The sequence below is a fragment of the Cupriavidus sp. FW305-26 genome (assembly GCF_058787975.1).
The window spans coordinates 1-48855 of sequence record NZ_JBYTAH010000061.1; the positions used below are offsets into that span (position 1 = coordinate 1).

The 48855-nt window shown below is 65.0% G+C and carries 45 protein-coding genes and 1 pseudogene; 9 read left to right on the plus strand and 37 right to left on the minus strand.

All coding sequences use genetic code 11. The annotated features are described in order from the left end of the window. From AC3WQZ_RS26875 to rfbB, 12 genes are all read right to left on the minus strand, one after another. On the minus strand, window positions 1–1088 hold a 1088-nt coding region (locus AC3WQZ_RS26875), incomplete at its 3' end, for a hypothetical protein (protein WP_492301590.1). Next, a complete protein-coding gene (locus tag AC3WQZ_RS26880) occupies window positions 1085–2368 on the minus strand; it encodes an ABC transporter ATP-binding protein (RefSeq protein WP_081645098.1) in 1284 nt (427 codons plus the stop codon). The genes AC3WQZ_RS26880 and AC3WQZ_RS26875, both read right to left, overlap by 4 nt. A 3-nt stretch (window positions 2369–2371) precedes the next feature. Continuing rightward, window positions 2372–3238 carry an ABC transporter permease gene (locus tag AC3WQZ_RS26885; RefSeq protein WP_010813812.1) on the minus strand — a complete coding sequence of 289 codons (867 nt, stop codon included), beginning with the start codon at window positions 3236–3238 and terminating at the stop codon, window positions 2372–2374. Beyond that, the gene (locus AC3WQZ_RS26890) at window positions 3238–4419 is read right to left on the minus strand and encodes a DegT/DnrJ/EryC1/StrS family aminotransferase (protein ID WP_037023558.1); all 1182 of its coding nucleotides are present in this window, start codon (window positions 4417–4419) and stop codon (window positions 3238–3240) included. Before AC3WQZ_RS26890 ends, AC3WQZ_RS26885 begins: the two co-directional genes overlap by 1 nt. 3 nt (window positions 4420–4422) lie before the next feature. Beyond that, complete coding sequence (locus tag AC3WQZ_RS26895; RefSeq protein WP_081645097.1) at window positions 4423–5352, minus strand: GDP-L-fucose synthase family protein; 930 nt, start codon at window positions 5350–5352, stop codon at window positions 4423–4425. A 2-nt stretch (window positions 5353–5354) separates the two neighbouring features. Beyond that, window positions 5355–6485: a GDP-mannose 4,6-dehydratase gene (gmd, locus tag AC3WQZ_RS26900; protein WP_492301592.1), complete on the minus strand. Its 1131-nt coding sequence runs from the start codon at window positions 6483–6485 to the stop codon at window positions 5355–5357. 19 nt (window positions 6486–6504) lie between these two features. Further along, window positions 6505–7920, minus strand: a complete 1416-nt coding sequence (locus AC3WQZ_RS26905; RefSeq protein WP_010813816.1) for a mannose-1-phosphate guanylyltransferase/mannose-6-phosphate isomerase — start codon at window positions 7918–7920, stop codon at window positions 6505–6507. 165 nt (window positions 7921–8085) lie between these two features. Continuing rightward, window positions 8086–9210 (minus strand): glycosyltransferase family 4 protein, encoded by a 1125-nt coding sequence (locus AC3WQZ_RS26910; RefSeq protein WP_010813817.1) that lies wholly within the window; start codon window positions 9208–9210, stop codon window positions 8086–8088. Window positions 9211–9284: 74 nt separating this feature from the next. Next, window positions 9285–9836, minus strand: a complete 552-nt coding sequence (rfbC, locus tag AC3WQZ_RS26915) for a dTDP-4-dehydrorhamnose 3,5-epimerase (protein ID WP_010813818.1) — start codon at window positions 9834–9836, stop codon at window positions 9285–9287. Further along, a complete protein-coding gene (rfbA, locus tag AC3WQZ_RS26920) occupies window positions 9833–10711 on the minus strand; it encodes a glucose-1-phosphate thymidylyltransferase RfbA (RefSeq protein ID WP_010813819.1) in 879 nt (292 codons plus the stop codon). The genes rfbC and rfbA overlap by 4 nt, the downstream gene beginning before the upstream one ends. Window positions 10712–10719: 8 nt before the next feature. Further along, on the minus strand, window positions 10720–11637 hold the full coding sequence (rfbD, locus tag AC3WQZ_RS26925) for a dTDP-4-dehydrorhamnose reductase (protein WP_010813820.1): 918 nt from the start codon (window positions 11635–11637) through the stop codon (window positions 10720–10722). After that, window positions 11627–12691: a dTDP-glucose 4,6-dehydratase gene (gene rfbB / locus AC3WQZ_RS26930; protein WP_010813821.1), complete on the minus strand. Its 1065-nt coding sequence runs from the start codon at window positions 12689–12691 to the stop codon at window positions 11627–11629. Before rfbB ends, rfbD begins: the two co-directional genes overlap by 11 nt. 230 nt (window positions 12692–12921) lie before the next feature. Between rfbB and AC3WQZ_RS26935 the strand changes: the two genes are divergently transcribed. Then, window positions 12922–13770, plus strand: coding sequence for a symmetrical bis(5'-nucleosyl)-tetraphosphatase (locus AC3WQZ_RS26935; RefSeq protein ID WP_037023555.1), 849 nt, complete (start codon window positions 12922–12924; stop codon window positions 13768–13770). Between the two features lie 35 nt (window positions 13771–13805). Here AC3WQZ_RS26935 and AC3WQZ_RS26940 read toward each other — a convergent pair whose 3' ends face one another. The 10 genes from AC3WQZ_RS26940 to hemC form a co-directional block, all read right to left on the minus strand. Next, window positions 13806–14639, minus strand: a complete 834-nt coding sequence (locus tag AC3WQZ_RS26940) for a lysophospholipid acyltransferase family protein (RefSeq protein ID WP_010813823.1) — start codon at window positions 14637–14639, stop codon at window positions 13806–13808. Continuing rightward, the gene (locus tag AC3WQZ_RS26945; RefSeq protein ID WP_010813824.1) at window positions 14636–15919 is read right to left on the minus strand and encodes a dihydroorotase; all 1284 of its coding nucleotides are present in this window, start codon (window positions 15917–15919) and stop codon (window positions 14636–14638) included. The genes AC3WQZ_RS26940 and AC3WQZ_RS26945 overlap by 4 nt, the downstream gene beginning before the upstream one ends. Window positions 15920–15981: 62 nt before the next feature. Then, the gene (locus AC3WQZ_RS26950) at window positions 15982–16956 is read right to left on the minus strand and encodes an aspartate carbamoyltransferase catalytic subunit (protein ID WP_010813825.1); all 975 of its coding nucleotides are present in this window, start codon (window positions 16954–16956) and stop codon (window positions 15982–15984) included. A gap of 91 nt (window positions 16957–17047) precedes the next feature. After that, window positions 17048–17584, minus strand: a complete 537-nt coding sequence (gene pyrR, locus AC3WQZ_RS26955; protein WP_010813826.1) for a bifunctional pyr operon transcriptional regulator/uracil phosphoribosyltransferase PyrR — start codon at window positions 17582–17584, stop codon at window positions 17048–17050. Next, entirely contained in the window at window positions 17581–18006 is a 426-nt protein-coding gene (ruvX, locus tag AC3WQZ_RS26960) for a Holliday junction resolvase RuvX (RefSeq protein WP_010813827.1), read from the minus strand. The genes pyrR and ruvX overlap by 4 nt, the downstream gene beginning before the upstream one ends. After that, window positions 17999–18571, minus strand: coding sequence for a YqgE/AlgH family protein (locus tag AC3WQZ_RS26965; protein ID WP_010813828.1), 573 nt, complete (start codon window positions 18569–18571; stop codon window positions 17999–18001). Before AC3WQZ_RS26965 ends, ruvX begins: the two co-directional genes overlap by 8 nt. 102 nt (window positions 18572–18673) lie before the next feature. Next, a complete protein-coding gene (locus tag AC3WQZ_RS26970; RefSeq protein ID WP_010813829.1) occupies window positions 18674–19381 on the minus strand; it encodes a pseudouridine synthase in 708 nt (235 codons plus the stop codon). Between the two features lie 151 nt (window positions 19382–19532). After that, window positions 19533–20723 (minus strand): heme biosynthesis protein HemY, encoded by a 1191-nt coding sequence (locus AC3WQZ_RS26975; protein WP_010813830.1) that lies wholly within the window; start codon window positions 20721–20723, stop codon window positions 19533–19535. 4 nt (window positions 20724–20727) lie between these two features. Next, window positions 20728–22842, minus strand: a complete 2115-nt coding sequence (hemDX, locus tag AC3WQZ_RS26980; RefSeq protein ID WP_492301595.1) for a fused uroporphyrinogen-III synthase HemD/membrane protein HemX — start codon at window positions 22840–22842, stop codon at window positions 20728–20730. Window positions 22843–22851: 9 nt separating this feature from the next. Next, entirely contained in the window at window positions 22852–23865 is a 1014-nt protein-coding gene (gene hemC / locus AC3WQZ_RS26985; protein ID WP_058696729.1) for a hydroxymethylbilane synthase, read from the minus strand. 74 nt (window positions 23866–23939) lie between these two features. Here hemC and ppc point away from each other — a divergent pair, with 74 nt between their 5' ends. Then, entirely contained in the window at window positions 23940–26978 is a 3039-nt protein-coding gene (gene ppc / locus AC3WQZ_RS26990; protein ID WP_492292722.1) for a phosphoenolpyruvate carboxylase, read from the plus strand. 102 nt (window positions 26979–27080) lie between these two features. On the opposite strand, the gene AC3WQZ_RS26995 is transcribed toward ppc, so the two are convergent. Then, complete coding sequence (locus AC3WQZ_RS26995; protein WP_010813834.1) at window positions 27081–27707, minus strand: ferritin-like domain-containing protein; 627 nt, start codon at window positions 27705–27707, stop codon at window positions 27081–27083. A gap of 160 nt (window positions 27708–27867) precedes the next feature. Here AC3WQZ_RS26995 and AC3WQZ_RS27000 point away from each other — a divergent pair, with 160 nt between their 5' ends. From AC3WQZ_RS27000 to AC3WQZ_RS27030, 7 genes are all read left to right on the plus strand, one after another. Then, window positions 27868–28464, plus strand: coding sequence for a sigma-70 family RNA polymerase sigma factor (locus AC3WQZ_RS27000; protein WP_010813835.1), 597 nt, complete (start codon window positions 27868–27870; stop codon window positions 28462–28464). Further along, entirely contained in the window at window positions 28461–29213 is a 753-nt protein-coding gene (locus AC3WQZ_RS27005) for an anti-sigma factor (protein ID WP_010813836.1), read from the plus strand. Before AC3WQZ_RS27000 ends, AC3WQZ_RS27005 begins: the two co-directional genes overlap by 4 nt. 143 nt (window positions 29214–29356) lie before the next feature. Continuing rightward, on the plus strand, window positions 29357–30775 hold the full coding sequence (argH, locus tag AC3WQZ_RS27010) for an argininosuccinate lyase (protein WP_010813837.1): 1419 nt from the start codon (window positions 29357–29359) through the stop codon (window positions 30773–30775). Window positions 30776–31064: 289 nt separating this feature from the next. Further along, window positions 31065–31667 (plus strand): TRAP transporter small permease subunit, encoded by a 603-nt coding sequence (locus tag AC3WQZ_RS27015; RefSeq protein ID WP_011615914.1) that lies wholly within the window; start codon window positions 31065–31067, stop codon window positions 31665–31667. A gap of 12 nt (window positions 31668–31679) precedes the next feature. Then, window positions 31680–33395, plus strand: a complete 1716-nt coding sequence (locus AC3WQZ_RS27020) for a TRAP transporter large permease (protein WP_010813839.1) — start codon at window positions 31680–31682, stop codon at window positions 33393–33395. Window positions 33396–33738: 343 nt separating this feature from the next. Next, complete coding sequence (locus AC3WQZ_RS27025) at window positions 33739–33975, plus strand: FitA-like ribbon-helix-helix domain-containing protein (protein WP_010813840.1); 237 nt, start codon at window positions 33739–33741, stop codon at window positions 33973–33975. Continuing rightward, on the plus strand, window positions 33962–34378 hold the full coding sequence (locus AC3WQZ_RS27030) for a type II toxin-antitoxin system VapC family toxin (RefSeq protein WP_037023550.1): 417 nt from the start codon (window positions 33962–33964) through the stop codon (window positions 34376–34378). The genes AC3WQZ_RS27025 and AC3WQZ_RS27030 overlap by 14 nt, the downstream gene beginning before the upstream one ends. 68 nt (window positions 34379–34446) lie before the next feature. Here the strand turns inward: AC3WQZ_RS27030 and AC3WQZ_RS27035 are convergent, their stop codons facing one another. The 14 genes and pseudogenes from AC3WQZ_RS27035 to AC3WQZ_RS27100 form a co-directional block, all read right to left on the minus strand. Further along, on the minus strand, window positions 34447–36720 hold the full coding sequence (locus AC3WQZ_RS27035; RefSeq protein WP_010813842.1) for an arginine/lysine/ornithine decarboxylase: 2274 nt from the start codon (window positions 36718–36720) through the stop codon (window positions 34447–34449). A 150-nt stretch (window positions 36721–36870) separates the two neighbouring features. Further along, window positions 36871–37437: a dCTP deaminase gene (gene dcd, locus AC3WQZ_RS27040; RefSeq protein ID WP_010813843.1), complete on the minus strand. Its 567-nt coding sequence runs from the start codon at window positions 37435–37437 to the stop codon at window positions 36871–36873. 96 nt (window positions 37438–37533) lie between these two features. Continuing rightward, a complete protein-coding gene (locus AC3WQZ_RS27045) occupies window positions 37534–38364 on the minus strand; it encodes a formate dehydrogenase accessory sulfurtransferase FdhD (protein ID WP_010813844.1) in 831 nt (276 codons plus the stop codon). A 63-nt stretch (window positions 38365–38427) separates the two neighbouring features. Further along, on the minus strand, window positions 38428–38817 hold the full coding sequence (locus tag AC3WQZ_RS27050; RefSeq protein WP_010813845.1) for a hypothetical protein: 390 nt from the start codon (window positions 38815–38817) through the stop codon (window positions 38428–38430). A 34-nt stretch (window positions 38818–38851) separates the two neighbouring features. Continuing rightward, window positions 38852–40060 (minus strand): formate dehydrogenase subunit gamma, encoded by a 1209-nt coding sequence (locus AC3WQZ_RS27055; RefSeq protein ID WP_010813846.1) that lies wholly within the window; start codon window positions 40058–40060, stop codon window positions 38852–38854. A gap of 64 nt (window positions 40061–40124) precedes the next feature. Then, a complete protein-coding gene (locus AC3WQZ_RS27060; RefSeq protein WP_010813847.1) occupies window positions 40125–40361 on the minus strand; it encodes a hypothetical protein in 237 nt (78 codons plus the stop codon). Beyond that, window positions 40358–41035 carry a formate dehydrogenase FDH3 subunit beta gene (fdh3B, locus tag AC3WQZ_RS27065; protein WP_010813848.1) on the minus strand — a complete coding sequence of 226 codons (678 nt, stop codon included), beginning with the start codon at window positions 41033–41035 and terminating at the stop codon, window positions 40358–40360. Before fdh3B ends, AC3WQZ_RS27060 begins: the two co-directional genes overlap by 4 nt. Window positions 41036–41050: 15 nt before the next feature. Further along, the gene (locus tag AC3WQZ_RS27070; protein ID WP_010813849.1) at window positions 41051–44083 is read right to left on the minus strand and encodes a molybdopterin-dependent oxidoreductase; all 3033 of its coding nucleotides are present in this window, start codon (window positions 44081–44083) and stop codon (window positions 41051–41053) included. Between the two features lie 71 nt (window positions 44084–44154). Beyond that, window positions 44155–44370, minus strand: coding sequence for a hypothetical protein (locus AC3WQZ_RS27075; RefSeq protein ID WP_010813850.1), 216 nt, complete (start codon window positions 44368–44370; stop codon window positions 44155–44157). Window positions 44371–44568: 198 nt separating this feature from the next. Then, window positions 44569–45201, minus strand: a complete 633-nt coding sequence (locus AC3WQZ_RS27080; protein WP_058696735.1) for a TorD/DmsD family molecular chaperone — start codon at window positions 45199–45201, stop codon at window positions 44569–44571. Window positions 45202–45236: 35 nt separating this feature from the next. Continuing rightward, window positions 45237–47402: a 4Fe-4S binding protein gene (locus AC3WQZ_RS27085; protein ID WP_439668183.1), complete on the minus strand. Its 2166-nt coding sequence runs from the start codon at window positions 47400–47402 to the stop codon at window positions 45237–45239. 101 nt (window positions 47403–47503) lie between these two features. Further along, window positions 47504–48094 (minus strand): DUF3306 domain-containing protein, encoded by a 591-nt coding sequence (locus tag AC3WQZ_RS27090; RefSeq protein ID WP_010813853.1) that lies wholly within the window; start codon window positions 48092–48094, stop codon window positions 47504–47506. Between the two features lie 27 nt (window positions 48095–48121). Continuing rightward, window positions 48122–48655 carry a DUF3305 domain-containing protein gene (locus tag AC3WQZ_RS27095; protein WP_010813854.1) on the minus strand — a complete coding sequence of 178 codons (534 nt, stop codon included), beginning with the start codon at window positions 48653–48655 and terminating at the stop codon, window positions 48122–48124. Window positions 48656–48677: 22 nt separating this feature from the next. Next, window positions 48678–48855 (minus strand): annotated as a pseudogene (locus AC3WQZ_RS27100) (iron-sulfur cluster carrier protein ApbC); the annotation flags it as partial.

Here is a 48855-nt window from a genome sequence, read left to right on the forward strand (position 1 = left end):
GGCGGAGGTGGATCCATCGCATCGGCTGCATACTGCAGGCGGTAGCCCGCGGACCTGAGAACCCGTACCAATAGCTTGTTCACAGACTTTCCGTTCTTGATTTCTGGCAATTGCTGCGGCGATGACGAATCGCCACGTACCGCGGTGTTGGCGATTTCTGCTGCTTCCCTGGCCGCGCGTTCCACCATCTCGTTCATCGGGATCATGGTCTTCTGCACACGCTCGCTCTGGGACGTGGTGGCAATCAGGTGCTGCAGGACGATAGCGAGATTTGGAAAGAACTGCGTATTCCACAGATACTGCGTCCGTGCGCGTGCAATGGCCTCGAGGTGCGAAGGGTAATGCTTCGGGTCATCGAGACAACCGGCAATAGTCCGAGCTGCGCGTTGTGGTTCTTCCATCGCAATCCGCGTCCACGTATCGTCCGCGTGATAACGTCCGACATTCGTACAGCCTGCATAGAACGGATAGCACCATGCGAGCCACGCATCGGGGAGCTTTTCGGTCAGGAAATCTTCGCTTTCGTGGTTCTCCAACACCACCGCATATCGGTAGCGGGACAGCAGATCCCACTTCGAGTCGAAACTACGAATGCCGCGCCCATATACATGCAGGCGGTCTCCCAATGCCCCGGACAACGCCTGAACGAAATCCAGCCGCTTCCGATGGCCTTCGCTGAACGCCTTGTCCGACGAGATAACGCAGATCTCTTCCTGCTTTGCCACCGGCGCCATTGCAAGCAACTCGTCCATGGATCGTTCGACGAACCAGGGATGTGCCTGTTGCATCCGGAAGATGCGGGGATGATCAATGTCATGGCGCCCGCTGACGACAGTGTGGAACTGCGACAGAAAACCGGCGTCATAGTGGCCAAGGGAGTCCGGTTCGCCCGTCACGAATATGGTTCGTTCGTGCGGGCAGTTGACTTGCTCCCGCGCGGCGAGCGATTCGAATACCACCCAGGCATCGCAGTTCGAGATATTACTGTCGATGTGGAATCGGAAGGGCCCCCAAGTCGGCACGTGGCCTGGGAACTGACGCATCCATGGCCAGGCAGGTGCGCACGTTGACAGTTTGACGTCGATCATGCGAGAGACAAGGATTCCAAGCGCCAACCCGGATTGAGATGCACATAACCGAACGGCTGTTCGGCGGCATGCTGCACGTTATACCCCGGCGAACGGCGAACAGTGATTGGAAAGGAGAGCATGCTGTCAAAATAGTCGCAAACGCCAAACTGGCTGGAGTGGATTTCCACGACATAGCTGCCCGCCACCAGGAAATCGGCGGGCAATCGCGCATGCAGGACATAATCGCCGGGCAGGACGGTTTCCATGTCCGGATTCCAGTCTGCCGCGAGCGAGCGCGCAATCATTTCGCCAAGCACCGTCTTGAGATAGAACCCCATCCGAAACGCCTGAAGAGGCCGATGCACACGGAACTCGATCTGCACATCAATTGGCTTGCTGCCATCACACGCAGTGACCGGCACTTCGTCCTGAAGGATCAGGACATTCAGGCAATCGACATCCTCTGTGTGGAACGGCAGGTTCGCGCATTCGGTATTCACAGATCGCCGCATGTAGGACAGCACCGCTTCATCAACGGACACCTTCCCGTTGTTCACGCGGCCTCCCTCAAGGATCAGCGCGGTGTCGCACATCTCTTTGACCGCCCCCATGCTGTGGCTGACGAACAGCACGGTACGCCCTTCTGCCGCTAACTGGCGCATCTTGGCTTGACACTTCTTCTGGAATGCAGCGTCGCCAACGGCCAGTACTTCGTCCAGGACGATGATGTCCGGTTCCAGAAATGCCGATACTGCAAAAGCGAGGCGCACGTACATGCCGCTGGAATAGCGCTTGACGGGTGTGTCGAGGAATCGCTCGATCTCTGCGAAGTTGATAATCTCATCGAACTTGCGACGCACTTCGGCCTGGCTCATGCCCAGAAGCGCGCCATTGAGAAAGACGTTCTCACGCCCGGTCAACTCTGGATGGAAACCCGTACCAACTTCGAGCAGGCTGCTCAACCGCCCGCGAATCCGCACACTGCCGGACGTCGGGCTGACCACACGCGAAAGAATCTTCAACAGCGTGGATTTGCCGGCACCGTTCCTACCGATGATGGCAACGCGTTCGCCCTCTTCCACCTCGAAGTTAATGTCGCGCAATGCCCAGAAGACTTCTTCTGTCTCGACTTCAACGCCGGCCGCAGCGTTACGCTTCCGGCCACCACGCAGCATGGCACCCAGACCGGAACCGATCGCATCGCGCAACGATTTCTGCGTCGACGCCTGGGCCTGCGCGGTGCGATGCTTGAGCAAATAGCTCTTCGAAAGATTTTCTACAACTATTGCTTTGCTCATGATTTACATCAGATCGGCGAAGCCGCTTTCAGTACGCCGGAAGAACCGGATGCCCGGGATGAGAAGCACGATCGTGATGCCGACGGAAATTGCGAGGGCTTCCCAGTGCAAAGGATTCTGTCCGCCTAGCAGACACCAGCGGAAACCGTCGATGATGCCTACCATCGGATTTAGCGAATAAAGCAGCCGCCACTTCTCTGGAACGATCGAGCTTGCAAAGCCGACAGGCGACAGATAGGCACCCAACTGAATGGCAACCGGAACCAGAAAGCGAAAATCCCGGTACGAGACGTTGAGCGACGCCACCCAGAGGCTGCATGCAAGTACGAACGAGCACAGCAAGATGACGAAGAGCGGCAAAAAAATGATCTGCCAGCTCGGAATATGAAGGTAGACCAGCGACAGGCCGAGATACACGACGCCAGCGATGACGAAATCGACGACTCCAACGAACAGTGCACTGAGCGGAACGATCAGCCGTGGGAAATACACCTTCGAGATGATGTGGCCATTGCCCACAACACTGTTGCCTGCATCAGAGAAGGTCGCGGAGAAGAACTGCCATGGCAGCATTCCCGCAAACACCAGCAACGCATACGGTGCGTCGTTCGACGGCAACTTGGCAAGCTTGCCGAAGACAAGTGTGAAGACGAGCATGGTCGTGAGCGGGCGGAGGACGGCCCAGCTCATTCCCATGGCGGTCTGCTTGTATCGCACCAGCACGTCCCGCCACACGAGCAACATCAGCAGCTCACGAAAGCGCCACAGGTCGCGCCAGTAGTGACTTGAATCAGGTTGCGGCGTAATCAGGGTCTCTGGCTTCGGCTCCGCAGACACCTTACGCTCGGCGACGTTCAGGGCTTTCTGCATCACACTATTGCGCCCGGCAGTTCGGCCAGGGCTTGCTCGAGAAGTTTGAATTCGTCGTCCAGCGGATAGTGGTGATTCCCGATGAAGCAACCCGAGACATCGATCTCTTCCGCGTTGGTTAGGCTACCGTGAATGGAATAGTCATACCACTTCAGCACTTCGTTCTTAGCGAAATTGCCGGCAACGATAGGACGCACATCGATCTGGTGCTTCGCAAACGCCGCGATCAGGTCGGCGCGTGTGAACGGCGCATCGGGTTCGACAATGAGGCTGAAGCCGAACCAGCTGCTGTTGCCAATCTCGCGCTGAGTGCGCAAGTGCTGCACGCGCGACATCAGCGCCTGAAACTTCGATGCATTTCGGCGACGCTGTTCCACCATGCCAGGCAGCTTGCGCATCTGAGGAATGCCGATGGCACCGCTCAGTTCCAGCGGACGCACGTTGTACCCAGGCAGCACGAACCGGAACGATTCCTCGAACGGATTATCACTCTTGGTTCCGCAAACGTGATTGTACTTGGGCAGGTTGCGCGTCCAGCCATGGGCGCGCAGTGCCAAGAGGATGTGATACAGCTCTTCGTCGTCGGTCACGACCACGCCACCTTCCATGGTCGAGATATGGTGACTGAAGAACGATGAGTAAGTACCCATCAGTCCGAACGTCCCGGTTTGGCGCCCTTCGAACGTTGCACCCAGCGACTCACAATTGTCTTCAATGACATCAATATTGCGATCGCCGACGATCTGACGGATGCGAGCGAAGTCGTTCGGATTACCCAGCAGGTTGACGACCATGATCGCTCGCGTTTGCGGGGTGATCGCGCCGGCTAGCGCATCGAGGTCATAGTTAAGCGTCTCGCGGTCAATATCGACGAAGCGGACTCGCAATCCATACTGCTGCAGCGGATGGTACGTCGTACTCCACGACACTGCCGGCACGATGACCTCATCGCCAGCCTGCAGCGGATTACTTTTCCGGAATAGCAGCGCGCCGACCATCACGAGGTTGGCGGAGGATCCGGAGTTCACCATTACGCTATAGCGGCTGCCGACGCTTTCGGCAAACACCCGCTCAAACTCAGCAACATGCTTACCCATCGTAAACATGCCCGACTCGATGACGCGTTGCATTGCATCGAGCTCTTCCTGGTCCCACGTAGTACTAGCAAGCGAGTACGGCATCCATTACCCCAAGTGATTCAAATAATAGTCATATGTAGCGCGCAGCCCTTCAACCAGCGACGTCTGGGCAGCCCAGCCCAGCTGGCTGGCACGACTGGTGTCAACCAGCTTCCGGCTCATGCCAACCGGCTTCGACAAGTCATGCTCGAAGCGTCCCATATAGCCAACCACTTCTGCTGCGGCCTGGTAGTACTCATTGACTTCGTAGTCCCGACCCAGTCCGATATTCAGCACTCCTGGAAGGCTGTCGAAGCGGTCGATAAAGGTGAAGATGGCGTCCGCCAGATCGCCCGCGTACAGAAACTCTCGCCGAGCGGTCCCATCGCCCCAGACGTCCACTGCGTCGCGGCCCGAAGACTTCGCCTCGTGCAGTTTGTGAATGATGGCTGGCACCAGATGCGAATGCTGCGGATCAAACTTGTCGTACTTGCCGTACAAATTGCATGGAATCAGCGTCTTGTACTGGCACTCCCGACTTTCCCGGCTGATGTAATCGCACAAGCGCGCCACTGCACATTTCGCCAGTGCATACCCTTCGTTGGTCGGCTCGAGCTGTCCTGTCAGAACTTCCTCTTCGCGCAGTGCATTGGGACTGTTCCGTGGATACATGCAAGAGCTGCCAAGATTAAGCACACGTGCAACCCCGGCATCGCGAGCGGCCATGAGCAGGTTCTTGCCCATGTCCCAGTTCTCCACGAGAAACGCTACCGGCTCACGAATATTTGCCTGGATTCCGCCAACCCGGCCGGCCGCGTGCACAATACACGCCGGTCGAAGGTCACGCAGGACGCCGCGTACCGCATCGAAATTCCGCAGATCCAATTCCCGACTGGACGGCGCCACGATATCGACATTACGGAGCTTGGCCAAATCGAGCAGGTTTCGCCCGACCATGCCAGTTCCACCTGTGACAAGAATGGGACCCTGAGGCACGATTACTTCTCCCCAAGGTCCGGCCGGAAGACCTTCAACCCGCGACCGAGTACGGCCTTCTCACGCGCGGCAAGCGCCGCATCGGCCTGAGCCATTTCCGCTACAAGCTCGGCAAATGACGTCTCCGGCGTCCAGCCAAGCTTTTCGCGCGCCTTGGTCGCATCGCCAAGCAGCGTTTCCACTTCAGCAGGACGGAAATATCGTGGATCCACCCGTACGATCGTGGATCCCGGAGCCACGTGACTGGCGTATTCTTCGTTTTCGACCTTGTCCACGGTAGCCACCTCATCGACACCTTCGCCTTGCCATCGCAGGGTGATACCAAGCTCACGCGCCGAAAGATCAACAAACTCCCGGACACTGTGCTGTTCGCCTGTGGCAATAACGAAATCCTCGGGCCGCTCCTGCTGCAGCATGAGCCATTGCATCGTCACGTAATCGCGTGCATGACCCCAGTCGCGCAGAGCGTTCATGTTGCCGAGGTACAAGCAATCCTGCATGCCGAGCGCAATGCGCGCAAGACCGCGGGTGATCTTGCGAGTAACGAACGTCTCCCCGCGGATCGGACTCTCATGATTGAAGAGAATCCCGTTGCAAGCATAGAGCCCATACGATTCACGGTAGTTAACCGTGATCCAGTATGCATAGAGCTTTGCTACGGCATAAGGACTGCGCGGATAGAAAGGCGTCGTTTCTTTTTGTGGCACTTCTTGCACCAATCCGTACAGTTCGGATGTCGATGCCTGATAGAAGCGCGCGGTCTTTTCAAGACCGAGAATCCGAATCGCCTCCAGCAAGCGCAGAGCGCCGATGCCGTCGGAATTTGCGGTGTACTCGGGCTCTTCAAACGACACCTGAACATGGCTTTGGGCTGCCAGATTGTAGATCTCCGTCGGTTGAACCTTGGCGATGATCCGCAGCAAGCTGCTCGAGTCCGTCAGGTCCCCATGGTGCAGTTCCAAGTTAGGGCCGCCCGAATGCGGATCATGGAAGAGGTGATCGATGCGATCGGTGTTAAAGAGAGAAGTTCTGCGTTTGATTCCATGGACCTGGTAGCCCTTGGCAAGCAGAAATTCGGCCAAATAGGCACCATCCTGTCCAGTGATGCCCGTAATGAGTGCGACTTTGCTCATAGATGCCACGTGTCCTTTCTTAAACCCGGCCGTAAGTGTCTTCAAAGCGGACGATATCGTCTTCCGCGAGATAGTCCCCGCACTGCACCTCGATCATGACCAAAGGCAGCTTTCCGGGGTTTTCCAGCCGGTGACGATTTCCGGCCGGGATATATGTCGATTCATTGGTGTTCACCAGCGTTTCGGTTTCGCCGTTGATCACCTTAGCCATGCCGTTGACCACGATCCAGTGTTCGCTGCGGTGGTAATGCATCTGCAGCGACAACGATGCGCCCGGCTTGACCTCGATGCGTTTGATCTTGAATCGTTCGCCGCCGCCTAGGACGGTATATGTGCCCCAAGGCCTATGCACCATTCGGTGGATCTTGCTGGATTCGTGCCCGCGCTCGCTCAGTTGGCGAACAATCTCCTTGACCTCCTGGGTTCGCTCCTTGTGAGCGACGAGAAGCGCATCGGCCGTATCGATCACGACGAGATCGCTGACACCTACCATACCAACCATGCGATCCTCACCGCGTACGTAGCAATTCTTGCTATCGTGCAGCAGTGCCTCACCCTCAATACAGTTGCCACTGCCATCGGCCCCAGCAAGCGCACCGATAGCATTCCAGGAGCCCACATCACTCCAACCGATATCACAAGGCACAACGGCAAGCTGATTGGACTTCTCCATCAGCGCGTAGTCGATCGAGATACTCGGCACGCCTTCGAACCGACTTGCCTCGAGATCGGTCTGGGAAAAACCATCGGCCGTCACAACTCGTGACTCGTCGAAGCACTCCTTCACAGCGTTGAGAATATCGCCAGCATGCTCTTCGAACTGTGATAGAACAGTGCCTGCCTTAAAACAGAAAATTCCCGAGTTCCAAAGGTAGTTGCCCGCCGCAAGATATTCGGTAGCCTTTTGTGCCGACGGCTTCTCGACAAACCGATTGACTTGCGTGCCGCTCGCCTCAATGTATCCGTACCCCGTTTCGGGCGCATCCGGACGAATCCCCAGCGTAACGAGATAGCCCTTCTCAGCCAAATCCCTTGCCTTGCCCACAGCGTCCGCGAAGGCCGCATGATCGGATATCAGGTGATCCGCAGCCAGAATCAGCAAGGTCGCGTCGTTACCGTAAGTCTTCGATACATGCAGCGCAGCAGCTACAACAGCCGCCGATGTATTACGCCCGAACGGTTCGAGAATGAAAGATGTGGCCATCCGGGAGTGGTTAATCTCACGATACTCATCTTCCGTCTTGAAGAACAACTCCCTGTTTGTGACCGTAAGGATTTCGGCAACATCGGGCAGTGCAGCCGCACGCAGAAACGCCTTCTGCAGCAGACTCTGTGAATCCGGCAGACGGATGAACGGCTTGGGATGGAACTCCCGAGACACTGGCCATAGCCTTGTCCCAGCCCCACCCGAAAGAATAACGGGAATAAACGTCATTGAAATCACCAAGTCCGTATATAAATCAAAAATCTTGCCGAATAACGACGGATAACATCAATTTTAACATTCGCAGTCCCATCGATTCGCGCCAATTCCACCGACACCCATCATCCATGTCTGCACTTCCGTCAACTGCAGCACTTCTCCGCCAGCTCGCCCGACTCAGGCAAATGCCTGAATCACACTACGGTAATGGGCCACCACCTTTTTCTCATCGAACTCGCGCTGCACCTTTGCTCGGCCGGCACGCCCCATCTCTCGTCGCGCCGACGCGCCTAGCTGGAGCATCGCTTCCATTTTTGATGTCAGGTCATCCGCATTGCGTTCCGCACACAGGTAACCATTTACGCCGTGATCAACGATGTCCTTGCAACCGGGAACATCGGTCGCTATCACCGGCCGCTCCATCGCTGCGGCCTCGAGCAGAACACGGGGTACGCCCTCACGATAGGATGGCAGCACAATGCAGTCTGCGGCTGCTATGGCGGGCCGCACATCAGCCGCCTCGCCCAGATATTCAACTACCCCATCCTCCTGCCAATGGTGAATCTGTTCGATGGGTATGGCGCTAGGATTCGCGGAACCGCCCGGCCCAAGCAGAAGGAAACGCACATTCCTATATCGCTCCCCGAGTTGTCGAGCCGCATCAACGTACTCGCCGATACCCTTGTCCCACAACATTCGTGCTATCAGCAGAAAAGTGAAACACTCCGATGGCCCGGGCGTGATATCCGAAAGCTGCCGGAAATAGGTCAGGTCTATGCCCTCCCCTGGCAACACGACGCACTTCGATGAGTCCACAAGTTTCCTGGAAACGAAAGCGCCCCGGTCTTCATGATTGAGAAACCAGACCGCCTGCGGGAATCGCAACGCTATCCGATACAGGAGCTTACTGACCCGTGACACCAGACCGACATTAAGAAACACATAGCCCAGCCCGGTAGTGATCGCAATGGATTTCGCGCTGGCCAGCCACGCAGCGACCGATCCGTAGATATTGGGCTTGATCGTGTAATGAAAAATCACTTTGGGACCGACGCGCCGGTACAGAGCACTCAGTACCAGGACAAGCCGCAAATCTTCCAGAGGATTGTGGCCTTGCGGTGACATGGGTACAGCGTGAAAAATACAGCCGAGTTCCTCCAAGGCAGAAGAATTGCCGTCCGCTGGCGCGACAACGTGCACTTCATAGCCATCCGCAATCAAAGCTTCCATGACACCACGGCGAAACTGGTACATGGCCCATGCCGAGTTCCCGCAAAAAAGGATCTTTTCACGCGCTGCCATGCAATTCACTCCAACCGTGAAGGGCGATGACGGGACGGAGAATCGTTCCGGATATTCATGTTCGGTACTATGACTCAAAGCGGAAGCTCAGCGTGCAACAGCGACTCTGCCAAAGCGTCCTTAGCCGCTAGCACGGGTGTCTCGGACAACGGCCACGAGATACCGAGCTCGGCGTCATTCCATGCCACCGCCCGTTCGTGTTCGGGATACCAGTAGTCGGTCGCTTTATATAGAACCTCTGCCTCTTCCGAGACGACGAGGAAGCCGTGCGCGAAGCCCTCCGGCACCCATAACTGCCGCTTGTTTTCCGAGGAGAGCAAAACGCCGACCCATTTGCCGAAATTCGGCGATGAACGGCGCAAGTCAACCGCCACGTCGAAGATTTCACCCCGCAATGCCCTCACGAGCTTACCCTGCGGGTGCTGGATCTGATAGTGCAGACCGCGCAACACATTCCGCACAGATCGCGAATGGTTGTCCTGCACGAATTCCCGCTTCACGCCGGTAGCCTGCTCGAAGACACGTGAATTGAAGCTTTCGAAGAAGAAGCCGCGATCGTCTCCGAATACTCTCGGTTCTAGAACGAGCACCTCAGGCAAAGCCGTTTGGGTTACGGTCAGGTTCATTTGACGGACTCTGAAATGACTTGCATGAGGTACTTGCCATAACCGCTCTTCGACAATGGACGCGCCAGCGCAGCGACCTGCTCCGCACCAATCCATTTGTTCCTGTATGCGATTTCTTCGGGACAGGCCACCATCAAGCCCTGTCGGTTCTGCAGGGTGGCGATGAAAGTCGCAGCCTCCAGAAGCGAATCGTGCGTGCCAGTATCGAGCCACGCATAGCCTCGACCCATGATCTCGACATTCAACTTGCCCATTTCCAGATACCGCTTGTTGACATCTGTAATCTCAAGCTCGCCGCGAGGAGACGGACGGACTGCGGAAGCGATATCGCACACCTGCTTGTCGTAGAAATAGAGCCCTGTCACGGCGTAGTTCGAGCGCGGTCTCGCAGGCTTTTCCTCAAGGGAGATCGCGCGGAACTGGTCATTGAACTCGACAACCCCGTAACGTTCGGGATCGTGCACATGGTATGCAAATACCGTGGCGCCATCGTCGACAGTGGCCGTGCGAGCGAGTTGTGCAACAAGATCATGGCCGTGGAAGATGTTGTCTCCCAGGATCAGTGTCGAGGGATCGTTACCGATGAACTCGCGTCCGATGATGAACGCCTGAGCCAGCCCATCCGGCGAGGGCTGGACCGCGTACTGCAAATTGATGCCCCAGTTGCTGCCGTCGCCCAGCATGTCTGAAAAACGCGTAGTGTCTTCCGGCGTAGAGATCACCAGGATGTCCCGAATCCCCGCCAGCATCAGCGTCGAAAGCGGGTAGTAGATCATAGGCTTGTCGTAGACGGGCATGAGCTGCTTCGACACCGACCGCGTAATCGGATATAGCCGCGTGCCGGATCCTCCGGCCAGAATGATGCCTTTGCGCATATTGTCGTTCAGGGAAGCAGCTGGTCCAGCAGGTAGTGCATGCCCTGCTGCCACGCCGGCAGATTGATATCAAAGGTCTCGCGCAGCTTGCGCGTGCTCAACCGCGAGTTGGACGGCCGCGGCGCAGGTAGTGGGTAGGCCGTGGCGGGAATGGCCTCGATGGCCTCCGGATCAACCTTGAGCTCGACGCCCTTGCTAGCCGCATAGCGCAGGACTTCCGTGGCATAGCCATGCCACGATGCCTCGCCCGCTGCGGCCAGATGGTAGACGCCACCCGGAAACTCCATCCGGTCGCCATGCAGCCAAGCACGGTCAATGATGTGCGCGGTCACGTCGGCTATCAGAGAAGCCGTGGTCGGCGCGCCGAACTGGTCCGCGATCACGCGCAGGCTGTCGCGTTCGCGGCCCAGCTTGAGCATCGTCTTGGCGAAATTGCCGCCATGCGCACCCGCGACCCAGCAGGTCCGCAAGACGATGGCGGCGCCCCCCGCTTCCGCGATGGCCTGCTCGCCGGCCAGCTTGCTCTTGCCGTAGACCGAAAGCGGCCCTACCGCGTCGCTTTCGACGTAGGGCTTATCGCCGGTGCCGGCGAACACATAGTCCGTCGAATAGTGCACGAGCAGGCTGCCCAGCGCGCGCGCCTCTTCGGCCAGCACGCCGGGAGCGGCGCCGTTGATGGCGAAAGCTAGCTCGGTCTCGGTCTCCGCCTTGTCCACCGCGGTATAGGCGGCCGGGTTGACGATCACGTCAGGGCGGACACTGCGCACCACATCGCGGAGGACATCGATGTTGGTCAGATCACAGGCCTTGCGATCAAGCGCCACCACCCGCCCGAGCGGCACCAAGCTGCGACGGAGTTCGAACCCAACCTGGCCGTTGCTTCCTGTTACGAGCACGGTGGGAATGCGTGACGCCTTATGCAACATATTGCTTCGCCACCCAGTTCCGGTACTCACCCGACATGACGTCCCGCACCCACGCCTGGTTGCTAAGGTACCACTGCACGGTCTTGCGCAGCCCAGTCTCGAAAGTCTCTGCTGGCTTCCAACCGAGTTCACGCTCAAGCTTGCGTGCATCAATGGCATAGCGGCGGTCGTGGCCGGGTCGGTCTTTCACAAAGGCGATCTGGTCGCGGTACGAACCGGTGGCTTTGGGATGCAATTCGTCAAGCAAGCCACACAGTGTGTGCACGACTTCGAGATTGGTCTTTTCGTTCCAACCGCCAACGTTATAGGTTTCGCCTAGACGTCCTCGTGCCAACACTTCGCGGATCGCCGAACAATGGTCCCCAACGTACAGCCAATCACGCACATTGAGACCATCACCGTAGATCGGCAAGTCCTTGCCACCCAAGGCGTTAGCAATCATGAGCGGGATCAGCTTCTCGGGAAAGTGGTAGGGTCCGTAGTTGTTCGAACAGTTCGTCGTCAGGACCGGCAGCCCGTAGGTATGGTGATAGGAGCGAACCAGATGGTCCGAGGCGGCCTTTGAAGCTGAGTAGGGGCTGTTGGGAGCGTACGGGGTGGATTCCGAAAACTGGGGATCGGTCGGCCCAAGCGAACCAAAGACCTCATCGGTGGACACGTGAAGAAATCGGAATGCGGCTTTGTCTGTCTCGCTCAAGACACCCCAATATGCGCGGGCCGCTTCGAGTAGCGTGAAAGTCCCGACGATATTGGTTTGAATGAACTCAGCAGGGCCGTGAATGGAGCGGTCGACGTGGCTTTCCGCGGCGAAATGTACGACGGCACGAGGCTTGTAAGCAGCAAAAAGTGCGTCGAGGGCCGGTTGGTCACAAATATCGGTATGGGAGAAGACGTAGCGGCTATCGCCCTCCACCGCTGCCAGCGTTTTGCGGTTGCCTGCATACGTCAGTTTGTCGACATTGACAATGCCGTCGGCGGACTTGTCGCTCAACCAAGCCAGAACGAAATTGGCGCCAATAAACCCAGCGCCCCCTGTGACCAAAATATGCGACAAAACTGCTCCTTGCCTCGATATGTTTCGATGACCCGACAAAAGCCGAGCGCCCACCTTGTCCTCTTCTAGGACGGCGGGGCGTTAAGTGCCTGCAGAAGTGGCGGTATTCTATCCGACGGAATGCCCTAACCTACATCCCCTCCCCCTCTTTTTGTAGCCTCATGTAACCATGCCACGGTATATCGGTCACAAAACTACAAATAGAAGCGAAATAGTTTTCTCCGGTTCTGATGCCCAACAATAAAGTGCCTCTTTCGACATCTCATGCCGTCGGCGACCTACAAGGTTGTGCGGCCTCGCTGGACACCCTACTGGGCGAATTGCCGGCACAGCCTGCCCTCCGCCTTGTCGGCGACCTGGTCAACCGCGGCCCAGCCTCCCTGCAAACCCTCCGCGCCATCCGTGCCATGGGCAGCCGCACTGAAACCGTCCTCGGCAACCACGACATCCACCTCCTAGCCGTCGCCGCCGGCGTCCGCAAAAAAGGCAAATCCGACACCCTCGACGACATCCTCACCGCCCCCGATTGTGCGGATCTACTCACCTGGCTCCGCCACCGCCCCCTCGCCCTACTGGAAAACAACTTCCTCCTGGTCCACGCCGGCGTCCTCCCCCAATGGACCGCCACCCAAGTCATCGACCTCGCCCGCGAAGTCGAAGACCAACTCCAAGGCCCCAACTGGCAAGACTTCCTCGCCGACATCTTCGGCAACGCCTCCGACCGTTGGCACGACGGCCTGCGCGGCATTGATCGCCATCGGGTGGTGGTCAATGCCCTCACCCGGCTGCGCTACTGCACTGTCGATGGCGTGATGGACTTCAAGACCAAGGAAGGCCTGGGCAAGGCGCCGGACGGGTTCATGCCGTGGTTCGACGTGCCGGGGCGGCGTACCGGGGATGTGACCGTGGTATGCGGCCATTGGTCGACGCTGGGCCTGGTCATGCGGCCGAATCTGATGGCGCTGGATACTGGCTGCGTCTGGGGTGGCAAGCTGACGGCGGCCCGGTTGGCACAGGATCCTGCCGAACGGACCGTCGTTCAGGTTGATTGCCCGCAATATTGTGACCCGCTGGCCTGACTGGCAATCCCGCGTTGGCGGGGACGACAGGACGGCTAGCTGATGGCAGCGGAGCTCGGCTGGGGCACGCCGCCGGGCTCAACGGGGTGGTTCAGCCGCCGGGCCGCGGCAGCAGCGTGTTCCGGCGCGCCCTGGCTGAGGTGGGCGACCACCTCCCTGGCGGAGTTCGCAAGCTCGCGGCGGTCGCCCGAGGCCGGCACCAGCGCAGGCCCGATTACCAGCCTGGCCTTGATCCTGGGTGCGCGCAAGACCGCTTCCAGTGACTGCAGCAATGTGGTCTCGCCGATGTAGGCGGCGGCAAGCGTTGGTTGACCCGTAGCGGCATCGAGGTAGTTCAGTCCGAGGGGCTGCACGGGCAATCCACCAGAAATCGGTGCCTGCATCAGGTTGGCGTGGAATGGCAGCACCTCGGTGCCGTCGGTCGTGGTGCCTTCCGGGAACACGCCGACGAGGTCGCCCTGCAACATCACGTCGGTGATGTCGTGCAGCACGCGGTGGGCATCGCGTTTGCGCGCACGTTCGATGAAGATCGTTCCCGTCTTGTCGCACAGCCACCCAATCAGCGGCCAGCTGCGGATCTCCGACTTGGCGACAAACCGCACCGGCTGCCAGCTGTGGATGACGTAGATGTCCAGCCACGAAATGTGGTTGGAAACCACCATCGCACCCTGGCGGCCGGCGCCATGCGGCGCTGCGCCGGTGGCGTCCACCACCTCGACCTCCACCCCGCAAATCCGCAGCAACCGCCGTGACCAGCGGCGGATATGCCACTCGCGCGTGCGCACGCCCAGCCACGGGAACAGCAAGGCGCAGGTCACCAGCCCGCGCAGCAGGTGCAGCACCAGCGCGGTCTTGCGCAGCCAGATCATGCGTGGGCGTGGTTTCCGTAGACGACTTGCCCGCCGACCAGAGTCATGCGGACCTTGCCTTCCATCTCGTAGCCGAGCCACGGCGAGTTCTTGCCCTGGCTCTTGATGGAGCGGCGGTCGACCTTCCAGACCTGCCTGGGGTCGAACACGCATACGTCTGCGGCGCTGCCGACGGCCAGGGTTCCGGCCTTCAGGCCGATCACGCGGGCGGGCTCGGCGGTGATGCGGCCCAGTGCCAGGGCCAGCGGAACCTTGTGCTCGGCGGCCCAGCGCAGGGTCAGCGGCAGCAGCAGTTCCAGGCCGGTTGCGCCCGGCGATGCCTCGGCGAACGGCAGCAGCTTCTCGTCGTCGTCGACCGGGGTGTGATCGGAGCACAGGGCGTCGATGGTGCCATCGGCCAGCGCGGCGACGATGGCGTCGCGGTCGCGCGGGCTGCGCAGCGGCGGCGAGAAGCGCATCTGCGAGTTGAAGTAGCCGATATCCATGTCGGTCAGCGAGACATGGTGGATGTTGACGTCGCAGGTCACGGCCAGGCCTTCGCGCTTGGCCTGGCGCACCAGTTCCAGCCCGGCGGCTGACGACAGGCGGCACAGGTGCACGCGCGCGCCGGTGCTGCGCATCAGTTCGAAGATGGTGTGCAGGCGCACGGTTTCGGCGATCACTGACACGCCGGACAGGCCCAGGCGCGACGCCACCGCGCCGCTGGCGGCGACGCCGCCGCCCAGGAACGGGTCTTCCGGGCGCAGCCAGACGGTGAAGCCGAAGGTCTTGGCGTATTGCAGCGCGCGCAGCAGCACCTGGGTGTTGTGCACCGGGGCCTCGGCCTGGCTGAAGCCGACGCAGCCGGCCTCTGTCAGCTGGCTCATCTCGGTCAGGGTCTCGCCTTTCAGGCCCAGCGTGAGCGCGCCCAGCGGGTACACGTGGGTCTGGTTCAGGGTGCGGGCGCGGAATTTCAGCATTTCCACCAGGCCGGGCTCATCGAGCACCGGATCGGTATCGGGCGGGCAGACCAGGCTGGTCACGCCGCCGGCGGTGGCGGCGGCCACTTCGGATTCGAGCGTGGCCTTGTATTCGTAGCCGGGCTCGCGCAGGCGCGCGGACAGGTCGACCAGGCCGGGGCACACGATCAGGCCGCTGGCATCGATGGTCTTGTTGGCGGTGAAGTCCGCCGGGGCGCTGCCCACGCCGACGATCTTGCCGGCGGCGATGTAGAGGTCCTGCGCGGCGTCGGTGTTGCTGGCCGGATCGATCAGGCGGCCGCCCTTGATGTGAATCTTCATAGCTTGGCTTGTCGTGTCGCTTGGCTGGTTCAGTGTGTTCTGGCTCGTGTCGCTCGACTGCATCATTCGTCGCTATTTCCCGCCACGATGCCCATCACCGCCATGCGCACGGCGATGCCGAAGGTCACCTGGTTCAGGATCACGGACTGCGGCCCGTCGGCCACGGCGGAGTCGATCTCGACGCCGCGGTTCATGGGGCCCGGGTGCATCACAATGGCGTCGCGATTGGCCAGTGCCAGGCGCTCCGGCGTGAGGCCGTAGGCCTTGAAGTATTCCTGCGCCGACGGCAGCAGCGCGCCGCTCATGCGCTCGTTCTGCAGCCGCAGCATGATGACCACGTCCACGCCCTTCAGGCCCTCTTCCATGTCGTGGAAGACGCGCACGCCCATCTGCTCCAGCCCCGACGGCAGCAGCGTGCGCGGACCGATGGCGCGCACTTCGGGCACGCCCAGCGTGGTCAGCGCGTGGATGTCGGAGCGTGCCACGCGCGAGTGCAGGATGTCGCCGACGATAGCCACCGTCAGGTTGGTGAAGTCCTTCTTGAAGTGCCGGATCGTGTACATGTCCAGCAGGCCTTGCGTCGGGTGCGCGTGGCGGCCGTCGCCGGCATTGATCACGTGCACGTGCGGCGCGACGTGCTCGGCGATCAGGTAAGGTGCGCCCGAGCTGGCATGGCGCACCACGAACATGTCGGCTGACATCGCCGACAGGTTGTTGATGGTGTCCAGCAGCGACTCGCCCTTGCTGGTCGACGAGGCGTTGATGTTCAGGTTCAGCACGTCCGCCGACAGCCGCTTGGCGGCGATCTCGAAGGTGGTGCGGGTGCGGGTGGAGTTCTCGAAGAACAGGTTGAACACGCTCTTGCCGCGCAGCAGCGGCACCTTCTTGACATCGCGGTCTGAGTCGGACAGCGATACGAACTGGCTGGCGGTGTCGAGGATGTGCGTGATCATGTCACGCGACAACCCCTCGATCGACAACAGGTGCTTCAGTTCGCCGTTCTTGGTGAGCTGCGGGTTGCGGAACGTCTTGGTCATGGCTGGTCGGGCGCGGGCAAAAAACGGAGGTGGTCTGGTCTCGGAGCTGGGGGTCAGGCGCGCACGGCGCGCCTGGGGCATTCGGGCCGGTTCAGCCGGTGGCGGAATCGGTAGGTTCGGTCGCAAACGCGAATTGCGCGCCGGCGCCCTCGCCCTGGCGCGACAGCACCAGCGTGGTGCCAGGCGGCAGCGCCATCTCGGCGGCAGTCAGGTCGGCGGCAATCGGCAGCTGGCGCCCGCCGCGGTCGACCAGCACGCCCAGCGCCACGCGCGCGGGGCGGCCGTAGTCGAACAGCTCGTTGACGGCGGCACGGATGGTGCGGCCGGTGGCCAGCACGTCATCGATCAGCAGGATGTTGCGGTCATCCACCGAAAACGGCAGCGTGGTCGGCTGGGCCTGGCTGTGCAGGCCCTTCTTGGCATAGTCGTCGCGATGGAAGGCAACGTTGATCACGCCATGCTCGGGCAGCTTCAGGTCAGCGGCCAGCCGCGCGGCGATCCACGCGCCGCCTGAGTAGATGCCGGCCACCGACCAGCGCGCGCGCTCGGCCTCGGGGATCAACGCCTGGGCCTGGTCCAGCAGCTTGCGGTACAGCGACTCGGCGTCGGGAACGGAAATCTGCGTCATAGCGGGAATTGGTCGAAGTACTGTTGCAGGATGATGCGGGCGGCCTCGGCATCGAGCTCGCCGCGGCGGGCGCCGGCCATCGACGCGGCGCGCGAGGTATAGCGCTCGTCCACCCACTCCACCGGCAGGCCGAAGCGGCCATTGAGCTGGTTGCCGAAACGCCGCGCCAGCTTCATCGAGGGCTGCTCGCCGCCTTCGGGGTTGACCGGCATGCCGACGATCAGCTGCACCGGGTTCCACTCCTGGATGAGCGCCGCCACGGCCTCGAAGCGGCCTTCCACGGTGATATTGGGGAGGATGGTCAGCGCACGCGCCTCGCGCGTGATGAAGTTGCCCAGCGCGACGCCGATCTTTTTTTCGCCGTAGTCGAATGCCAGGACCGTGCCGTCGCGGGGCAGTTCACGCCCCACGGCATCAGGCATGCCCGGCCTCGCCGGACAGCATGGTGAAGTCGATGCCCAGCAGCCGGATGGCGGCGGCGAAGCGATCGTCGGGCGGCACGCTGAAGATGATCTCGGGGTCGGCCTGGACCGTCAGCCAGCCGTTGCGGCTGAGCTCTTCCTCCAGCTGGCCGGCGCCCCAGCCGGAGTAACCCAGCGTCAGCAGGAAGCGGTGCGGGCCGCTGCCGTTGGCCACGGCCTCGAGCACGTCCTTGGAGGTGGTCATCTCCAGCCCGCCGGGCACGGCCAGCGACGACACATAGACGCCCACCGGGTCATGCAGCACAAAGCCGCGCTCGGTCTGCACGGGGCCGCCGAAGTAGACCGGCTGGTGCGCGACTGGCTGGATTTCAAGCTTGAGGTCAATCTTGTCGAACAGCGTGGCCATGTCGATGTCGATGGGCCGGTTGATCACCAGCCCGAGCGCGCCACGCTCATTGTGTTCGCAGATATAGACGACGGAACCCGAAAAGGTCGGATCAGCCATGCCAGGCATGGCAATCAGGAACTGATTGGTCAGATTGATAGGTGCTTCGGGCTTCGCCATGCCTTGCATTTTATCAAATCGCCGGGGGTCTTCCGGAAAAGATTGGCGGACGCTGCAGTGCAGCAATGAGCGCCCGGCCACGGTCTGGGGTTGCAGTTTGGCTCAATCCTTGCGGGTCAGTGCGGCCAGCTCCTGCGCCGTCAGCCAGCGCCACTCGCCTTCGGCCAGGGCCGGATCGAGCCGCAGGCCGCCAATGGCGCTGCGATGCAGCGCGCTGACATGGTTGCCGGCCGCCGCCACCATGCGCTTGACCTGATGGTACTTGCCTTGCACCAGGGTCAGCCGCAGGCTGCGTTCGCCGGTGATCTCGCACGCTTCCGCAGCGATCGGCGCCGGTTCGTCGAGCAGCTGCACGCCACTGCACAGCGCTTCGGCCTGCTCCGGCGTGACCGGCTCGGCAGTCGTCACTTCATAGATCTTGGGCACCTTGCGCTTGGGCGAGGTCTGGGCGTGGATGAACTGGCCATCATCGGTCAGCAGCAGCAGCCCGGTGGTGTCGTGGTCGAGCCGCCCCACGGCCTGCACCTCGCGCTGGCGCAGCGGCACCGGCAGCAGGTTGTAGACGCTGGGATGATGGCGCGGGCGCTGCGAGCATTCGTAGCCGGTGGGCTTGTTCAGCATCAGGTAGGCCTTGGTGCAGGCCAGCCATTCCTCGCCGTCTACAGTGAGCCGCAGGCCGTCGACTTCAAACTGCGCGCGCGGGTCTTCGCACAGTTCGCCGTTGACTTCGACCAGCCCGGCGGCGATCAGGTCGCCGCAGTACCGGCGCGTGCCAAAGCCCTGGGATTGGAGGATGCGGTCGAGAGTCATGGAATGGATGGTGGTAGGGATGGATGGTGACGCGGCTGCTGGGTGGCAGGCCGGATTGCTGCCGCAGTTTGCCTGCGGTCGGTGCACCCCACTCCCGCTTGCGGGAGAGAGGGAGCACACAATCGGTTAGTTTACGCGCAGCCTGAAATCCTCAGGCCGCCAGCATCGCGCTCTCGCGATAATGCCGCTGCGCGTCGTCGAAGCGCTCGGTTTCCTCAAAAAGCCGCGCCAGCGCCAGGTGCGTGCGCACGCGCAGGCGGCGCTGCTGGTCGGGCTCTGCATATTTCAGCGCGCGCTCGAAGCTGGACTGGGCCTTGCCCCATAGCTTCTCGCCCAGGCATAGCACGCCCAGCGTGTAATAGAGGTCGGCATCCGCGGGATGCGCGGCCAGCCATTTCTCTGCCTGCTGGATCTGCGGCAGCGCGTGGCCTGGAACGGCGCAATCGGCATAGCGCAGCACCAGGCGGCTGTCCCAGTTGACCTTGAGCGCGTCTTCGATGATGCGGCGGGCTTCGTTCTGCCGGCCCAGCGCCGCGAAGTAACGCGCCGCGGGTTCGGCGATACGGGTGGCGCGGCGCTCGTCGGCGGACAACGAGCGCCAGAACTCGGTCAGCGCGTCGGCGTCGTGGCGGCGTTCCTCCAGCATGGCTTCGACGGCCATCTGCTTGAGCCGGAGCGCCAGCACCGGATGCAGCGCGTTGCGCTTTTCCAGCGAGCGCGCCAGGCGCAGCACCTCGGTCCAGTTCTTCAGGTGCTGGTGCGCGCGCAACGCGATGCGCTGCACGTGGATCTGGCGCGCGCCCTGCGACTGCAGCTGGGCGATGGTCTCCAGCGCGCCGTCGGCATCGCGGGCATCGACCAGCAACTCGGCCATCGACACCAGCCGCGCCTGCTCGCGCTCGGGGTCGGTGACCTGCGCCATCCAGGCGTCGCGCCGCTCGGTTTCCTGCATCCGGTGCGCGGCGCGGGCGCCGATCAGCGCGGCGGTCTGGGCCTGGTCGTCCCAGGACTGCGCCTCGCGCGCGGCGCGCTCGGCGCGGGCGAAGCGGCCGGCAAACAGGTTTTCGATCGACTCGCGCAGCGCCGCCTGTGCCTTGCTCATGCGGCTGCGCTCGCGGTAGGCGGCGGCGCGGCGCGGCATGTCGGCCAGATGGCGGACGGTGGACATCACCGTCCACACCACGAAGAACAGCAACAGCAGCAAGGCCAGCGCCAGGTTCAGCGACAGCTCGACGCGATACGGCGGATAGAACAGCACCACATTGCTGTGGTTGAACTGCGTGAACAGGGCCAGCCCGACGGCGCCGCCAAACAGGACCGCAACCCAGAACAGAAGGCGCATGGGCTTACTCCTTCTTCAGGGCATGCAGCGCGCCCAGGCTTTCGGACATGGTGGGCAGCTGCACCGTGACCGCGCCGGCCTGCGCCTGCCGCAGCAGCGTCAGCACCCCCTGCACCCGGCGCGACTTGGTATCGAAATAGCGGCTGATCATCGCCTGCGCGGCGGCCAGGTCGTTGCGGAACACGGGTTCGTTGCGCGACAGCAATGCCAGGCGCGCGTTGAGCAGGCGCAGCTTGACGTTCTCGCGCAGGAACCAGCCCTGGTCGCCAGACAGCAGCAGCGCCTCGGCGTCGTCGACCTTGCGGATGCGGACCACCTGCGCCAGTTCTTCGCGCAGGTAATCCCACAGGCGCGTGAACCAGCCCGGGCCCGCGCCGTTGGCGGCGGCCGGCGCGCTGGCACCGTTGGCCGCGGCACCCTTGCGGGCGTCGGCCTCGCTGCGCTCCAGCATGCGTTCGCTGGACAGCAGCGGCAGTGAGTCGACCTGGTTGATGGCCTCGTCCAGTTTAATTGCAGCGCCGGTCAGGTCGGTGTCGGGCACCGCCTTCATGCGCGCGACGTCGCGCGCGATCGCGCGGCGCAGCAGGTTGTATTGCGGCTTGTCGGCGCGCGCCAGGCGCGCGTCGGCGCTTTGCAGCGCGGCCAGCGCCACCTGCACGTTGCCGGTCAGCTGCAGTTGCTGGCCGGCACTGGTCAGCAACTGCTGGATCTCGGCGATTTCCCAGTCGTCGCGGTTGCGCATCAGGTCCTGGTAGACCTGTTCCAGCGCCACCTGCTTGTCTCGGGTCTCTCCGACCTGGTTCTCCAGTGCGCCGACCTTGGCCTGCAGTTCCTTGACCGTGTCCTGCGCGTTGCGGGTCAGCACGCGCGACTCCTGCACCAGCGCATCGTTGCTTTGCTGGCGGCGCGCCAGCTCGCCGGTCAGGTGGTCAACGCGCTGCTGCAGCCACCAGAAGCCGCCAGCCGTCGCCACCACCAGCACGGCGACGAGCGCCCACAACGCAGCGGACCGCCGTGAGGCTGCACTGGGAGCAGCGGGGGTAGCGGGGCCCGGCGCGGACGCTGCTTGCGCCGATGCTGCGGAGGCCGCCGTGGGCGGCGGCGTAGCGGAGGAGGACGTGGTTTCTTGCGTCACGCGTTCGACCTTCGTTGACGTTGCGGGAACTGCTGCGTCCGGCACGGGGGCCAGCGGCGCTTCGGCTGTGGCGCTGGGCGGGCCGGCTTCGATTGACGCGCTGGCCATGCTTGCCGGCGCGGGACCGGCATGGGCATCGGCCCACTGCAGGCACGCCGCCAGCAGGCCGGCATCGCCCGGGGCGGCGCGCAGGATATGGGGGAAGCCCAGCGCCAGCGCCTGTTCGGCGATTCTCGCATGCGGCGCGATGCACTGCACCTGCCGCAGGGCAGCGTCTTCCTCAGGCGACAGATGCTGGCGTGCCAGCGCGTCAAGGTTGCGCACCGCTTCAGAACTGGTTAGGAGCCACGCATGCGGCGCCGCGCCGGGACGCAGGTTGTCGCGCACGGCCTGCCACTGCATGGCGCTGGGTTCGGGCAGCGTGCGCTGGTAGGCCTCGACGGCCTCGACCTGGGCGCCGGCCTCGCGCAGGCGGTCGCCCAGCCAGTCGCGCCCGCCGTTGCCGCGGATGATCAGGACCGGCTTGCCCGCCAGCGCGGCGGGATCGAGCCGGGCCCACAGGGCCTCGGAGTCGAAGCGCAGCGCTTCGGCCTCCGGTGCGGCGTCATCGGGGCCCTGCCCGTTTGCGGCAGCGCCCGCGGGCGCGATCACCCGGCACGCGGGCGGCGCGATGCCGCGCTCGGCCAGGGCCGCGACGCTGGCCGGCCCGACCACCGCCACCGGCACCTGCACCGGCCATTGGGCCACGCCCTGCACGCCGGCCAGTGCGTCGAGCGCGTAGGCAATGGCATTGGGACTGACAAAGACCACCAGCGCAAAGGTGTTCAGCCGCGCCAGCGCCGCGCGCAGCGGCGCGTCGTCAACGGCCGGGCCGATGCCCAGCAAGGGAAAGCTGAGTACGTCCAGGCCCGCGGCCTGCAGCGCCTCGGTCAGTTGCCGGGACTGCCCGGCGGGTCGTGTGACAACGACGGTCGGGCTGGGCATGGGGCAGCCTCAGGCAGGAGCTTGGGAGCCGGCGGGATCGCCAGAATCGGCCAGTGCCGCGAGGATGGCTTCGGCACCCTGCGCCAGCAGGTCGCGCGCGCAGGCCTGGCCAAGCGCTTCGGCAGCAGCCAGGTCAACTGCCGGTCCGGACGCGGCAGCGCGGATGGCGCGCGTGCCATCGGGCAAGGCGACAAAGGCGTCCAGCTTCAGCTGATCGCCTTCCCAGCGCGCATGGGCGGCCAGCGGCACCTGGCACGAGCCGCCCAGCATGCGCGACACGGCGCGCTCGGCGCTCACGGCCAGCGCCGTCGGCTGGTGGTTCAGGGGCGCCAGCCATTGCGCAAGTTCAGGCCGGTTGGCCAGGATCTCGATGCCGAGGGCGCCCTGGCCTGCGGCCGGCAGCGACACCTCGATCGGGATCAGCGCGCGGATGCGCTCGCCCAGGCCCAGGCGCTTGAGGCCGGCGGCGGCCAGGATGATGGCGCCGTATTCGCCGCGATCCAGCTTGCCCAGCCGCGTGTCCAGATTGCCGCGCAGCGGCTTGATCACCAACTGCGGATAGCGGCTGCGCAGCGCGGCCTCACGGCGCAGGCTGGAGGTGCCGACCACGGTGCCGGCCGGCATCTCGTCCAGCGAGGCGTAGGCGGAAGACACCAGCGCGTCGCGCGGATCCTCGCGTTCCATCACCGCGGTCAGGGCGAAGCCTTCGGGCAACTCCATCGGCACATCCTTGAGCGAATGCACCGCCAGGTCCGCCCGGCCTTCGTCCATCGCGAACTCCAGTTCTTTGACAAACAGACCCTTGCCGCCGACTTTGGACAGCGTACGGTCTAGAATCTGGTCTCCGCGCGTGGTCATGCCAAGAATGGACACGTCGCACGCGGGATAGTATTGTTGCAATGCAGCACGCACATGTTCTGCCTGCCACAGGGCCAGACGGCTCTCTCGGGAGGCAATGACGAGCTTTTGCGGAAGATTGCGAGACACGACAGCGGTAGAGGAAGACAGGGTGGCAGACGACATGCGTCAATGGTAGCACGCGACCCAATAGTCCCTCCGCACCAATAGATAAGCTAGAAGCAGAACGAGGAGATTGCATGACGCAGCATGCTGCGCGCCCCAACGGCCGGCGGACCGCCCCGGCTGCGAAAGACCAAAGCCCTGCCCTCGGCGCCGCCCAGGGTGACGCAAACGGCGCATCCGCCGCCGAACCGAAACGCCCCGCCAGCCGCAGCGGGACCAAACGTTCCCCCAAGCCCAAGCTTTCCATCGTGTCGAGCAACGGAACCACCATCGCCCCCACCGCCCGCCGCACCGCCGACAAGGACGTGCCGCTGCGCGAGGACATCCGCTTCCTGGGCCGCCTGCTGGGCGAATGCCTGCGTGAACAGGAAGGCGACGCCGCCTTCGAGGTGGTCGAGACCATCCGCCAGACCGCGGTGCGCTTCCGCCGCGAGAACGACCGCGCCGCCGGCGCGGAGCTGGACCGCCTGCTCAAGCGCCTGTCGCGCGACCAGACCAACCAGGTCGTGCGCGCGTTCAGCTATTTCTCGCACCTGGCCAATATCGCCGAGGACCAGCACCACAACCGCCGCCGCCGCGTGCACGCGCTGGCCGGCTCGCCGCCGCAGGCGGGCAGCCTGGCCCACGCGCTGGAGGCGATCGACGCCGCCGGCGTGACCGGCAAGCAGCTGCGCAAGTTCCTGGACGAGGCCCTGATCGTGCCGGTGCTGACCGCGCACCCGACCGAAGTCCAGCGCAAGAGTATTCTCGACGCCGAGCGCGAGATCGCCCGCCTGCTGGCCGAGCGCGACCTGCCGATGACCGCGCGCGAGCGCGACCACAACACCGCGCAGCTGCGCGCCAAGGTCACCACGCTGTGGCAGACCCGCATGCTGCGCGATTCGCGCCTGACGGTGGCCGACGAGATCGAAAACGCCCTGTCCTACTACCGCACCTGTTTCCTGCGCGGCATCCCGCAGTTGATGAGCGAGCTGGAAGAAGACATCGCCGCGGTGTTCCCGACCACGCGCAAGCGCAAGGGCACTCCGGGCGCGCAGCCGGCGCCGCTGGCGCCGTTCCTGCAGATGGGCTCCTGGATCGGCGGCGACCGCGACGGCAACCCCAACGTCACCGCCGAGACGCTGGAGCATGCCGCCAGCCAGCAGGGGCAGATGATCATCGACTGGTACCTGGATGAAGTCCATGCGCTGGGCGCGGAGCTGTCGATGTCGACGCTGATGGTCGACGCCAGCCCGGAACTGCTGGCGCTGGCCGAGCGCTCGCCCGACCACTCCGAGCATCGCGCCGACGAACCCTACCGCCGCGCGCTGATCGGCATCTACGCGCGCCTGGCCGCAACCAGCAAGACGCTGACCGGCCATGCCGTGCCGCGCCGCCCGGTGGCGCCGGCCGAGCCCTATGACAGCGCCGAGGCCTTTGCCGCCGACGTGCAGGTGGTGGTCGACTCGCTGCGCGCCAACCATGGCCAGGCGCTGGCCAATGGCCGTATCGAAGCGCTGGCGCGCGCCATCGGCGTGTTCGGTTTCCACCTGGCATCGGTCGACATGCGCCAGGTCTCGGACGTGCACGAGGCGGTCATCGCCGAGCTGTTCGCCGCCGCCGGCATCGCCCCCGACTACGCCGCCCTGCCCGAGGCGCGCAAGCTGGAACTGCTGCTGGCCGAACTGCGCCAGCCGCGCCTGCTGACGCTGCCGTGGCACGAGTATTCCGAGCAGACCCGCAAGGAACTGGCGATCTTCGCCGCCGCGCGCGAGCTGCGCGCGCGCTATGGCAAGCGCATTGCGCGCAACTACATCATCTCGCACACCGAGACGCTGTCGGACCTGGTCGAAGTGATGCTGCTGCAGAAGGAATCCGGCATGCTGCAGGGCACGCTGGGCAGCAAGACCGACCCGGCGCGCATGGAGCTGATGGTGATCCCGCTGTTCGAGACCATCGAGGACTTGCGCAACGCCGCCGGCATCATGCAGTCGCTGCTGGACCTGCCGGGCTTCGACTCGGTGATCGCGCACCATGGCGTCGAGCAGGAAGTGATGCTTGGCTACTCGGACTCGAACAAGGACGGCGGCTTCCTGACTTCCACCTGGGAGCTGTACAAGGCCGAGCTGGAGCTGGTGCAGCTGTTCGAGCAGCGCCAGGTCAAGCTGCGCCTGTTCCACGGCCGCGGCGGCACCGTCGGCCGCGGCGGCGGCCCGACCTACCAGGCCATCCTGTCGCAGCCGCCGGGCACGGTGAACGGCCAGATCCGTCTGACCGAGCAGGGCGAGATCATCAACAGCAAGTTCGCCAACGCCGAGATCGGCCGGCGCAACCTGGAAACGGTGGTCGCCGCCACGCTGGAAGCCTCGCTGTTGCCGCAGCAGAACGCACCCAAGGACCTCGACATGTTCGAGGCCGTGATGCAGCAGCTGTCGGACCGAGCCTTCACCGCCTACCGCGACCTGGTCTACGAGACCCCGGGCTTCAAGGACTACTTCTTCGCCACCACGCCGATCACCGAGATCGCCGACCTGAACCTGGGTTCGCGCCCGGCCTCGCGCAAGCTGATGGACAAGAAGAACCGCCGCATCGAAGACCTGCGCGCAATCCCGTGGGGCTTCTCGTGGGGCCAGTGCCGGCTGCTGCTGCCGGGCTGGTACGGCTTCGGCAGCGCGGTCAAGTCGCTGCTGGACACCGCGCCGGACGACAAGGCGCGCAAGCTGGCCGTGACCACGCTGCGCCGCATGGTCAAGACCTGGCCGTTCTTCTCGACGCTGCTGTCCAACATGGACATGGTGCTGGCCAAGACCGACCTGGCCGTGGCCTCGCGCTACGCCCAGCTGTGCGATGACGCGGCCCTGCGCCGCACCGTGTTCAACCGCATCAGCAAGGAATGGCACCTGACCTGCGAGATGCTGACGCTGGTCACCGGCCACCAGGAACGGCTGGCGGACAACCCGCTGCTGGCGCGCTCGATCAAGAACCGCTTTGCCTACCTCGACCCGCTCAACCACTTGCAGGTTGAGTTGCTGAAACGCTACCGCTCGGGCAAGGATGGCGACGACATCCGGGTGCGGCGCGGCATCCACCTGACCATCAACGGGGTCGCGGCGGGCCTGCGCAATACGGGCTGATTGGCGTCAGAGTGCTGCCGGTTTGCGCCCCTCTCCCGCGTGCGGGAGAGGGGCGCGTCCACATCGGGCGGCAGCTCTTTCAAATGGCGCCAGTCTGACCCCTCACCCCACAAACGCCCCCGGCACCGGATCCTCACCCAGCGCGTGCAGCAGCACCGCCCAGTGCATCGCCTCGTCCCCGAGGATGCTGCCGGCGGCGCGGGTCAGTTCGCGGTTGTGGAAGTTCGGCAGCACGCCCAGGTAGGCGGCGGTGGCGCCCTTCTCCAGCCCCGCGGCAAAGCGCAGCACATCGGCCTGGGTCTTCAGCTTGTCAGTCGGGAAGGTGTATTCCGACGCCTTCTTCGCCACCACCGGGGTGCCGCCCAGCTTTGACACCGTCCCGGCCAGCACCTGCGCGTGCGCCTTGTGGTGGTCCTGGAACTTGACCGCGGTGGCAAGCACCGGCTTTTGCAGCAGGCCGCTTTCCGCGCCCACCTGGTAGGCCGCGATCGCCTGGTATTCCAGTCCCAGCGCGGTGTTCAGGATATTGATGTCGTCCCTGGTGCTGCCCGACTGGGTCTGCGCCCAGGCCGGCATGGACTCGCCAAGGCTGATGACGGCGAGCGAGCCCAGCGCGAACAGCCCCGGCGCCTTGAGCAGCCCGCGGCGGCGCGCATCGGGCGCGGTCACAATGCGGTCAAGGGAATCGGTCGGATCTGTCGTGACCGCAGTGGTGCGCATGCGTTCCATGATGTTCTCCAGTGTGGGATCAACGGCGCCGCGGCCCGCAGCCCGGGGCCGCCATCGTGCGCCTGCCACCTGATACGCACGCCGGGGCCAATCGGATGCAAGGTCGTGCCTATAATCCGGCAACACCCTTTCGCGAGACGCCCCGGTGCCCCCCTCTCCGGTGTCACCTTCCGCCGAAACCTACGCCGCGCCGCCCGGCGCCGAGCGGCTTGCGGCCCTGCTCCAGGCCGTGGCCATCGGCGAGCGGCAGGCGCTGCGCGGCCTCTATGACCTCACCGCGACGAAACTGTTTGGCCTTGCGCTGCGTATCACTGGCAGGCGCGATTGGGCGGAGGATGTCGTGCAGGAAAGCTTTGTCAGCATCTGGCACCACGCCGGCGACTACCGGCCGCACCTGGCCGCGCCGATGACCTGGATGACCGCGATCGTGCGCAACCGCGCGCTGGACTGCCTGCGCCGGGCAAGCGCGGCACGCGTCGGGCAGACGGTCGAGCTTGACGAAGACCTGGGCGAATGGCTGGCCGACGACACCGCCGGGCCCGCGGAGCTGGCCGATGCCAGCCAGCAGGCACGCGCGCTCAACCGCTGCCTGCAGCGCCTGGAGCAGCCGCAGCGCCAGGCCATCATGCTGGCCTACCTGCAGGACCTGAGCCACGCCGAGCTGGCCGCCCGCCTGCGCGCGCCGCTGGGGACGGTCAAGTCCTGGATCCGGCGCGGCCTGGAGCGGCTGCGCAGCTGCATGGAGGGCGCGGCATGAAGCTGGCCAGCCATCCCGACCTGCTCGACCGCATCGCCGCGCAGTACGCGCTGGGGGTGCTGCGCGGCGGCGCACGCCGACGCCTGGAACAACTCGCGCGCGAAGAGCCCGCGGTGCGCGCCGCGATCCACCGCTGGCAGGCGCGGCTGGCGGGCGTGGCCGAGTTGCAGGCGGCCGCCGAGCCGGTCGACAAGGTCTGGTGCGGGATCGAGGATCGCCTCGGCTGGAAAATGGCCGATCCGGCCAGCCAGCCAGACCGCCCTGCACCTGACACCCGCCCCGCGGACGGCTGGTGGCAGCGCCTGTGGTCGGCCCCGGTGTTCTGGCGTGGCGCCGCGGCGGCAATGGCCATGGTGGCGGTGCTTGCCGTCGGCATCGGCATCCAGCTGGCCCGGCAGGATCAGGCGGCGCCGGCCGAGGTCCTCGCCGTGCTGAACGACGACCGTGCCCAGCCTGCGATGCTGGTGTCGTGGGACGCCGGCGCACGCAGCCTGATCGTGCGCCGCCTGGATCACCTGGCGCTGAGCGACCAGCAGGTACTGCAGTTGTGGGCGCTGCCTGCGGGCGGCAAGCCGCAGTCGCTCGGCGTGATCGGGCGGGCACCCGAAGCCCGGCTGGCGCTGGCGCAACTGCCCGCGGCGGTGCCCGCGCTGGCGGTCAGCATCGAGCCGCCGGGCGGCTCGCCCAACGCCGATGGGCCAAGCGGCCCGGTGGTGTTCAAGGGGCCTGTGATCCACAGCCGGCTCTGATGATCGGCGCTGCCGGGCCGGCCGGCGCCACCCAGTGCCGCCAGCGGGCCGGCGGGCGATATAATCGCCGTTTCCCAATTTCTCGCGCCCGCCGCCGTCCGCACGCCGGCGCCTGCCCGCGCGAGCCACTGCAGCCGACGTCCATGTCCACCTCCCAACTTGCCAAGAAAGGCGAAGCCTGGTCCGCCCGCTTCTCCGAACCGATGTCCGACCTGGTGAAACGCTACACCGCCTCGGTGTTCTTCGACAAGCGCCTGGCCCTGTTCGACATCCAGGGCTCGCTGGCCCACGCGGCCATGCTGGCAAAGCAGGGCATCATCGCCGAGGCCGACCGCGCCGAGATCGAGCGCGGCATGGCGCAGATCAAGGCCGAGATCGAGGCCGGCGGCTTCGAATGGAAGCTAGACCTGGAAGACGTCCACCTGAATATCGAGGCGCGCCTGACCGCGCTGGTGGGCGATGCCGGCAAGCGCCTGCATACCGGCCGCTCGCGCAATGACCAGGTCGCCACCGACATCCGCCTGTGGCTGCGCAGCGAGATCGACAACATCATGGTGCTGCTGGGCGCGCTGCGCGCCGCGCTGCTGGACCTGGCCGAACAGAACGCCGACACCATCCTGCCCGGCTTCACCCACCTGCAGGTGGCGCAGCCGGTGACCTTCGGCCACCACCTGCTGGCCTACAACGAGATGTTCACGCGCGATGCCGAGCGCATGGCCGACTGCCGCAAGCGCGTCAACCGCCTGCCGCTGGGCGCGGCCGCGCTGGCCGGCACCAGCTACCCGATCGACCGCGAGTTCGTGGCGCAGCAGCTTGGGTTCGACGGCGTGTGCCGCAACTCGCTGGATGCCGTGTCGGACCGCGACTTCGCCATCGAATTCTGCGCCGCCGCCGCGCTGGTGATGACGCACGTGTCGCGCTTCTCAGAAGAGCTGGTGCTGTGGATGAGCCCGCGCGTGGGCTTTATCGACATCGCCGACCGTTTCTGCACCGGCAGCTCGATCATGCCGCAGAAGAAGAACCCCGACGTGCCCGAACTGGCGCGCGGCAAGACCGGCCGCGTCAACGGCCACCTGATCGGCCTGCTGACGCTGATGAAGGGCCAGCCGCTGGCGTACAACAAGGACAACCAGGAAGACAAGGAGCCGCTGTTCGATACGGTCGATACCGTCGTGGACACGCTGCGCATCTTTGCCGACATGGTGCCGGGCATCACCGTCAAGCCCGAAGCGATGCGCGCCGCCGCGCTGCAGGGCTACGCCACCGCCACCGACCTGGCCGACTACCTGGTCAAGAAGGGCCTGCCCTTCCGCGACGCCCACGAGGCCGTGGCCCACGCGGTGCGCGCCTGCGACAGCCGCCAGTGCGACCTGGCCGACCTGAGCGTGGCCGAGCTGCGCGAAGTCTCGGGCCTGGGCGACAAGGCCGCGCTGATCGGCGACGACGTGCACGCGGTGCTGACGCTGGAAGGCTCGGTCGCCGCGCGCGACCATATCGGCGGCACGGCGCCGGCGCAGGTGCGCGCCGCCATCGCCGAGGCACGCAAGACGCTGAACGGCTGACCCCCGCTTCAGGGGTAACCCGCCGGCCATGAACGGGAGCAACAAGCTCCCGTTCTGATTTTCTGTGTGCAAACGCACGTATTAGCTATGGTTTATGGCAAGTAGCGGTCATTCTCCGCCGGTAAACATTCGGCCTTGAAATATCCGAATCCCATCGAAAACCGCACCTAATTGGTGCGGAAATCGGTGCAAATGTGATGCACTGGGGATTCACCCTAAAGATACGGAGCGGCTGACACCGTAGACTAACGCGCCACCCCTGTATCCCCAAAATCCCTAGGACGATCACATGTCTTTCCTTATGAGGATCTCGCGGCTTATCGACGCCGTGACTGATTTCATCGGGCAGTGGGCGAAATGGCTGATCCTGCTGGCCGTACTGGTCTGCGCGGGCAACGCCATCATTCGCTACACCTTCAGCATCAGCTCCAATGCCTGGCTCGAACTGCAGTGGTATATGTTCGCCGGTGTGTTCCTGCTCGGTGCGCCCTACACGCTGCGCCGCGACGAGCATGTCCGCATCGACGTCATTGCCGGCCGCCTGTCCGAGCGCGCCCAGGCGTGGATCGACGTCTTTGGCATCATTTTCTTCCTGATGCCGATCACGCTGATCATTCTGTGGTTGTCGATCCCCTACTTCTGGCTGTCCTATGTCGGCCATGAAATGTCGGGCAATGCCGGCGGCCTGATCCGCTGGCCGGCCAAGTTCCTGATCGTGGCTGGCTTCTTCCTGCTGATCCTGCAAGGCCTGTCCGAACTGATCAAGCGCTTCGCCTACCTGAAGGGCCTGCTGCCGGCCTCCGCATTCCGCAAGCATTCGATCGACCCCGCAGCGGAAATCGCCGCGACGATAGCGGACGCCAATCGCCCCGGCCCGTCGGCAAAACAATAACAGGCGCCTACGATGACGCAATTCCTGATCCAAAACATGGCGCCGATCATGTTCGGCACGCTGGTCATATTCCTGCTGTCGGGTTTTCCGATCGCCTTCGCGCTGGCCGCCAACGGTCTGCTGTTCGCCTTCGTCGGCATCGAGCTGGGCTTGCTCCAGCCCGCGCTGCTGCAGGCACTGCCCAGCCGCTTGTTCGGCATCATCGAGAACGACACGCTGCTGGCGATCCCGTTCTTCACCTTCATGGGCCTGATCCTGGAACGCTCAGGCATGGCCGAGGACCTGCTCGACACCATCGGCCAGCTGTTCGGCCCGATCCGCGGCGGCCTGGCCTATGCCGTGATCTTCGTCGGCGCGCTGCTGGCAGCGACCACCGGCGTGGTGGCGGCCTCGGTGATCTCGATGGGGCTGATCTCGCTGCCGCTGATGCTGAAGTATAAGTACGACAAGCGGCTGGCGTCGGGTGTGATCGCCGCGTCGGGCACGCTGGCGCAGATCATTCCGCCGTCGCTGGTGCTGATCGTGCTGGCCGACCAGCTCGGCCGCTCGGTCGGCGACATGTACAAGGGCGCGTTCGTGCCGGGCCTGGTGCTGACCGGCCTGTACATGGGCTACGTGCTGCTGATCACGCTGATCAAGCCGGCCGCGGCGCCGGCGCTGCCGCTCGAGGCGCGCACCTTCCGCGAACCCAGCGGCAAGAGCGGCGCCACCTCGGTGCTGGTGCTGACCGCGCTGTCGATCGTGGTGGGCGTGGCGGTGGACAAGATGTACAAGCCCGAGGCACCGCTGGATGAGCGGCTGGTGATCTCGGTCGGCGCGGCCATCCTGTTCGCCTTCGTGCTGGCGGTGATCAACAAGGCGCTGAAGCTGAACCTGCTGTCGCGCATGGCCGAGAAGGTCACCTTCGTGCTGATCCCGCCGCTGGCGCTGATCTTCCTGGTGCTCGGCACGATCTTCGTCGGCGTGGCCACGCCGACCGAAGGCGGCGGCATGGGTGCGCTCGGCGCGCTGGTGCTGGCGCTGATGAAGCGCCGCCTTGACCTGGGGCTGACCCGGCAGGCGATGGAAGGGACGCTCAAGCTGTCGGCCTTCGTGATCTTCATCCTGATCGGCGCGCGCGTGTTCTCGCTGACGTTCTACGGCGTGGACGGCCATATCTGGGTGGAGCACCTGCTGACCGCGCTGCCCGGCGGCCAGGCCGGCTTCCTGATCGCGGTGAACGTGCTGTTCTTCCTGCTGGCGTTCTTCCTGGACTTCTTCGAGCTGGCCTTTATCCTGGTGCCGCTGGTCGGCCCGGTGGCGGACAAGCTCGGCATCGACCTGATCTGGTTCGGCGTGCTGCTGGCCGTGAACATGCAGACCTCGTTCATGCACCCGCCGTTCGGCTTCTCGCTGTTCTATCTGCGCTCAGTCGCGCCGCGCGAGGTGAAGACCTCGGATATCTACTGGGGCTCGGTGCCGTTCGTGGTCATCCAGCTGGTGATGGTGGCGCTGATCATCGTCTTCCCCGGCCTGGTCAGCACCGGCACGCAAAAGGCACAGGATCGCAGCATCACGCGCGACCTGAGCCTCGACCTGGGAGGCACCAGCCCCAAGCCGGCGCCGAGCCTGTCGGTACCGGCACCGGGGTCGCAGCCCGCCGCTGGCGGATCGCTGGAGCTGCCGACACAGCCGCCCGCGGAAAGCGAATCGGCCGCGCCGCAGTTTGAGTTCGAAAAGAAGCGCTGAACCAGCTCCCCGGGGACGCGCAAGCCTGGCAAGCCCCGCGGCAACGCGGGGCTTTTTCATTGGCGCGGGTCCACCCCGGCGCCGTCCGGCGGTGGTGGCGCGGTGGCGCTTTGGTGTCGCCGCAAGGCATGGCGCGCGATTGCGAATCGGCTCATCGACCGGCGCTCCGGCGGGGCCCAGACTGGCTCCTGTGTTCAGCAGACTGACCCCCAGGAGAGCCACCATGCCCACCACACCCTTGTACCGGCCGGACACGGCAACGATGCACAGCCTGCCGTCGATACGTGACCGCCGTATTGATAACAATGCTATCCTTGCTCCATCCGATGGTGAGGAGCTCAAGATGGCAACACTACTCGTTCGTGGCATCGATGAATCCCTGGTCCAGCGCCTGCGCGAGCGGGCCGTCGCCAACGGCCGCAGCGCCGAGGCCGAGCACCGCGCCATCCTGGCGCAGGCGCTGGGCGGCACGCGCCGGCGCAGCCTGGCCGAGGTGCTGGCCAGCATCCCGGACGTCGGGCAAGACGCCGACTTCGAGCGGATCCAGAATCCAGGCGAGGCGCCGCGTGTATTTGATTGATACCAACGTCATCAGCGAAACGCGCAAGCGCGAGCGCGCCAACCCCGGCGTGCGCGCGTTCTTCCGGCAGGCGGCGCGGGAAGGTGCCGCGCTCTACCTGTCGGCGCTGACCGTGGGCGAGCTCCAGCGTGGCGTAGCGCTGATCCGCCATCGCGGCGATACGGCGCAGGCCGAGGTGCTGGAGCAATGGCTGGCGACCGTGCTGGAGGATTTTGGCCGGCTGGTGTTGCCGGTCGATGCCGACGTCGCCCAGGTCTGGGGCCAGCTGCGCGCGCCGCGGCCTGAGCACGCGCTGGACAAGTTCATTGCCGCCACCGCGCTGATCCACGACCTGACCATTGTCACGCGCAATGTTGAGGATTTCCGCGGCACGGGCGCGATGCTGCTGAATCCGTTCACCTAGCCCCACCCCAAAAGAAAGGACCCCGCATAGCGGGGCCCTGTTCACGTCAGCGGAACGCGGACTGGCGCTCAGCCGCCCTGCTTCACGCAGTCGACAAAGTACGCCGTCTTGCCGTCGACCTCGTCCTCGACCAGGCCGTGGATGTCGGTCTCGAAGCCAGGGAACAGCTTGTTGAACTCGCGCGCGAACTTCAGGTACTGCACGATGGTGCGGTTGAAGCGCTCGCCCGGAATCAGCAGCGGAATGCCCGGCGGGTACGGCGTCAGCAGGATGGCGGTGACGCGGCCCTCCAGGTCGTCGACCGGCACGCGCTCGATCTCGCGGTGCGCCATCATGGCCCAGGCGTCCGACGGCTTCATCGCCGGCTCCATGTCCGACAGGTACATCTCCGTCGTCACACGGGCCACGTCGTTGGCCTTGTACACGCTGTGGATCGCATCGCACAGGTCACGCAGGCCCATGCGCTCGTATTGCGGGTGCTTGGCGACGAATTCCGGCAGCACGCGCCACAGCGGCTGGTTCTGGTCGTAGTCGTCCTTGAACTGCTGCAGCTCGGTCACCAGCGAGTTCCAGCGGCCCTTGGTGATGCCGATAGTGAACATGATGAAGAACGAATACAGCCCGGTCTTCTCGATGATGATGCCGTGCTCGGCCAGGTACTTGGTGACGATGGCCGCCGGGATGCCGCGTTCGCTGAACTCGCCGTCCACGTCCAGGCCCGGGGTGATGATGGTGGCCTTGATCGGGTCGAGCAGGTTGAAGCCGTCGGCGAGGTCGCCGAAGCCGTGCCAGCGCTCATTGGCCTTGAGCATCCACTCTTCGCGGTCGCCGATGCCGTCTTCGATCAGTGCGTCCGGGCCCCACACCTTGAACCACCAGTCGCCGTTGTTGCCGTCGTCGTAGTCGCCCTCGACCTTGCGCATGGCGCGGCGGAAATCCATCGCCTCCTGGATGCTTTCTTCCACCAGCGCGGTGCCGCCCGGCGCTTCCATCATCGCCGCGGCCACGTCGCACGAGGCGATGATCGAGTACTGCGGGCTGGTCGAGGTGTGCATCAGGTACGCCTCGTTGAAGCGGTAGCGGTCCAGCTTGCGCGTCTCGGAATCCTGCACCAGGATCTGCGAGGCCTGCGACAGGCCGGCCAGCAGCTTGTGCGTCGACTGGGTGGCGAACACCAGCGCGTCCTTGCTGCGCGGGCGGTCCTTGCCGATCGCGTGCATATTGCGATAGAAGTCGTGGAAGGCCGCATGCGGCAGCCAGGCTTCATCGAAGTGCAGCGTATCGATCTCGGCGGCCAGCATTTCCTTGATCTGCTCGGCGTTGTACAGCACGCCGTCGTACGTACCCTGGGTGATGGTCAGGATGCGCGGCTTCTGGTTCTTGGCCTTGCTGGCGAACGGGTGGTTGGCGATCTTCTTCCTGATCGTCTCCGGATCGAACTCGCTCTTCGGGATCGGGCCGATGATGCCGTAGTGGTTGCGCGTGGGCATCAGGAAGACCGGGATCGCGCCCGTCATCATGATCGCGTGCAGGATCGACTTGTGGCAGTTGCGGTCCACCACCACGATGTCGCCCGGCGCCACGTTGGCATGCCACACCATCTTGTTCGAGGTGGAGGTGCCGTTGGTGACGAAATACATGTGGTCGGAGTTGAAGATGCGCGCGGCATTGCGCTCCGACGCGGCCACCGGGCCGGTGTGGTCCAGCAGCTGGCCCAGTTCATCGACCGCGTTGCAGACGTCGGCGCGCAGCATGTTCTCGCCGAAGAACTGGTGGAACACCTGGCCCACCGGGCTCTTCAGGAAAGCCACGCCGCCCGAGTGCCCCGGGCAGTGCCACGAGTACGAGCTGTCCTGCGCGTAGTCGATCAGCGCCTTGAAGAACGGCGGCGCCAGCGTGTCGAGGTAGACCTTGGCTTCGCGGATGATGTGGCGTGCCACGAATTCCGGCGTGTCCTCGAACATGTGGATGAAGCCGTGCAGCTCGCGCAGAATATCGTTGGGGATGTGGCGCGAGGTGCGGGTCTCGCCGTACAGGAAGATCGGCAGGTCCGAGTTGCGGCGGCGCACTTCGGTGACGAAGGCGCGCAGCTTTTCGATGGCGGCGGCCTCGAGCTGGTCATCGCCGTCGCGCGTGAACTCGTCGTCGTCGATCGAGACGATAAAGGTCGATGCCCGGCTGGACTGCTGCGCAAACGACGTCAGGTCGCCGTAGCTGGTCAGGCCCATGACCTCCATGCCCTCTTTCTCGATCGCCTCGGCCAGCGCGCGGATGCCCGAGCCGGAGATGTTCTCGGAGCGAAAGTCTTCGTCAATGATGATGACGGGGAAACGGAATTTCATCGGGCATCCTTGATGGAAAGCAGGACATAAAGGACTTGAGCCACATGGCCGGCAGGAGGTTCCCCGCTGCGGCGACATGTGGCTCTGACGTCAGGTGTGGCGGCCATTCTCGGGGCCAGCCTTCCGGCAAACGCCGGCATTGTAATGCGCTCAGGTCTTCGGCAGTGTGACACCGTGCTGGCCCTGGTACTTGCCGCCGCGGTCGCGGTACGAGGTCTCGCAGACTTCGTCGCTCTCGAAGAACAGCACCTGGGCGCAACCCTCGCCGGCGTAGATCTTGGCGGGCAGCGGCGTGGTGTTGGAGAACTCCAGCGTCACATAGCCTTCCCACTCCGGCTCGAACGGCGTCACATTGACGATGATGCCGCAGCGGGCGTAGGTGCTCTTGCCCAGGCAGATGGTCAGCACGCTGCGCGGGATCCGGAAGTATTCCATCGTGCGCGCCAGCGCGAACGAATTGGGCGGGATGATGCAGACATCGCCCTTGAAATCCACGAACGACTTCTCGTCGAAATTCTTCGGATCGACGATGGTGCTGTTGATATTGGTGAAGATCTTGAATTCGTCGGCGCAGCGGATGTCGTAGCCGTAGCTCGAGGTGCCGTACGAAACGATCTTGCGCCCGTCCTGCTCCCGGACCTGGCCTGGCGCGAACGGCTCGATCATGCCGTGCTGCTCCGCCATGCGGCGGATCCACTTGTCGGATTTGATGCTCATAAGGTTGGGAGGGTAAACACACTGGCTCGGAGTGCGCCGCATTGTACAACCAATCGCGCCCATCCCTTTATGCAAACGCAAACAACCAAGTGCCGCTTACGCCACCGCGTCTTCAGGCAGCCGGTGGCGGAAGCGCTCGCGCCCGGTGTAGAGCAGGAAGTGCTTGCCGGTGCAGCGCGCAAACAGCGTCAGGTTGACGCGCCGGGCCATCTGGTAGCCCATCTGCGTCACGCCCGAGCGCGACAGCAGGAACGGGATGCCCATCTGCGCGCCCTTGATCACCATCTCGGAAGTCAGGCGCCCGGTGGTGTAGAAGATCTTGTCGCTGCCCGTCATGCCTTCCAGCCACATGCGCCCGGCGATGGCGTCCACGGCGTTGTGGCGGCCCACGTCCTCGATGAACATCAGCAGCTCGGTGCCCTGGAACAGCGCGCAGCCGTGCACCGAGCCAGCCTGCTTGTAGACCGACTGCTGCAGCCGGATGGTGTCGATGATGCCGTACAGGGTGTCCTGGTCCAGCGTGGCGCCAACCGGCAGGCGGATGTTGTCGACCTCATCGAGCAGCGAGCCGAACACGGTGCCTTGCCCGCAGCCGGTGGTCACCACGCGGCGCGCGGTGCGTTCCTCGATGCGGTCCACGCCATTGCGCGTGGTCACGGCGGCGGACTCGGTTTCCCAGTCGACCTGCACCGCGGCGATGTCTTCGATCGATTCCACCAGCCGCTGGTTGCGCAGGTAGCCGAGCACCAGGTGCTCGGGCGCGCCGCCCAGGGTCATCAGCGTGACCAGCTCGCGCTTGTCGAGGTAGACCGTCAGCGGACGCTCGCCCGGCAGGTAGGCCGCGCGCACGCGGCCCTGCTCGTCGACGACTTCAACCTCTTCGATCAGGGGAACGGCTGCCTGGGTAAGCTCGGGACGCAGGGTCATGACGAGGGGCTCGGGACTGCTGGTGAGGGCCCCGCGCCGCGCGCGGCGTGCATGGGGCTGTGGTTACGGCGCCTTTGCAGGGGATTGTACCGCGCCGGCCGCGGCTGGTTTGGCGTCGGCCGCGGTGCTGGCCACGGCTGGCGCCGGGGCGGCAGGCGCAGCGGCGGTCGGCGCCACAAACGGGCCCGGATCGGCACACGCGGCGGCTTGCGACGGCGCGCGGGTTTCCTGGCCGTGGGCCTTGCGCTCGGCGAAGTAACGCGCCGCGGTCTTGTCCTGCGCGCGGCACAACTGGTAGGCGGCGACCTTGTCGGCCCAGGCGGCGCGCGCCTTGGTCTCAGCGGCCTTGGCCTGCTGGGCCTCGGTCGGCGGCGGCAGCTTGGCCAGCGCGCCGGTGGCAAGGGTGGCGCCCGCGCACAGGGCAACCAGCGTCAGGGTGCGTGTCATCGTCATCGTGGGTTCCGCATGGTCTGGTTGGCAGCCGGCCTCAGGCTTCGCCCGGGGTATGCCGGGTGTTGCGCCCCGCGGCGGCTTCCGGGCTGGCCGAACGCTGGGCCGGGATCTTGCCGGACTTGATGTCGTCGTACCAGTGCTCGTGGTGCTCCTTGGCCCAGGCCTCGTCCACCCAGCCGTCGCGCATGGCGCGGTAGGCGCCTTCCATGCCGACCGTGCCCATGTAGATATGGCCGCACGCCATCGCGATCATCAGCACGGCCGAGATCCCATGGATCACGTTGGCGATCTGCATGGTCGCGCGGTAGTAGTCCATGCCTGGCACGATCATGTCCAGCACCCAGCCCGATGCCGACAGCACCAGCCCGAACACGAACACGCCGATCCAGAACCACATCTTCTCGCCGGCATTGAAGCGCCCGCTCGGCACATGCTTGCCGGACGCCAGGCCGCCAAGGCTGGTGACCCAGCGCATGTCGTCGCGGTTGGGCAGGTTGTCGCGCACGAACACCACGAAGGCCACGATCACCGACAGCGTGAAGATCGGGCCGATCACGTTGTGCAGGTTCTTCAGCACGTAGGTCAGCCAGCCGAACAGCATGTGGCCCATCAGCGGCAGCAGGAAATGCTTGCCCAGCAGCAGCACGATGCCCGACACCGCCAGCACCACGAACGAGATCGCCATGGTCCAGTGGACAATGCGCTCAAGCGGCGTGAAGCGCTCGATCATGCGGCCGGTGCGCGGCGTGCGCAGCGGGATGGCGCCGCGCCAGAGGAAGAAGCCCAGGATGGCAAGCGGCACCACCAGCAGCAGCCAGCCGCCCCAGACGGTGATGACGCCGTTGCGGAACAGGCGCCATTGCTGCCCGGTGCGCTGGATCAGCACGCCGGCTTCCTTGTCGGGCAGGCTGCTGTAGTGGCGCTGGTCGGAATTGACCTCGCGCCAGACCGGCGCATTGTTGCCGGGCTGCGTGACGGTGCGCTGCTGCTGCGACTGGGCCTCGGCGGCGATATCGCGGCGCGGTATGTTGAAGATATTCTCGGATGCGATGCCGGCCAGCGGCTGGACCGGGTGCGTGGCCGGGTTGTTGGTGTCGGCATTGGCCTGCGCGGCGGCCGGTGCCGGCGGTGCCGAGGCCGGCGCCTGTGCGGCGGCGGTGCCGGCAAAGGCCGCCAGCGCCAGCGCGCCGGCGCTGAGCCAGCGCCGCCAGCCTGCGCGGCATGCATTCTGCGACGGCGTCATGTGCACTCCTTCGGATCGTCGAGGGCCAGCGCCCGGCTGCCGGGGCAGCCCAGCTGCAGCGCCTTCATTGCGTGCGGTTGTACTCGTTCTGCAACTGGTTGCGCTGGCGAATCTGGTTGTCCCAGCTGGTCTTGTCGCCCTGCTTCCAGCCCTTGGCCACGAACGGATCATCCGGGGCGCCCTGGTAGGCCTGGGCGTCAGTCTTGCGGTGCGACGGGCTGATGGTCTGCGGCTTCTCGCCGCAAGCTGCCAGCAGCACGCCGCACAGCGACACCAATGCAACAACGCGGACGCGGTTCATGACGCTTGCCCTCCCGGGGCCGCGGGTGCGGCCGGTGCAGCGGGCGCCGGCTGTGCCGGTTGGGCCGGCTGGGCCGCGCCGCCCTTGGCGGTGCCGTAGGCCGTGCCCCAGCCGAACACGTCGCCGCCGGTGCCGCGCTTGATCACGCGGTTGCGCAGGATGTCGGCGATCACATCGCCGTCGCCGCCCAGCAGCGCCTTGGTCGAGCACATCTCGGCGCACAGCGGCAGCTTGCCTTCGGCCAGGCGGTTGCGGCCGTATTTCTCGAACTCAGCTTCCGAGCCGTTCTTTTCCGGGCCGCCAGCGCAGAAGGTGCACTTGTCCATCTTGCCGCGCACGCCGAAGGTGCCGGTCGACGGGAACTGCGGCGCGCCGAACGGGCAGGCGTAGGAGCAGTAGCCGCAGCCGATGCAGACGTCCTTGTCGTGCAGCACCACGCCGTCCTCGGTGCGGTAGAAGCAGTCGACCGGGCAGACCGCCATGCAGGGCGCGTCCGAACAGTGCATGCAGGCCACCGAGATCGATTTCTCGGCGCCGACCATGCCGTCGTTGACGGTGACCACGCGGCGCCGGTTCACGCCCCAGGGCACCTCGTGCTCGTTCTTGCAGGCAGTGACGCAGCTGTTGCACTCGATGCAGCGCTCGGCGTCACAGATAAATTTCATGCGTGCCATGGTGTCCCTCTGCGCTTAGGCAAACCGCTCGATCTGGCAAACGGTGGTCTTGGTTTCCTGCATCATCGTCACCGAGTCATAGCCGTAGGTGGTGGCCGTGTTGACCGCCTCGCCCCGCACCACCGGCATCGCGCCCGCGGGGTAGTAGTCCTTCAGGTCCTTGCCTTGCCACCAGCCCGAGAAATGGAACGGGATAAACGCGGTATCGGGCCCCACCCGCTCGGTCACCAGCGCGCGCACCTTGATGCGGGCCCCGGTGGGCGTCTTCACCCAGCAAAAGTCACCGTTGCGGATACCGCGGTCGGACGCCGCGCGCGGGTTGATCTCGACGAAGTTCTCCTGCTGCAGTTCGGCCAGCCACGGGTTGGAGCGGGTTTCTTCGCCACCGCCCTCGTACTCGACCAGCCGCCCGGAGGTCAGGATGATCGGGAACTTTTCATAGACCTTGTTCTCGATATTGCGCTGCTGCACCGACTTGTACAGCGTCGGCAGCCGCCAGAACGCCATCTTGTCGTCGTGGGTCGGGTACTTGGCGACCATGTCCGGGCGCGTGGAGTACAGCGGCTCGCGATGCTGCGGGATCGCGTCGGGGAAGTTCCATACCACCGCGCGCGCCTTGGCGTTGCCGAACGGGTGGCAGCCATGGTTCTTCATCACCACGCGCTGGATGCCGCCCGACAGGTCGGTCTTCCAGTTCTTGCCTTCGGCCTTGGCCTTCTCGGCATCGGTCAGGTCGTCCCACCACCCCAGCTTCTTCAGCAGCACATGATCGAACTCCGGATAGCCGGTGGTGATCTCAGCGCCCAGCGAATACGAACCGTCCTCCGCCAGCAGGCTGACGCCGTCGCGCTCCACGCCGAAATTGGCGCGGAAGTTGCCGCCGCCGTCCATCACGTGCTTGCTGGTGTCGTACAGGTTGGGCGAGCCCGGGTGCTTCAGTTCCGGCGTGCCGTAGCACGGCCACGGCAGCCCGAAGTAGTCGCCGGTCAGGTCGTAGCCGGTCACCGGATCCTTGCCCGCCTTGCAGCGCAGCGTCTTGACGTCGAACATCTGCATATTGCGCATATGCGCCTTCAACCGCTCCGGCGACTGGCCGGTGTAGCCGATGGTCCAGTTGCTGGCGTTGATCTCGCGCAGGATCGATTCTGGCTCCGGCTCCATCCAGGTGCGGCCGGCGCGCTTCACCTCGATCAGCTTCATGTTCTTCGACAGCTCCTTGCCAAAGCCAAGCTTGTCGGCGAACGCCTGCATCAGCGTCTGGTCGGGCATCGACTCGAACAGCGGCTCGATGACCTTCTCGCGCCATTGCAGCGAGCGGTTCGACGCGGTGCACGTGCCCGAGGTCTCGAACTGCGTGCATGCCGGCAGCAGGTAGACCGCGCGGTTCGGGTTGACCTTGTCGCCCTCGGCCGGCGGCATGTTGGCCATGGCCGCGGTCGCCGACGGATAGGGGTCGACCACCACCAGCAGGTCGAGCTTGTCCAGCGCCTTCTTCATCTCCAGGCCGCGCGTCTGCGAGTTCGGGGCATGGCCCCAGAAGAACACGCCGCGCACGTTGTTGTCCTGGTCGATCAGCTCGTTCTTCTCGGTGACGATATCGATCCAGCGCGACACCGTGGTGCCGGACTTCTCCATCATCGCCTGCGAGACGAACTGCTTCTTGATCCATTCATAGTCCACACCCCACACCGCGGCGTAGTGCTTCCACGCGCCGGTGGCCAGGCCGTAGTAGCCCGGCAGCGAGTCCGGGTTGGGGCCCACGTCCGTGGCGCCCTGCACGTTGTCATGGCCGCGGAAGATGTTGGCGCCGCCTCCCGCCACGCCGATATTGCCCAGCGCCAGCTGCACCAGGCACGAGGCCCGCACGATCGCGTTGCCGATGGTGTGCTGGGTCTGACCCATGCACCACACCAGCGTGCTGGGACGGTTCTTGGCCATGATCTCGGCCACCATCTTCACCTGCGCCTCGGGCACGCCGCAGACTTCCTCGACCTTGTCGGGCGTCCACTTGGCCATGACCTCTTCCTTGACCTTGTCCATGCCGTAGACGCGATCCTGCAGGTACTTCTGGTCTTCCCAGCCGTTCTGGAAGATGTGGTACAGCATGCCGAACAGGAACGCGATGTCGGTACCCGAGCGGATGCGCACGTAGTGTTGCGCCTTGGCTGCGGTGCGCGTGTAGCGCGGATCGACCACGATCACCTTGCAGCCGTTCTCCTTGGCGTGCAGCAGGTGCAGCATCGATACCGGGTGCGCCTCGGCCGCGTTGGAGCCGATATACAGCGCTGCCTTCGCGTTCTGCATATCGTTGTACGAGTTGGTCATCGCCCCGTATCCCCAGGTATTCGCCACGCCCGCCACGGTGGTGGAGTGACAGATGCGCGCCTGGTGGTCGGTGTTGTTGGTGCCGAAGAACGACACCCACTTGCGCAGCAGGTAGGCCTGCTCGTTGCTGTGCTTGGACGAGCCGACGAAGAACATCGAGTCCGGGCCGGTCTGCTGGCGGATCTCCTTCATCTTCGCGGTGATCTCGTCCAGCGCCTGGTCCCAGCTGATGCGCTGGTACTTGCCGTTGACCAGCTTCATCGGGTACTTGAGGCGGTATTCGCCGTGGCCGTGCTCGCGCAGCGCCGCGCCCTTGGCGCAGTGCGCGCCCAGGTTGATGGGCGAATCGAACACCGGCTCCTGGCGGATCCACACGCCGTTCTGCACCACCGCGTCGACCGCGCAGCCGACCGAGCAGTGGCCGCACACGGTGCGCCTGACCACGATGCCGGTCTTGCCGTCGGCAGCCGCCTTCTTGTCGTCGGCTGCGTCCGCCTTGCGGATCAGCGTCAGCTGCGAGGCCGCCAGCCCGGCACCGACGCCGATGCCAGAGCGCTTGAGGAAGCTGCGGCGGTCCATGGTCGGCATCGCGCCGGCCAGGCTGGCCGCGAGCCGCTGCGAGAGTCGGCCGGAGGCTGCGCCGGCATGTTCAGGCCGGTTGGCCAGGCCGTCAGCGAGGCGGGCGGATGCGCCCTGCGCCGCGCGTTTGCGGGTCAAGATCATGTCTCACCTCAGATGCGGACGCAGGTCGCGTCCGGTTGCAGGCGGTGCGGCAGACCACACCGCCCTGGCAGCTACACCAGCGTGGTCCGGTAGTACTTGCGGATGTGGTCAGAGACCCGGTAACCCTTGCTGGCCGACGGAGGATCGGTGGGTTCCGGCAGAGCTGCGGCCTGGTCCGGCATGGCCGGACCGCGCGCGGTCAGCGCTGCCGCACCCGTAGCGGCAGCCACAACTCCAGCGCCCGCGAGAAACGTGCGGCGCGCGACCCTGGTTTGCTTCTGTGTCATGTGGGGGCTCCTCGGCTGTCCAAGCCCGATGGTTTTAGCCGTTATGCGTTGTTATGCATATTCTAGATTCAACTAGCAGGAAAAACCATGATATGCACGGGTTTTTCCTTACTTTCCAACCCATTTTCGAGTAAGTGGCTGCCTTGGGCCCGCGGCGCTAAAGAAGCCTCGAAGCGCGCCGATATTCAATGCCCCCGCTCAATGCATCTCGAGCGCCACCGCTTCCACGCCGGCAAACGCGCCCAGCAAGCCTGCCACGCTGCGATAGAAACGCGCCTGCGGGTGCGTCGTCACTGCATCGCACAATCGCTCCACCCAGGGCTGCAGGTGCTGCGCATAGAAACGCTGCTGCTCGCCCAGGTTGGACACCGCCAGGTCGTCGCCCGCCACCAGGAAGCGCATCACCTCGCACAGCGTGGCGATATGGTCCTCGGTTTCGCTGACATCTTCATGGCGCTCCAGGCCGTAGCGGGCCAGGTCTTCGCGCAGCGCCACCAGCGGGCGCTCGTTCAGGAAACCGGTCATGTAGAAGGAGCCGTACAGGAACACATCCTGGCGGCCCACGCCCACGAACAGCTGCCGGTACTCGTCCTCGGCCTCGGCCGCCGTGGTCTCCGATGCTGCATCGCACAATGCGTTCCACGCCTTGCCCAGCACGGTGTTCGCGTCCTCGCCCACGGCGCGGTTGGCGGCGATGTGGTGCAGCAGCGCGGCGTCGGGCGCGTGGTAGAACAGCGTGGCAAGCAGACCGTAGAGGTCGGCGCGGGCGGTGTCTTCGGCATCGTCGGCGGGCGGCGCGGCGGTGAGCTGGATCGGCTGGAAATCTGTCATGTCGTGATGATTTGTCCTGGGTGGCCTGGCCGCTGTCAGCGCAGCGTGGCGCCGGTGGCGGTTCCCGTATCGCGCTCTATCATGTCGATGACGCGGCAGTCAGGGCACATCTTCAGGCGCTCGGCCGCGGCGCCGGCAAAGGCCGGATGGCCGGCCAGGCGCACCAGCATCGACTCCACCATCTGCGCCGTGCCGAACGGCTTGGCGCAGCGGATGCAATGGAACGGCTGGGTCTCGTTCAGGGTCACCGGGCGGCGCGCTGCGTCGCCGGCCAGCAGGCGCGGCACCAGGCTGATGGCGTCTTCCGGGCAGGTCTTCTCGCACAGCCCGCACTGCACGCAGTTGCGCTCGATAAAGCTGAGCACCGGGCGCTCGGGATTGTCGCGCAGCGCCTGCGACGGGCACGCGCCGACGCAGGCCATGCACATGGTGCACTTGCCCGTATCCACCGCGATCGCGCCGATCGGCGCGCCGGCCGGCAGCGGCACGCTTGGCGCGGGCACCGGCGCGTGCCGCGCCAGGTGATCCAGCACAAAGTCCAGCATCTCGCGCTTGGCCGCGACGGGGCCGAACGGCGCCGGCGGCACTGCGTTGCGGCCCGGGCGCAGCGCCGCCAGGCCGGCATCCAGCGCCGGCGTATCGGCGGCCTCGACCAGCGACAGTACCTCGCCGTCATAGCCCAGGCCGGCCAGCAGAGCGCGCCCGACCGCGATCTGCTCCAGCAGCGCGGTGCGGTACTGCGGTGCCTCGTCGCCGGTCAGCAGCACCGCTACGCGGCTGGCGCCCCAGCACAGCGCGGCGAGCCATAGCTCCAGCCCGGCCGAGGCCGGGTGGAACAGCGACAACGGCATCACATTGGCGGGCACTCCCCTGGCCTTGCCGCCGCGGGCGGAACGGCCCAGTGCCAGCAGCGCGGGCGTGCCGTATTCCTCGCCATGCAGCAGCACCACCGGATCGCGCGCGCCGGCCTGGCGGTACGCTGACAGCAGCGTGCGCAGGCGCGCGCCGGTCACTTCCGGCCCCGGGTAGCCATAGCTGATGGCCCCGCTCGGGCACACGGTGGTGCACGCGCCGCAGCCCATGCACAGGTTGGGCGTGACCTCGATGCGCCCCTTGCCGTCATGCCAGCGCGAGCCGATGGCCTCGGTCGAGCAGATGTCGATGCAGGCGGTGCAGCCGGTGGTCTGGTTGCGGCCATGCGCGCACAGGTTGTCCTTGTAGCGGAAGAACCTGGGCTTCTCGAACTCGCCCACCAGCCCCGCCAGCATCAGCGCCTGGGCCTGCTGGCGCGCGGCATCGGCGCCGGCGTGCAGATAGCCCTGCGGCGGCTGGTGCATGGTGAAGGCAGGCGTGTCGCACAGGTCGAAGACCAGGTCGAAGCGTCCCTGCACAGTGCCCTGCGGGCGGTCGAAGTCGATCGCCGCGGCGGCGCCGCAGGCGCGCACGCAAGCACGGTGCGAGCGGCAGCGCGACAGGTCGATCTGGTAGCTGAAGTCGATCGCGTCCTCGGGACAGGCGTCGATGCAGGCGTTGCAGCGGGTGCACAGGTCCAGGTCGATCGGGTTGCTGCGGCCGGCGCCGGTCTCCCAGCTGGCCTCGAACGCGCCCAGCCAGCCTGTCAGCGAGGCCAGCCGGCCGCTGTGGACCGGATAGGCGCGCGCCGCAGGCTGCGCCGCGGCGCCTTCACGCATGTCGCTGCCGGTCAGCAGCACCGTGACCTCCAGCTGCATCGCGGCCAGCCGCTCGGCCCACGGCAGCGCCCGCTGGGCCGGGCCCAGCACCAGCACCGCGCCGTCGGAACGGTAATCCACCACCGGCACCGGGTCAGGTTCGGGCAGCGCTGCCACGGCCAGCAGCGCGGCGATCTTGGCATTGGCGGTCTTGGGGTCGCGCCGGGCGCCCTGTGACCAGCCGCCGGTCTCGCGGATATTGACGAAGCGCACCGGCGCAGTCACCACCGGGCGGCCATCGCTGCCCTGCGCGGCCTGCGCCGCGACTTCGGTAAATAGCTGGCGTTCCTGGGTGCAGGCGACGATGACGTCGTCGGTGCCGTCGAGCGCGGCGGTGAAGTCGCCGATCTCGCGCCGGCACAGCAGGCGATGGACCTTCAAGGGGCCCTGGTTGGCGTCCTTGGTTGCTTCGGACAATGCCGCCCCGTCAAGCGGCATGGTGTCGTTGCAGTTGCAGATCAGCGTCGGCATGGCGAATGCGGCTGACCGGTCCGGACGTCCTTCTTGGCGAGGGGTCTGCGGGCCGGCGGATTGTGGGGATGCCTATTGTAGGCTGCGCTGCACCTGTGAGGCTACGCGCATTTATCCGGGTCTTGCGGGCCCTGTTCTGCGCTTTGACTTACAGTTTGCTGCGGCGTTTCGACTGGTGCGGGTATGTCCGTAGTGTCGGCGGTCTCGCCGGATTCGGCGAACTCGGCGGGCGCCGCCGGCGGTACATCCACAGGCCCCGCGGCGGCGGCCGCGGCCTGTGCCGCCGCGCGTTCCTCGTCGGTCGGCTCGAACAGGCCCAGTGTCTCGGACTGGCGCAGCTGGCGCAGGATCTCCGGCGGGATCGGGTCGGGCTTGCTGTAGTCGTCGATATAGATGTCGAGCCCGTCCATGACCTTGAAGTGCGGATCGGCGAACAGCGTCTTCAGCGCCGCGCGCTTGACTGACTCATCCACGCCGCGGGCCACGAACCGGGCGATCTCGTCGCCGGGGCGCAGCGCGGCCACGTCCTCCAGCGTCGGGGCCGGTACTTGCGGCGCTTCGGGCGCGGCCCCGGTGGCCGCGGGGACGGCTTCGGCATGCGCCGGTGGTGCCGGTTCTGCCGGCACGGGCACGCCCTCCCGCACCGCGGCCTTGCGGCGCGACCAGCGCGACAGGAAGGACGAATCGCTCATCGGCAGGGCAAGCTCAGGTCGTCAGGATCAGTAGCGGGCGCGGTCTTCCGGCGCCTTGAAGGATTCGGGCCGGCGCCGCTGCTTGGGCTCGGGCCGGTAGTGCTGGTCGACATAGGCCTGCAGCCACTCGCGCTGCTCGGGCGCCAGCGGCACGTTCTCGACGGTCTCGCCGGCATCGAGCCAGCGGCCGGCCTCGTTGTACGACAGCGTCACGGTCATCGGCACCGGATGGGCCTCTTCGCCAGCGCCGTCGTCCTCTGGCATGCGCCACAGCACGAACCAGCACGGCGTGGTCGAGGTCAGGTTCAGGTAATAGCCTTCGCCCTGGTCGCGGAACAACGTCACCTCGAAGCCCGGGTAGAGCCAGTGCGCGCCGTGGGCGTCGTGCTCCAGGCACACGGGATGCGTGCCGAACTCGCCAAGGTCCGGCAGCACCGCGTCCAGCTCCCACTTCCACGGCTGCCAGCGGTTGGCCAGCGCGACCTTGCGCATCACCACCGCCATGGTGACGGCGGGGCGGGCAGCGGGTGCCGGCAGGTCGGGGGCAGGCTGGCTTTCCATGGTTGCTGCGCGCGGCGCGCGCTCAGGTGTTTTGCACCACGATACTCGGAAACTTGCTGGTCATGTCGCGCGCCTTGTCGGCGACCTTGATCGCCACCTTGCGCGCGATGGCGCGGTACATCTCGGCCACCGGGCTGTCGGGCTCGGCCACCACGGTCGGGCGGCCGGAGTCGGCCTGCTCGCGGATCTGCAGGTTCAGC

What these genes read in the sequence shown, in the direction of transcription:
- AC3WQZ_RS26880 (WP_081645098.1), bottom strand. Translation starts at nt 2,368, where the DNA reads ATGAGCAAAGCAATAGTTGTAGAAAATCTTTCGAAGAGCTATTTGCTC.
- AC3WQZ_RS26885 (WP_010813812.1), bottom strand. Translation starts at nt 3,238, where the DNA reads ATGCAGAAAGCCCTGAACGTCGCCGAGCGTAAGGTGTCTGCGGAGCCG.
- AC3WQZ_RS26890 (WP_037023558.1), bottom strand. Translation starts at nt 4,419, where the DNA reads ATGCCGTACTCGCTTGCTAGTACTACGTGGGACCAGGAAGAGCTCGAT.
- gmd (WP_492301592.1), bottom strand. Translation starts at nt 6,485, where the DNA reads ATGAGCAAAGTCGCACTCATTACGGGCATCACTGGACAGGATGGTGCC.
- AC3WQZ_RS26905 (WP_010813816.1), bottom strand. Translation starts at nt 7,920, where the DNA reads ATGACGTTTATTCCCGTTATTCTTTCGGGTGGGGCTGGGACAAGGCTA.
- AC3WQZ_RS26910 (WP_010813817.1), bottom strand. Translation starts at nt 9,210, where the DNA reads ATGGCAGCGCGTGAAAAGATCCTTTTTTGCGGGAACTCGGCATGGGCC.
- rfbC (WP_010813818.1), bottom strand. Translation starts at nt 9,836, where the DNA reads ATGAACCTGACCGTAACCCAAACGGCTTTGCCTGAGGTGCTCGTTCTA.
- rfbA (WP_010813819.1), bottom strand. Translation starts at nt 10,711, where the DNA reads ATGCGCAAAGGCATCATTCTGGCCGGAGGATCCGGCACGCGGCTATAT.
- rfbD (WP_010813820.1), bottom strand. Translation starts at nt 11,637, where the DNA reads ATGTTGCATAAGGCGTCACGCATTCCCACCGTGCTCGTAACAGGAAGC.
- AC3WQZ_RS26935 (WP_037023555.1), top strand. Translation starts at nt 12,922, where the DNA reads ATGCCCAACAATAAAGTGCCTCTTTCGACATCTCATGCCGTCGGCGAC.
- AC3WQZ_RS26940 (WP_010813823.1), bottom strand. Translation starts at nt 14,639, where the DNA reads ATGATCTGGCTGCGCAAGACCGCGCTGGTGCTGCACCTGCTGCGCGGG.
- AC3WQZ_RS26945 (WP_010813824.1), bottom strand. Translation starts at nt 15,919, where the DNA reads ATGAAGATTCACATCAAGGGCGGCCGCCTGATCGATCCGGCCAGCAAC.
- AC3WQZ_RS26950 (WP_010813825.1), bottom strand. Translation starts at nt 16,956, where the DNA reads ATGACCAAGACGTTCCGCAACCCGCAGCTCACCAAGAACGGCGAACTG.
- pyrR (WP_010813826.1), bottom strand. Translation starts at nt 17,584, where the DNA reads ATGACGCAGATTTCCGTTCCCGACGCCGAGTCGCTGTACCGCAAGCTG.
- ruvX (WP_010813827.1), bottom strand. Translation starts at nt 18,006, where the DNA reads ATGCCTGATGCCGTGGGGCGTGAACTGCCCCGCGACGGCACGGTCCTG.
- AC3WQZ_RS26965 (WP_010813828.1), bottom strand. Translation starts at nt 18,571, where the DNA reads ATGGCGAAGCCCGAAGCACCTATCAATCTGACCAATCAGTTCCTGATT.
- AC3WQZ_RS26970 (WP_010813829.1), bottom strand. Translation starts at nt 19,381, where the DNA reads ATGACTCTCGACCGCATCCTCCAATCCCAGGGCTTTGGCACGCGCCGG.
- AC3WQZ_RS26975 (WP_010813830.1), bottom strand. Translation starts at nt 20,723, where the DNA reads ATGCGCCTTCTGTTCTGGGTTGCGGTCCTGTTTGGCGGCGCCGTCGGG.
- hemDX (WP_492301595.1), bottom strand. Translation starts at nt 22,842, where the DNA reads ATGCCCAGCCCGACCGTCGTTGTCACACGACCCGCCGGGCAGTCCCGG.
- hemC (WP_058696729.1), bottom strand. Translation starts at nt 23,865, where the DNA reads ATGTCGTCTGCCACCCTGTCTTCCTCTACCGCTGTCGTGTCTCGCAAT.
- ppc (WP_492292722.1), top strand. Translation starts at nt 23,940, where the DNA reads ATGACGCAGCATGCTGCGCGCCCCAACGGCCGGCGGACCGCCCCGGCT.
- AC3WQZ_RS26995 (WP_010813834.1), bottom strand. Translation starts at nt 27,707, where the DNA reads ATGGAACGCATGCGCACCACTGCGGTCACGACAGATCCGACCGATTCC.
- AC3WQZ_RS27005 (WP_010813836.1), top strand. Translation starts at nt 28,461, where the DNA reads ATGAAGCTGGCCAGCCATCCCGACCTGCTCGACCGCATCGCCGCGCAG.
- argH (WP_010813837.1), top strand. Translation starts at nt 29,357, where the DNA reads ATGTCCACCTCCCAACTTGCCAAGAAAGGCGAAGCCTGGTCCGCCCGC.
- AC3WQZ_RS27015 (WP_011615914.1), top strand. Translation starts at nt 31,065, where the DNA reads ATGTCTTTCCTTATGAGGATCTCGCGGCTTATCGACGCCGTGACTGAT.
- AC3WQZ_RS27020 (WP_010813839.1), top strand. Translation starts at nt 31,680, where the DNA reads ATGACGCAATTCCTGATCCAAAACATGGCGCCGATCATGTTCGGCACG.
- AC3WQZ_RS27025 (WP_010813840.1), top strand. Translation starts at nt 33,739, where the DNA reads ATGGCAACACTACTCGTTCGTGGCATCGATGAATCCCTGGTCCAGCGC.
- AC3WQZ_RS27035 (WP_010813842.1), bottom strand. Translation starts at nt 36,720, where the DNA reads ATGAAATTCCGTTTCCCCGTCATCATCATTGACGAAGACTTTCGCTCC.
- dcd (WP_010813843.1), bottom strand. Translation starts at nt 37,437, where the DNA reads ATGAGCATCAAATCCGACAAGTGGATCCGCCGCATGGCGGAGCAGCAC.
- AC3WQZ_RS27045 (WP_010813844.1), bottom strand. Translation starts at nt 38,364, where the DNA reads ATGACCCTGCGTCCCGAGCTTACCCAGGCAGCCGTTCCCCTGATCGAA.
- AC3WQZ_RS27050 (WP_010813845.1), bottom strand. Translation starts at nt 38,817, where the DNA reads ATGACGATGACACGCACCCTGACGCTGGTTGCCCTGTGCGCGGGCGCC.
- AC3WQZ_RS27055 (WP_010813846.1), bottom strand. Translation starts at nt 40,060, where the DNA reads ATGACGCCGTCGCAGAATGCATGCCGCGCAGGCTGGCGGCGCTGGCTC.
- AC3WQZ_RS27060 (WP_010813847.1), bottom strand. Translation starts at nt 40,361, where the DNA reads ATGAACCGCGTCCGCGTTGTTGCATTGGTGTCGCTGTGCGGCGTGCTG.
- fdh3B (WP_010813848.1), bottom strand. Translation starts at nt 41,035, where the DNA reads ATGGCACGCATGAAATTTATCTGTGACGCCGAGCGCTGCATCGAGTGC.
- AC3WQZ_RS27070 (WP_010813849.1), bottom strand. Translation starts at nt 44,083, where the DNA reads ATGATCTTGACCCGCAAACGCGCGGCGCAGGGCGCATCCGCCCGCCTC.
- AC3WQZ_RS27075 (WP_010813850.1), bottom strand. Translation starts at nt 44,370, where the DNA reads ATGACACAGAAGCAAACCAGGGTCGCGCGCCGCACGTTTCTCGCGGGC.
- AC3WQZ_RS27080 (WP_058696735.1), bottom strand. Translation starts at nt 45,201, where the DNA reads ATGACAGATTTCCAGCCGATCCAGCTCACCGCCGCGCCGCCCGCCGAC.
- AC3WQZ_RS27085 (WP_439668183.1), bottom strand. Translation starts at nt 47,402, where the DNA reads ATGCCGACGCTGATCTGCAACTGCAACGACACCATGCCGCTTGACGGG.
- AC3WQZ_RS27090 (WP_010813853.1), bottom strand. Translation starts at nt 48,094, where the DNA reads ATGAGCGATTCGTCCTTCCTGTCGCGCTGGTCGCGCCGCAAGGCCGCG.
- AC3WQZ_RS27095 (WP_010813854.1), bottom strand. Translation starts at nt 48,655, where the DNA reads ATGGAAAGCCAGCCTGCCCCCGACCTGCCGGCACCCGCTGCCCGCCCC.